This window comes from Methylobacterium trifolii (assembly GCF_022179685.1).
GTDB lineage: Bacteria > Pseudomonadota > Alphaproteobacteria > Rhizobiales > Beijerinckiaceae > Methylobacterium > Methylobacterium trifolii.
In genome coordinates this window covers 1-57,671 of the sequence record NZ_BPRB01000079.1, presented here as the reverse complement: position 1 = coordinate 57,671, position 57,671 = coordinate 1, and the positions used below count along the sequence as shown (strand labels likewise).

Sequence of the window (57,671 nt, the reverse complement as noted above, 5' to 3'; positions counted from 1 at the left end):
CGAGGCCGCGGGCGTAGAGCACCGCGAGGTTGTACTGGCTGTCGCGCACGCCGGCTTCCGCGCCCTGCCTGAACCAAGAGGCGGCCGAGGCGTAATCCGGCTTGCCGGTGGCGCTCGGGTTCTCGGCGTAGAGCACCGCGAGGTTGTGCATCGAGCGGGCATGGCCCTGCTCGGCGGCCCGGCCGTACCAGAGCTTGGCCTGGGCGATGTCCCGCGCTAGCCCGGAGCCCTTCTCGTAATGGCCGGCGAGCTTGTACTGGGCCGGGGCGTAGCCGGCCGAGGCCAGCTTCTCGTAGAGCTTGGCCGCGAGCGCCAAGTCGCGGGGCAGGCCGCGTCCGTCGGCCTCCCGTCCGGCGAGTTCCCAGATCGCGGTGCCGTCGCCGTCGAGGACCGACTGCTTCAGCTTGGACAGGCCCGTCGGAATGCCGGCGAGGTCGGCGGCGAGCCCGCCCATGGACGAGACCTGCGGCACCGCGGCCTTGGCGGGCGCCGGGCGGGCCGGGGCAGCGGCGGGGGAGATCGCCTGCGTGGTCTGCGGATCGGGGAGCGCGGGCTTGGCCGCCTCGACGGGCGCCGGGGCGGCGTTCCCGGTCTCCGGCCGGGCGGCGGGGCCGGCATCGGCGGCGGGCGGCGATGCCTTGACGGCAGCCACCGGCGCCGGCTCGGCGGGTTCGTTACCGGAGGAGCGCATGCTCACCGCCTGGAGGGCGCCGAGCACGAGCACGATGGCCGCGAGGCCCAGCAGCAGCGGCCGGCGGCGGCGGTCGATCTCGGCCCGGAAGCGGGCGAGGCGCCCGTCCGCGGCGGGCGTTGCGGCCGGGCCGGCCTTGCGGGTGCCACGGGGCTCGCGCCGCTCGCTCGTCGTGGATTCCGTGGCGAGTTCGACCTGTGCCGCCTGGGCCGCCCGGCGTGCGGCCGCGATGAAGTTCGTCTTGATGTCGCCGGCTCCCTCGCCGGACTCCTTGGCCGTCTCCCTGGCCGTCTCCCTGGCGATGCGCTCGTGTCCGGCCCGGCCGCGGGCGGGGGGCTCCTGCGCGGGGCGGCCGGCACCGGGCTCCAGCAGTTCGTCGCTGAAGCGGCCGCCGTCGACGGACGGCTCAGCACCGGTCCGCGGCGCCTCCGGCCGGCGGCCGGGGCGCGCCCGCGGCGCCTCGATCCCGGTCGAGGCCATGAGGCGCTCGTCGAGGGAGGGGGCGCGGGCGGCGGCGGCCGCGCGGACGCTCTCGCCATCGGCGGGGCCGAGCCGGCCGACCAGCCGGTCGAGGGCCGATTGCACGCCCGTCAGGGTCGCGCTCAGGCGTTCGTCCGAGGCGGATTGCCGGGCCTGGATGTCGGCGAGCCCGGCGCGGATCAGCCCGAACTCGCTCTTGTCCGCCGCGCCGTGGGCGGCCTCGCGCGGGCCCTCCTCGCGCAGCGCCGTGACCTGCGTGAGCAGGTCGCCCATGGTGCGCTCCAGCCCCGTCAGGGCCGGGTCGCTGCCGCGGGCGTCGATGCGGCCGGCCAGCGTCATCACCTGCCGTTCGAGGGCGTCGAGGCCGTCCCCGTCCGGGCGGCTGCCGACGCGGTCCACCTTCTCGGCGAGGTTGTGCAGCATGGCGTGGATCGAGGCCACGTCGCCGCCGGGCACGGCCGGCTGGCGCAGGCTCTCGCCGAGACCTTCGAGCCGCCCGATCAGGTCGCCGACCGGGTGGACGCTGACCCGGTCCACCTTCTGCGCAAGGGCGTCGATGCGCCCGAGGATGGCGCGGGAATCCGCGTTGTCGGCCTCGCCGGAGCGGGCGTGCAGGGCGTCGACCTTGGCGGCCATCGCCCGGATCTGCTCGGTCAGGGCCGCGGGCGCCGGGGCCGTCAGCCCGCTGCGGATCTCCTCCAGCAGCGGGCGCAGGCCCGTGGCGTCGCCGTCCGTGGCCGCGCTCTGCAACTGCGCGATCTGTCCGCTGACCGCCTGCAAGCCTTGCGCGAGGCTCTGGATGCGCTCGGGGCCGGCCAGCGCCGCGATCAGCCGGCGGATCTCGTCGAGCTCCCCGAAGACGCTGGCGAGAGCGTCGCGGTCGGGCGGCGTGCCCGGTCCCGCGGCCGCGACGGTGTCGAGATGGGCGGCCAGGCGCTCGACGTCGCCGGCCACGCGGGTGTGCACGTTCTCCGCCACGTCCTCGGCCAGCCGCTCGACCTGGACGCGGATCACCTCGATCGGGCCGGCGATGGCCGTGAGGTCCGTGGAGGCTTCCACGCGCTCGACGCCGGTGGCGAGGGAAATCACCGCCTGCTCCAGGGCGCCCACGTCGCGGCCGGTGGCGAGGTGTCCGATCATCTCGCGCAGCCGTGCGGTCTCGCGCTGGAGTTCGCTCACGGCGGCGGACGGCACGGCCTCCTGAACCGTCGCGTCGAGCCGCCGGGCGAGGTCCTGGCGCATGCTCGCGACGATGCCGCCCTCGGCCCCCACCGGCGCCGTCCCGCCTTCGCTCAACTCGCGCTGGCGCTGGCGGATTTCCTCGACCGCGTCGCGGACCTCGGCGACGGCCGGACGGCCGCGACGCCCGAGGGGGCGCGAGGCCGCGAGCTGCTCGCCGAGCTGCGACATCCGGCGCTCGATGTCGCCGAGGCGCTCCGTGACCTGCTGCACCGGGCCGGTGCCGGACCCGAGCGCCTCGCCGATGCGGGTCTCGATCTCCGTCATCCGGCGCGCGGCGGCGTCCTGGATGGATTGCCGCTCCTCGCCGAACGCCCGGTCGAGCCCGTCGAGGCGGGCCATCAGCGCGTCGAGGGTCTTGGCGAACCGGTCGTCGGCGGGGGCCGCCACGGGGGAGGGGGAGGGCGCCTCGGGCGGCACGATGAGGTCGTCCGGCCGGATTTCGGCGGCGGGCTGCAGGCCGCCGGAGGCCGCCTCCGGAGCGGCGCGCCGGCGGCGGCGGCGCTCCACGGTGCCGGCCGGGGGCACCACGGACGCGATCCAGGTCTCCAGCGGGACGCCGGCCCGGCGCGCCACGTCGCGGGCGGCCTCGAGCACGTCGGGGTCGAGACTGTCGAAGCTGGGCGTGGCGGTTCGGGTCATCGTCGGCCTGCCTTCGGAGGCGGTCGCATCAGAGCCGGGGACTTGCGCGCCGCTGGCGCGGGTTCTCGGGTGTGCGGTCGTCGGATCGGTTGGCGCCGACAATTAACTTTCTTGGTAAACACCGCGTTAAAGGCCGCCCTCACGCAGACGATGTCGGTCGAGCTCAAGAGCCGCACTGAAACAAAACCGGCGCGGCGGCCTCTTGCCAGGGCATCCCGAGATAGTTTATATATGAACTATCGAGGGGACCGCAGTACCGGGGACGGTCCGCTGGTCCGCCCATGCACGCGGAGGATTCGAGATGCCGAGCTATCGCGCCCCGGTCGAGGACACCCTGTTCCTCCTCAACGACGTGCTCGGCTTCCATCGCCACGCCAACCTCGCCGGCTTCTCGGAGGCCTCCCGGGACGTGGTCGAGGCAGTGCTGTCGGAGGGCGGCAAGCTCGCCGACGAGGTCCTGGCCCCGGTCAACCAGGTCGGCGACGTGGAGGGCTGCACCCGCGAGGCGGACGGCGCGGTGCGCACCCCCAAGGGCTTCAAGGCGGCCTACGACGCCTATGCCCGGGGCGGCTGGATGGGCCTCTCCGTGCCGGAGGAATACGGCGGCCAGGGCCTGCCCCACACCCTCAACACCGCGATGCAGGAATTCGCCTCCGGCGCGAACCTGGCGCTGGGCATGTATCCCGGCCTGACGCAGGGGGCGATGGCCGCGCTCCTCGTCCACGGTTCGGAGGCGCAGAAGACGACCTACCTGCCCAAGATGGTCGAGGGGGCCTGGACCGGCACCATGAACCTCACCGAGCCCCATTGCGGCACCGATCTCGGGTTGCTCAAGACCAAGGCCGTGCCCAACGGCGACGGCTCCTACGCGCTGACCGGCACGAAGATCTTCATCTCGGCGGGCGAGCACGACCTGTCCGAGAACATCGTCCACCTCGTCATCGCCCGGATCGAGGGCGCGCCGGCCGGCACCAAGGGCATCTCGCTCTTCGTCGTGCCGAAGTTCCTGGTGGAGGCGGACGGCTCGGTCGGCGCGCGCAACGGCGTGTCCTGCGGCTCGATCGAGCACAAGATGGGCATCCACGGCAATTCCACCTGCGTCATGAACTACGACGGCGCGACGGGCTGGCTCGTGGGCCAGGAGAACCGCGGCCTCGCCGCCATGTTCGTGATGATGAACGAGGCCCGCCTCGCCGTCGGCGTCCAGGGCCTCGGGCAGTCGGAGGTCGCCTACCAGAACGCGGTGGCCTACGCGAAGGACCGGCTCCAGGGCCGGGCGCTCACCGGCGCCAAGGAGCCCGCCAAGGCCGCCGACCCGATCATCGTCCACCCGGACGTGCGCCGCACCCTGATGGGCATCCGCGCCTTCAACGAGTCGGCCCGCGCCCTGATGCTCTGGACCGCCCTGCAATCCGACATCTCCCACCGCTCCGAGGACGCCAAGGAGCGCCAGACCGCCGACGACCTCCTCGGGCTGCTGACCCCGGTGGTGAAGGGCGTGCTCACCGACCGGGGCTTCGCCAACGCGGTCGAGGCCCAGCAGATGTTCGGCGGCCACGGCTACATCGAGGAATGGGGCATGTCGCAGTTCGTGCGCGATGCCCGCATCGCCATGATCTACGAGGGCGCCAACGGCATCCAGGCCATGGACCTGATCGGCCGCAAGCTCCCGAAGGACGGCGGCCGGGCGATGATGGCCTTCCTCGGTGAGGTCCAGGCGTTCATCGAGGCCCACGAGGATGCGGCGATGGCGCCCTTCACCGGCCCGCTCCAGGCCGGGCTGAAGGACCTCCAGGGTGCCACGATGTGGCTGATGCAGAACGCCTTCGCCAAGCCCGACAACGCGGGCGCGGCCGCCACCGACTACATGCACCTCCTCGGCCTCGTCGCGATGGGCTACATGTGGGCGCGGATCGCCAAGGCCGCGGCGGCCAAGCCCGGCGATGCGCGCATGGAGGCCAAGCTCGTCACCGGCCGCTTCTACATGGAGCGGACGCTGCCCGAGACCGCCACGCGCCTGGCGCGGATCAAGGCCGGGGCCGACACGACGATGGCTCTGGCCGCCGAGGCGTTCTGAGGCGCGAAAAACCCTCCCCCCTCTGCGGGGGAGGGTGGCCCTCGCGTGAGCGAGGGTCGGGAGTGGGGAGCGACCTCTCCGGACAACGCGCTCCCCTCTCCCGCAGAGGGGGAGGGAGGAGTTCGCACCAGGGTGAGGACAACGAGGAAACGCACATGGCCGAAGCCTATATCTACGACCACGTCCGCACGCCCCGCGGGCGCGGCAAGCCGGACGGTGCGCTGCACGAGGTGACGGCGCTGCGGCTGGCCGAGACGGCGCTCCGCGCCCTCAAGGACCGCAACGGCCTCGATACGAAACGGGTGGACGACGTGGTGCTCGGCTGCGTCGACCCCGTGGGCGAGGCCGGCGGCGACATCGCGCGGGCCGCAGCCCTGGTGGCCGATTACGGCGTCCACGTGCCGGGCGTGCAGATCAACCGCTTCTGCGCCTCGGGGCTGGACGCCATCAACTTCGCCGCAGCCCAGGTTATGGCCGGCCAGCACGACATGACGGTCGGCGGCGGCGTCGAATCGATGAGCCGCGTCGGGCTCGGCGCCTCCGGCGGCGCCTGGCCCGTCGACCCGGCCATCGCCGTCAAGTCCTACTTCATGCCGCAGGGCGTCTCGGCCGACCTGATCGCCACGAAGTACGGCTTCACCCGCGACGATTGCGACGCCTACGCCGTCCAGTCCCAGACCCGCTCAGGCAAGTCCTGGGCGGACGGCCTGTTCAAGGGCTCCGTCGTGCCGGTGCGCGACGTCAACGGCATCACGTTGCTCGACCGCGACGAGCACATGCGGCCTGCAACCGACATGCAGTCGCTGGCGAGCCTCAAGCCCTCCTTCGTGCAGATGGGCCAGATGGGCGGCTTCGACGCCGTGGCGGTGGACGCGCACCCGGACGTGGAGATGGTGGAGCACGTCCACCACGCCGGCAATTCCTCGGGCATCGTCGATGGCGCGGCCGCCGTGCTGATCGGCTCGAAGGAGGCCGGCGCCGGCGCGGGCCTGAGGCCGCGCGCACGAATCCGGGCCTTCGCCAACATCGGCTCGGACCCGGCCCTGATGCTCACCGGCCCCGTGGACGTGACGAAGAAGGTGCTCGCGCGGGCCGGCATGCAGCTTTCGGACATCGACCTGTTCGAGGTGAACGAGGCCTTCGCGGCCGTGGTGCTGCGCTTCCAGCAGGCCTTCGACCTCGACCCGGCCAAGGTGAACGTCAATGGCGGGGCCATCGCCATGGGCCATCCGCTCGGCGCCACCGGTGCGATGATCCTCGGCACGGTGCTCGACGAGTTGGAGCGCACGGGCAAGGAGCGGGCGCTGGTGACGCTGTGCATCGGCGCGGGCATGGGCACGGCCACGATCATCGAGCGGGTCTGATGAACGGAGGGGCGCCGCTCCCGGATTCCGTAAAACGCTGGTAGAGGCCGGCTCGACCGCTGCCCAAGGCGGCACGGCTCCAGCCGGACCTCACGGGAGATACGCCTTCGATGACCCGATTCCTCGCCACCCTCTGCCTGACGACCGCCCTCGCGATGCCCCTCGCCGCCCGCGCGGACGAGGCCGCCGACAAGGCGACGGAAGCCAAGACGCTGGTCTCCAAGACCTTGATCAAGAACCTTCAGACCGGCTTCAACGCCGCCCTGGAGAAGACCGTCGCGGCCATGCCCGAGGACAAGGCGGAATCGGTGCGCAAGGAACTGCTCGCCGAGTTCGACAGGCAGCGCGACGTGATGGTCGAGGGCCTGTCGAAGGAATACGCCGCCAAGTTCGATCTCATCGAGCTCAAGCACCTCAACGGCATCTACGACGACAAGACCTACCAGAAGTTCCAGACCATCAACGCCGACCCGTCCTCGGCCGTCACCGCGATCTCGCAGAACTCCGTGACGAAGCTGCTCAACATGCTGGCGGTGGCCTCGGCTGCCGACAGCGCGCCCAAGCCCGGCATGCCGCCGGTGCCGGCGCCGAAGTAAGCCCGAACCAAGAGCCTCCGGGACGCCGGTTCCGGAGGCGGCAGCCGCGAGGCCTGCCGAGGCCATCGAGGAGGAAGACCCGCTATGACCGACCTGAAGAACTTCCGCTTCGAGACCGACGCGGACGGCATCGCGCTGGCGACCTGGGACATGCCCGGCCGCTCCATGAACGTCATCACCGAGGCGGTGATGGACGAACTGGAGCGCATCGTCGAGACGGTCGCGGGGGATGCCGCGATCAAGGGCTGCGTCGTCACCTCCGGCAAGGACAACTTTTCGGGCGGTGCCGACCTCACCATGCTCCAGGGCCTCGGCCGGGAATACGAAAAGCTCAAGGCCGAGGCCGGCGAGGAGCCGGCCATGCGCCACTTCTTCGAGGCCTCGCGCCGCCTCTCCCTGCTGTTCCGGCGGCTCGAGACCTGCGGCAAGCCCTTCGCCGCGGCGGTCAGCGGCATCTGCCTCGGCGGCGCCTTCGAGCTCGCCCTCTCCTGCCACCACCGGGTGGTCTCGGACGACGAGAAGACCCGCGTCGGCCTGCCCGAGATCAAGGTCGGGCTGTTTCCCGGCGGCGGCGGCACCCAGCGCGTCGCGCGCCTGATGCAGACGGGCGACGCCCTCCAGATGCTGTTCAAGGGCGAGCAGATCCGCCCCTTGATGGCCCGCAACATGGGCCTCGTGCACGCGGTCGCGCCGAAGGCCGAGATCGTCGAGACGGCCAAGGCCTGGATCAGGGCCGGCGGCTCCGGCGTCGCCCCCTGGGACGTGCCGAAGTTCAAGGCGCCCTCCGGTAAGGTCTACTCGCCGGCCGGCATGATGATCTGGCCCCCGGCCAACGCCATCTACCGGCGCGAGACCCACGACAACTATCCCGCCGCCAAGGCGATCCTGGCCTCGGTCTACGAGGGCCTGCAACTGCCCATGGACCTCGCCCTCAAGGTCGAGAGCCGCTACTTCGCGATGATCCTGCGCACCAAGGAGGCGGCGGCGATGATCCGCACGCTGTTCATCTCCATGGGCGAGCTGAACAAGGGCGCGCGCCGGCCCAAGGACGTGGCCGCCACGAACCTGAGGAAGGTCGGCATCGTCGGCGCGGGCTTCATGGGCGCGGGCGTCGCCTACGTCACCGCCAATGCCGGCCTCGACGTGGTGCTGCTCGACCAGTCCCTGGAGGCGGCCGAGAAGGGCAAGGCCTACGCCCACACGCTTGTGACCGGCCAGATCAACAAGGGCCGCGCCAGGACCGCCGACCGGGACGCCCTGCTCGCCCGCATCCGGACCTCGGCCGACTACGCCGACCTGAAGGGCTGCGACCTCGTGATCGAGGCCGTGTTCGAGGACCCGAAGGTGAAGGCCGAGGTCGTCGCCAAGGTCGAGGCCGTGATCGGCCCCGACACGGTCTTCGCCTCCAACACCTCGACGCTGCCCATCACCGGGCTCGCCAAGGCCTCCGCCCGGCCGGAGCAGTTCGTGGGCATCCACTTCTTCTCCCCCGTCGAGAAGATGATGCTGGTCGAGATCATCAAGGGGCAGGCCACGGGCGAGCGGGCGCTCGCCACCGCCCTCGACTACGTCCGGACGATCAGGAAGACGCCCATCGTCGTCAACGACGCCCGCGGCTTTTTCGCCAACCGCTGCGTCGGCGCCTACATCCTCGAAGGCCACAAGATGCTGATCGAGGGCGTGCCCCCGGCCATGATCGAGAACGCCGGCAAGATGGCCGGCATGCCGGTGGGACCCCTGTCGCTCAACGACGAGGTCGCCCTCGACCTCGGCCTCAAGATCGCCAAGGCGACCGAGGCGCAGCTCGGCCCCGAGGCCGTCGACCCGGCCCAGAAGAAGCTCCTGGTCGACCTCGTCGAAGGCCAGGGCCGCCTCGGGCGCAAGAACCGCAAGGGCTTCTACGATTATCCCGAGGGCGCGCCCAAGCGCCTGTGGCCCGGGCTGAGGGACATGCAGCCGGCCCACCTCGATCCCGAGACGGTCGACATCGCGGAACTGAAGCACCGGCTCCTGGTGGTGCAGGCCCTGGAGGCCGCCCGCACGGTCGGCGAGGGCGTGATCACCGACCCGCGCGAGGCGGATGTCGGCTCGATCCTCGGCTTCGGCTTCGCGCCGTTCACCGGGGGCGCCCTGTCCTACATCGACTTCATGGGCGCGCGGGCCTTCTTGGACCTCGCCCGCGGCCTGGAGGCCAGGCACGGGGCGCGGTTCGCGGCGCCCGACAACCTGGTGGCGATGGCCGAATCCGGCGAGACCTTCTACGGGCAGGCCGCGAAGAAGGCGGCCTGATCCGGCCTTGGCCTGGCGCTCTAGCTGGCGGTGGAGCGTTCGCCCGCCGCCAGCATCCGGTGCAGCGTCTCCAGGTCCGCCGCGTTCTCCGAGAGCAGGTCGGTCACGTCGCCGACCATCAGCGCCTTGACGTGCCGGCAGGCCATTCCGTAACGGCCCGCCATGCAGGTGCAGCGCAGTTGCGGGCCGCCCGACCGGGCTTCCAGGGAGACTTCGTAGCGGTTGCCGGTGCTGCCGCGCATGGTGAAGCGCAAGGGGTCTGGCGCCTTCGCCGGCCGCAACGCCTGCAGCACGCGGCCGCTGATCGCCCCCGGCACCGCGCGCGGGACGGGCGCGCCGCCGGCCACCCGCGTCACCGGAAGCCCGATGGCGCGGGGCAGGGCGGCCACGCCCGCAGCCCCCGCCTGCCGCGCGGCCGCGAGCGCGATCTCGGCGCAGGCATAGGCGTCCTCGCCCGCATCGTGGTGCTCGAAGCGGATGCCGAGCCGGGCGGCCACCTTGCCGAGGCCGCAGCCCGCCGGGTCCGGAAACACCTTTCGCGAAATCTGGAGGGTGCAGAGATAGGTCAGCGGCGGCACGGCGACGCCAGCGCCCGCCAGCGAGGCCCGCAGCACGCCGATGTCGAAGCCCGCGTTGTGGGCGAGGATCAGGCCGCGCGACAGGTCCGGCAGGAATTCGGCCATCGCCTCGGCGAAACCCGGCTGGTCCCGCACGTCGGCCGGCAGGATGCCGTGGACGCGGATGTTGCCCGGCGAGAAGCGCATCTCGGGCGGCCGGATCAGGCGGGAGGCGCGGCGGACGATGCGGTCGCCCTCGATCCAGGCGAGCCCCACCGCGCAGGCGCTGTCGCGCCGCTCGTTGGCCGTCTCGAAATCGATCGCCAGGATTGTCATCGTGTCGGCTCGGTGCGTCCTTCCGGGGGAGCGGACCGCGCGCTGCGCGAGCGCGGCGGACAACGCCTGTACCACCTTTGCGGCGGCCGGGCCGAGGCCGCCGCCGACGGTGCGAAGACACACCCGCCCCGCGCCCGGATTGCACATCGTGCAAAATCCGGCTTGCGGGCCGTCGCGGAACGCATAATTTGCACGCTGTTCAAACCGGCACGCCGCGGGACCCGCGTTGAGGCTTCCTTGAGCCGGCATGCCCTAGATTTGACCTGACCGCGCGCGCTGGGCCAGTCATGGCGCAGCCGGAGAGACCGCCATGTTCCGTTCGCTGATGACCGCCCGGCGCTTCGCGCCCCTGTTCTGGTGCCAGTTCTTCTCCGCGTTCAACGACAACTTCCTCAAGAACGCGCTGGCATTCCTGATCCTGTTCAAGGTCGGCTCGGAGCCCGACGCCAACGCCGGCATCCTGGTGACGCTGGCCAGCGCCGTGTTCATCGGGCCGTTCTTCATCCTGTCGGGCCTCGGCGGCCAATGGGCCGACCGCTACGACAAGGCGGTGATGGCCAAGCGCCTGAAGTTCGCCGAGATCTTCGCGGCCGGCACGGCCGTGCTCGGCTTCGTACTGCATTCGGTGCCGGTGCTGTTCGTGGCGCTCGGGCTGTTCGGGACGATCGCGGCCCTGTTCGGCCCGATCAAGTACGGCATCCTGCCCGATCACCTGCGCCGCGAGGAACTGCCCGCCGGCAACGCCCTGGTCGAGGCCGCGACCTTCCTGGCGATCCTGCTCGGGACCATCGTGGCGGGGCTCGCCAGCGCCATGGGCGGCAGCGGCCTCGCCTTCGGCGTGCTGATCATGGTGTTCGCGGTGCTGTGCTGGCTCTCGGCGCGGATGATCCCGGCGACCGGCGAGGGCGCCCCCGACCTCAAGGTCGACGCCAACGTCGCCCGCTCAACCGTGGCGCTGCTGCGCGACCTCTGGAGCGACACCCGCCTGTGGCGCGGCTCGGTGATCGTGAGCTGGTTCTGGCTGGTCGGCGTCGTGGTGCTGTCGCTGCTGCCGGTGCTGGTCAAGACCGAGTTCAACGGCTCGGAGACCGTCATCACCCTCCTGCTCGCGGTGTTCTCCATCGGCATCGCCCTGGGCTCGGGGCTTGCCTCGTGGCTCGCCAGCGGCCGGATCGTGCTGCTGCCGACGCCCGTGGGCGCCGTGCTGATGGGCCTGTTCGGCCTCGACCTCGCCTGGACCGTGTCGCACGCGGGCCCCCCCTCCGGTGCGATGATCGGCGCCCTCGAGTTCCTGCGCACCGGCGCGGGCCTGCGGGTGGCCGGCGACTTCCTCGGCCTCGCCATGGCCGGCGGCCTCTACATCGTGCCGTCCTTCGCCGCGGTGCAGGCCTGGACCGACAAGGACAAGCGCGCCCGCGTCATCGGCGCCGTGAACGTGATGACGGCCGCCTTCATGGTGGCGGGCACCCTGGCGCTGGCGGTGCTTCAGGGCGCCGGAATGTCGATGGCGAACCTGCTGGCCCTGGTGGCGGTGCTCAACCTGATCGTCGGCGCGGTCGTCTTCGCCATCCTGCCCACGAGCCCGTTCCGGGATTTCCTCTCGATCCTGTTCCGGGCCTTCTACCGGCTGGAGGTGCGCGGCCTCGACAACGTCGAGAAGGCCGGGCCGAACTGCATCGTGGCCCTCAACCACGTCTCCTTCCTCGACGCGCCGCTGGCCCTCTCGCTGCTCGACCAGGAGCCGGTCTTCGCCATCGACCACGGCATCGCACAGCGCTGGTGGGTGAAGCCGTTCCTGCGCGTCACAAAGGCGATGCCGCTGGACCCGACCCGGCCGCTCGCCACCCGCACCCTGATCAACGCGGTCAAGAGCGGCGAGACCCTGATCATCTTCCCCGAGGGACGGCTGACGGTGACGGGTAGCCTGATGAAGGTCTACGACGGGGCCGGCCTCATCGCCGACAAGTCCGGGGCGATGGTGGTGCCGGTCCGGATCGAGGGGCTGGAGAAGACCGCCTTCTCGCGCCTGTCCCGCGCCCAGGTCCGCCGCCGCTGGTGGCCGAAGGTCACGGTGACGGTGATGCCACCCGTCCGCCTGGAGGTCGATCCCGCCCTCAAGGGCAAGGCGCGCCGGCAGGCGGCGGGCGCGGCCCTCTACGGCATCATGTCCGACCTCGTCTACCGCACCACGGACGTCGACCGCGGCGTGATGGAGGCCCTGATCGAGGCCGGCGCGCAGCACGGCTGGCGCCGCACGGCCCTGGAGGACCCGGTCGGCGGCAGCCTCAGCTACGGCCGCCTGGTGATGGGCGCCAACATTCTCGGCCGCAAGCTGATGCCGCTCTGCCCGGAGGGCAAGGCGATCGGGGTGATGCTGCCCAACGCCAACGGCGCGGCCGTGACCTTCTTCGCCCTCGCCTCCACCGGACGGGTGCCGGCGATGATCAACTTCTCCGCGGGCGCGGCCAACGTGCTCTCGGCCTGCCGGGCGGCGGAGGTCACGAAGATCCTCACCTCCCGCGCCTTCATCGAGAAGGGGCGCCTCGGGCCGCTGGTCGAGGGCATCAGGGAGGCCGTCGACCTCGTCTACCTGGAGGACGTGCGCGCCACCGTGACCACGGGCGACAAGCTCCGCGGCCTGCTCGCTCCGCGAAAGCCCATCGTCGCGCGAAAGGGGAGCGACCCGGCCGCGATCCTGTTCACCTCGGGCAGCGAGGGCGCGCCCAAGGGCGTGATGCTGGCCAACCGCTCCATGCTCGCCAACACCGCACAGGTCGCCGCCCGGATCGATTTCGGGCCGACCGACAAGGTCTTCAACGTGCTGCCGGTGTTCCACGCCTTCGGGCTGACGGCGGGGCTGGTGCTGCCCCTGGTCTCGGGCGTGCCGGTCTACCTCTACCCCTCGCCGCTGCATTACCGGATCGTGCCGGAGCTGATCTACGGCTCGAACAGCACGGTCCTGTTCGGCACCGACACCTTCCTGCGCGGCTACGCGAAGGCCGCCCACAACTACGACCTGCGCTCCTTGCGCTACGTCGTGGCAGGCGCCGAGGCCGTGAAGGACTCCACCCGCAAGACCTACGCGGAAAAGTTCGGGCTGCGCATCCTGGAGGGCTACGGCGTCACGGAATGCGGGCCGGTGGTGGCGCTGAACACGCCGATGTTCAACCGCTTCGGCACGGTGGGCCGGCTGCTGCCCGGCATCGAATGGAGGCTGGAGCCGGTCCCCGGCATCGAGGAGGGCGGGCGCCTCTCGGTGCGCGGGCCCAACGTGATGATGGGCTACCTGCGGGCCGAGAAGCCCGGCGTGCTGGAGCCGCCGGCCGACGGCTGGCACGACACCGGCGACATCGTCGCCATCGACGCGCAGGGGTTCGTCGCGATCAAGGGGCGGGCCAAGCGCTTCGCCAAGGTCGCCGGCGAGATGGTGTCGCTGGCCGGCATCGAGGCGCTCGCGGCCGAACTCTGGCCCGAGACCCCGACCGCGGTGGCCGCCGTGCCGGATGCGCGCAAGGGCGAGCGGCTGGTGCTGTTCACCGAGGCCAGGGACGCGACGCGGGCCGCCTACCAGACCTTCGCCAAGGGTCGCGGCGCCCCCGACATCGCCATCCCCGCCGAGGTGGTGGTGCTGGACCGGGTGCCGATGCTGGGCACCGGCAAGGTCGACCAGGTCGGCGTCGTCAAGCTCGCCCGCGAGCGGGCGCAGGCGCAGGAGGCGGCCTGACGGACCGGGCCGCGGATGGATGGCCGGGACCGCCCACCCGATCCGCTCACGTCCAGGAGCCCGTCGTCGCGGGATGCTTCGGGTGTCCGCCCCGACGACAGAACCCCGGCACGGGAGGCGCGCTACGCCCAGGCGTCGACGCGCACCCTGGCCGCCGCGGTCTCGGCCGTCGTCATCGCCTAGGCCCTGAGCGCCGTGCTCTGGCTCCAGAGAATCCGGGCGTGGCGCGGCTTCCGCGAGGCGCGGCGCTCACGCACGACGACCGGGCCGGTTCCTCGATCTACGGTGCCTCGGTCCCGTCCGTGCCGCGCCAGCGGCGCTCCGCCTCGTCCCAGGCGGCCAGGGGCTGCAGGTCGGGGACCCAGGCGAGGCCGGTCTTGGCGTCCGAGGAGACGGCCTCGGGCGTCACCAGCACGTCGAGGAGCGCCGGCCGGTTGGCGAGGGCGCGGGCGATGGCGGGACCGAGTTCCTCCGCGGTCTCCACGCGCTCGCCGTGCATGCCGAAGGCGCGGGCCATCGCCGCATGGTCGCTGAACTGGAGCCGGGTGCCGACCACCTTGCCATGGGTCGTGGCCTGGTCGTGCACCTCGATCTGCCAGGCGCCGTTGTTGGCCACGACGATCAGCACCGGGGCCTTGTGGCGGGCCGCCGTGTCGAGTTCGATCGCGTTGAAGCCGAAGGAGCCGTCACCCGTCGCCACCAGCACGGTCTTGTCCGGCCGCGCCAGGCTCGCGGCGATGCCGTAGGGCACGCCGACGCCGATGCAGCCGAACGGGCCCGGATCGAGCATCGTCGGCGCCGACAGGCCGACGCGGGCGAAGCTCAGGAAGTCGCCCCCGTCCGTGACGACGATGGCGTCCTCGCCGATCGCCGCCTGGAGGGCGGCCAGGACCTGGTTGGGGTGGAGGCGGCCGTCGCTGCCGGCGGGGGTCTCCGCCATCGTCCTACGGAGCTTCCTCGCCCGCCCTTCGTGGCCCGCGCGAAGCGTGTCCGCCCAGTCACGGTCGACGGCCGATGGGCGATTGCCCGCGGCCTCGACCAGGGCGCCGAGGGCCGGGCCCACGGCGGAGAGGATCTCGACCGCGCCGCGGCGGTTGTCGCGCAGTTCCTGCGGGATGTCGGCGACGCGCACGAACTTCGCGTCCCCGAACACCGCCGGGGAGCCGTAGGCGAGCTGGAAGTCGAGGCGGCGGCCGACGGTGAGGACGACGTCGGCATCGCCCATCACGGCGCCGCGCATGGCGGCGACCACCGAGGGGTGGCTGTCGGGCACGAGGCCGCGGCTCTCGCCGGTGTCGAGGTAGACCGCGCCGAGGCGGTCGAGGAAGGCGGTCAGCTCCGGGCCCGCCCCGCGGGCGCCGCGCCCCGAGACCACGAGGACCCGCTTGGCCGACCACAACACTTCGACCGCCTCGGCGATCCGCTCGGGATCGGGCCGGGGGAGCGAGCGCGGCCGGGGCGCGAGGTGCTCGGGCAGGTGCAGGGCCTTCGGCACGGGCGCGCGCAGGGTGTCCGTGGGAAAGTCGATATAGGCCGGACCCGGCTCACCGCCCTCGCCGAGCGCCCGTGAGATCGCCTCGTCGAGTTCGGCGAGCGCCAGCGACGGCTCGCGCACGGTGCGGGCGTAGCGGGTGATCGAGCGTACGATCGCCGTGTGGTCGAGGTCCTGGAGGCCGCCGCGATTCTCCTGGGGACGCGGGCTCGTGCCGGACATGACCAGGATCGGCGCGCGGGAGACGTGGGCGTTGGCGATGCCGGTGACGGCGTTCGTCATGCCGGGGCCGGCCGTCACCAGGGCGACGCCGAGTTCGCCCGTCACCTCGGCATGGGCCTGCGCCATGTGGACCGCGGCGCGCTCGTCGCGCACGTCGACGATGGCGATGCCCTCCGCGTCGAGCCTCATCCAGAGCGGCATAATGTGGCCGCCGCACAGGCCGAAGACCCGCTCGACGCCGCGCCCCTTCAGCGACCTGGCGACCAGCGCGGCGACGCTATCGGCGGTGACCTGCATGGGCGTGATCCTTTCCCGATGGGCTCAGCCGAGCCAGGCGACGAGGGCCGAGACGGTGACGACGGAGACGAGGTGCGAGACCAGGATCGCCCCGGACGTCACCCCCGCCTGAAGGCCGTAGAGCTTGGCGATGGTGAAGGGCCCCGAGCCGATCGGCAGCGCGCTGAGCAGCACCGCCGCCCGCGCCCAGAGCGGGGGTACGTCGAAGACCCCGAAGACGAGGAGCGCCGTCACGGCCGGCTGGAACAGCAGCTTCAGGACGACCAGCAGGCCGATCTGGAGCCGGTCGCCGGCCAGCCCGCTCTCCTGGGCGAGGAACAGGCCGATGCAGATCAGCGCACAGGGCGAGGCCGCGCCGCCGAGCAGCGTGGCGGCGGTCGCCAGCGGCGCCGGTAGCGGCAGGCCGCTGAGGCCGGCGCCGAGACCCGCGATGGGCGCGAGGAACAGGGGGTTGCGCAGCAGCGAGAGCAGGACCCGGCGTATGGTGCTGCGGCGGTCGACGCCCCGGCGCAGCTCGAACTCGACGAGGACGATCGCGGTGAGGAAGAGGACGCAGGCCGTGAACAGGGTGGCGATCACCGCAGCCGGCAGTCCCTCCGGCCCGAACACGAGCAGGCAGAGGGGGATGCCCATGAAGCCGACGTTGCTGTAGCTCGCGTCCAGCCCCTCGATGCTGGCATCGGCCATCGAGCCGCCGCGCCGCCGCCCGAGCCGGAAAGCGAGGGCGAAGGTCACGGCGATGCCGCCCGCAAAGCCCGCCGCGAAGCCGACCTGCCCGATCTCGGCCGGGGTGATCCGGGCCATCGTGGTGAAGATCAGGGCCGGCAGCGCGAGGTAGACGGCGAAGCGGTTGATGCTGTCGGTCGCCTCGCGGGTGAATCCGCCCAGGCGCCCGCACAGGAACCCGACGAGGATCAGCGCGAAGATCGGGACGGCTGCGTTCAGGACGGCCTGCATCGCACCTTCGACGGACTTGGATTGCGGCGGGCGGCGGGGACGGCATCGCGCACGCCCCTCAGGCCGGCGCGCCGGGGCCGGACCCGGCGCCCAGCTGCTCCTTGAGCACCCGGTAGAGCACCTTGCCGGTGGCGTTGCGCGGCACGGCCTCGGCCGCGACGAAGGAGCAGTTGCGCGGCCGCTTGTAGCCGGCCAGACGCTCCCGGCTCCAGGCGATCAGGTCGGCCTCGGTGAGGGCGACGCCGGGATGCAGCACGACCACGGCGTGGACGCGCTCGCCCCAGGTCTTGTCGGCCAGGCCGATCACGGCCACGTCCTGCACGCAGGGGTGGGCGCCGAGCGCCGCCTCGACCTCGGACGGGTAGACGTTCTCGCCGCCGGAGATGATCATGTTGCTCTTGCGGTCCACGAGGTGGATGAACCCGTCCGCATCGCGCCGGGCCATGTCGCCCACCGTGCAGTAGTCTCCGCGGAAGGCGGCGGCGGTCTTCTCCGGCAGCTTCCAGTAGCCGTCGAAGGTGTAGGGATTGCAGGAGTAGAGCTCGCCCGCCTCTCCGTCCGGAACCTCGGCGCCGTCCGCGTCGAGGAGCCGGATGGGCGCCGAGCCGACGCATTCGCGGCCGACCGAGCCGAGCTTCGTGAACTGGTCGCGGGGGTGGAGCATCGTCACCCAGCCGGTCTCGGTCGCCCCGTAGAGCTCGTACAATCCCGAGTTGTGGAACAGCCCCATCACCGCCCGCTTGGTCTCCTGCCGAGCGGGGGCGGAGGAGATCATCAGCTTGGTGACCCGGTCGAGGTCGTAGCGCGCACTCTCCTGCGCCGAGAGGCCGAGCATCATGATGTAGTGCGTCGGCACCAGGGAGGTGAAGGTGGCGCCCCCCTCCGAGAGCGTGCGCAGGCAGTGTTCCGGATCGAAGCTCTTGCGCGAGTAGATCGTCGTCGCCCCGCCGCAATAGCTGAACGCCCCGAAGAAGTAGAGCGAGTTGGCGTGGCACATCGGCATGACGAGGAGCGCCCCGTCGTCCCGGTGGATGCCGAGTTCGATCTCGGTGCAGAGCGCCATCAGGCTCGCCCCGCGGTGGCTGCGGATCGCGCCCTTCGGGCTGCCGGTGGTGCCCGAGGTGTACATCAGCATCCACGGGTCGGTAGCCGCGACCGCGACCGCGGGCTCCGAGTCGGCGGCGGCGGCCAGGAACGCCTCGTAGTCCCGGTAGCCCGCCGGGCAGGGGCTCCGGCCGAAATGGACGATGCGGTCCTCGGGCAGGCCGAGATCGCCCCGCACCCCCTCGATCACGCCCGCCAGCTCGTCTTGGACGATCAGGGCCGACGCCTCGGCGTTGGCGACGATGAAGCGGATCTCGGGGCCGATCAGCCGGAAGTTGACCGGGACCGCGACCAGGCCGGCCTTGGCGGTGGCGGCGTAGATCTCGACCCACTCGAGGCAGTTGTAGGCGAGCACCGCGACGCGCGCGCCCTTCTCCAGGCCGAGGCCGAGCAGGGCGTTGGCCAGCCGGCAGGCGCGGGCGTTCCACAGGCGGAACGTCATCGACCGCTCCAGGTCGCGCGCCCCGAGACGCTCCGGGGTGATCCGGGCATGCACCGAGAGCATCTGCCCGAACGTCAGCAACTCCTTCATCGCCGCCTCCTCCACTCGGTCACAGGATGCGCGTCATCCGATGGCGCCGGCGTATTTCTCCAAGAGCGCCCAGGCTTCCGGCCCGAACTTGCCCTTCCAGGTCTTGTAGAAGTCGGTCTTGGCGAGCGCCTGCTGGAATTGCACCGGGTCCGTGGCGTTGAAGGCCAGGCCCTTGGCCTCGAGGGAGGCCTTGAGCGCGATGCTGTCCTTGACGTTGTCCTCGCGCTGCCTGAGGGCGGCGGCATTGAAGTGCTTGGCCATCACCGCCTGGAACTCGGCGGGGACCGTCTTCCAGACCCGGCCGCTGGCCAGCAGCCAGAAGCCGTCCCAGGCATGGTTGGTCTGCGAGCAGAACTTCTGCACCTCGTAGAACTTCGTCGCGTTGATGATCGCCAGGGGGTTCTCCTGGCCGTCCGTGATCCGGGTCTGGAGCGCGGCGTAGGCCTCGCTCAGGGGGATGCTGGTCGGCGAGGCGCCCAGCGCCGTGAACAGCGACACCCACAGGGGCACCACGGGCACGCGGATCTTGAAGTTCCTGAGGTCCTCGGGGCCGCGGATCGGCTTGGTGCTCGTCGTGACCTGGCGGAAGCCGTTGTCCCACATGGCCTCGAACGGCTGCAGGTTGGCCTTCTCGATGCTGCGGCGCATGTAGGCGCCGACCTCGCCGTCCATCGCCGGCCAGACCTTGTCGTAGCTCGGGAAGACGAAGCCGATGGCCGGCAGCGCGGCCGCGGGCACCAGCGTCGACAGGAGGGTCGTCGGCATGGTCGCGAGTTCGAGGGCCCCCGCGCGCAGCTGCGAGATCATGTCGGTGTCGCTGCCGAGCTGGTTGTTCGGGAACACGGCGATCGAGAGACGCCCGTTCGTCTCCTGCTCGATCGCGGCCACGGCCTCGGCGAGGCGGACGTTGAGCGAGTGGGTGAGCGGCACGTCGTTGCCGAACTTCAGCTTCAGCGGCGCGCCCTGCGCACGCACGATCGCCGGCCGGAACACGGCGCCCGCGCCGAGGGCGGCGCCCGCCAGCCCGAGGAAAGCGCGGCGACCGAGGGCGGTCTCCGCCGCCGCGGGCGGCGTCTCGGTAGGCTCGGCACGGACGGCGTTCGAGAGCGGCAAGGTCACGGCGTTCCTCCATTGATCGCCGCGTCGCCGAATGTGGTCGCGCAGCGTGCTTTATCGAGGGCGGACTTTACGCCCGACACTCGGACATTGAGCACGTCGAGGGCCGACCGGTCCGTCTCGGATCGGCGATCGGCCAGCGACGTCACGGCCGATCCGAATGCGATGCCCGCGTCTCGCCCGCTCCGGGCACCAGCCCAACAAGCGATTCGCGCCTCGCTCGTTTCGAATTCAAAATTGACATGCGGATTTAGAATTTGCAAGGGGTCGCGAATGGTGCAAGACCAGGCTCGGAAGCGCGAGAGGCGATGACGGGCCCGGCACACGTGCAGACCCTGGTCGAGCAGGTCTACGAACGGATCCTTCTGGAGATCTGCGAGGGGACGCTCGCGCCGAACGCGCGGCTGATCCAGGACGAGCTCGCGGCGGCCTACGAGGTCTCGCGCCAGCCCGTGCAACAGGCCCTGATGCTCCTGCGCGACCGCGGCTTCGTGGCCGACGCGCCCAAACGCGGCGTGGTGGTGACGCCGCTGGACGCAGAGGTGCTGCGGGACGTCTACGAGGTCCGGGAGGTGCTCGACGGTCTGGCCTGCCGCCTGGCGGCGCAGCGCGCCTCCGACCGGGCGCGGGCCGAGGGGGACGTCCTGATCCGCCAGGGGCAGGAGGCGATCGCCAGCGGCTCCGTCGCCCGGCAGATCACCGCTGACATCGCGTTCCACCGGTTCATCTATGCCTGCGCCGGAAACGCCTCCGTCGAGGAGGCGGCGCGGCCACACTGGCACTTCGTGCGCCGGATCATGGGCGCGGTCCTGCGCGTCGAGCGCCGCATCTCAAGCGACATCTGGAGCGAGCATGCGGCGATCCTCGACGCGATCGTCGCGTCCGATCCGGACCGGGCCGAGCGGCTCGGTCGCGATCACATCGCCCGTGCCGCGAAGAAGTTCGCCGTCCACGTGCAGGCGCTGCAGGCGCAAGCGGGCGCCGACCAGAAGCGCCGCTCCCTCGCCCACCGGGCGGCGGGCTGATCCGGGCCGGGCGGGCAGGGACTTCACGATCGGTCCAGCCCTGCACCCGTGCCATCCCGAACGCTCGAACAAGCGGTCCGGGCCATCCACGCGCCGGCCGACATGCCGCCGCCGCGCGGGCGGCAGCATGTCTTCCGATGGATCAGACGAACCAGCTGTTCTGGACCGAGGCGGCCGCGATCCCTTCGAGGGTGACGGTGCCGCCGGCCGACAGGGAGAGCACGGCATTGCCGCCGGCGTCGCTGCTCAGGTTGACGCCCTGACCGTTCACCTGGAGGCGATCGCCCTGTGCGAAGTTGAAATCGGTGATCCGATCGTTTCCGCTGATCAGGCCGTCGATCGGCGCGTTGAACACGAACCGGTCGGCACCCGCTCCTCCGGTCAGGATATCGTTGCCGAGGTCGCCGTTGAGCACGTCGGCGCCGGCGCCGCCGAACAGCCTGTCGTCGTTCTGTCCGCCGAAGAGCGAGTCGTTGCCGCTGCCGCCGTAGACGATGTCGTTGCCGATGTTGCCGAGGAGGATCGAGGCATCCGCCGAGGCGGAATAGTCGATCACGTCGGCATCCTGGCCGCCGAAGACCGTATCGAAGCCGGACGTGCCGATGATCGTGTCGGACCCCTTGTTGCCGAACAGGACGTCGTTTCCGCCGCGGCCGTCGATGTAGTCGTTGCCGTCCCCGCCATAGATCGTCTCGTTGCCGGATGCGCCGATGATCCGGTCGTCTCCGGCACCGCCGATGATCGTGGTGTTTCCGCCGCCGCCGTTGATCGTGTCGTCGCCGCCCAGACCCAGGATCACGCTGTCGCCGAGGATGACGTTGAGGACCTCGCCCAGGTCCGTACCGGTCAGGAGACTGGAGGTGGCGTTCACGTTGAGGAGCGTGCCGTCCGGGCTGAGGATCGTGGCGACGCCGTTGATCACGTTGATGCCCGGAAGATTGGCGACCACCCCGAGATTGATCAGGCCGCCGCTGGTGTTCCCGGTGCCGCCCGACGTCAGACCTCCGATGAGGCCACCGATATCCACGATATTGAGGAGGCCGCCGCCACCGAGAAGACCACCGCTATTGGCAGTCGTCGTGGTGGTCGTCGTGGTTCCGCCGCCGAGAAGACCGCCGAGGTTGATGAGAGCCATAGGGAGAACCTTTGCGTTCGGCACGTCGCTCTATGCGTGTGCTTGACGAACGTTCTAACCCATAATTCTACCAGTGCGTGTATCGAACGAAGTTTAAACAACCTGAACTTGGGGTATTAGTTATCGGAACTCTAATGCTTAAATTTTGATGCAGTGCTTGGCGCCGGTGAGGCCAAGCGCGTCGCGCGACACGACGAGCAGGGGCGTCCCGACTTCGGCGTCCACCGCATACCGGCGATCGCGAGGGTCGGTATCATGCGTTTCCCCAGGGTTTCGCCGCGGCCGGGTCGGCGATGTCCTTCGCGGCCGGTCCGAGCCCGGGGGCGAGGAGGAGGCCGTCGGTCTTCCGGCCTGGGCGGAGCGCGGGCGCCCCGCCAAGCAGGTCAGGCATGGACGGAGTTTTGCTTGCAGGGTGGGCTATGGATCTCAACGGCGTCACATCCGTCATCGGCCCGGGCAAGGCCGACGCGTTGCCCGACTGGCAGGATGGGGATGCGTGGCTGGCCGGCGGGACGTGGCTGTTCTCGGAGCCGCAACCGCGGTTGCGCAGGCTGATCGACCTCGCCGGCCTGGGCTGGCCGGCGCATGCGGTCTCCGATGACGGCCTGACCCTGTCGGCGACCTGCACCATCGCGGAACTCGATCGCCTGGAACTGCCGCAGGCGTGGGTGTCGGCTCCCCTCGTCGGGCAGTGCTGCCGGGCCCTGCTGGGATCGTTCAAGATCTGGAACCGGGCGACGGTGGGCGGCAACCTCTGCATGGCCCTGCCGGCCGGACCGATGATCGCGCTGACCGCCGCCCTCGACGGGATCTGCACGGTCCTCACGCCGGGCGGAGGCGAGCGGCTTGTTTCCGTCTGCGACTTCGTGCTCGGCCCCCAGCGGACGGCGCTGCAGCCCGGCGAGATCCTGCGCAGCATCGCCATGCCGGCGGCGGCGCTTTGTCGGCGGAGCGCGTTCCGCCGGATCTCCCTGAGCCCCAACGGCCGCTCCGGAACGCTGGTGATCGGGACGCGCGACGGCCGGGGCGCGTTCACGCTGACGGTGACGGCCGCGACGCGCCGCCCGGTGACCATCGCGTTCGCATCCCCCCCCGACACGCAAACCATGCAGGAGGCCATCGCGGCTGCGATCCCCGGCGGCGCCTGGTACGACGACGTGCATGGCGCGCCGGATTGGCGCCAGCACGTCACCCGCCTCCTCGCGGAGGAGATCCGGCGGGACCTCGTCCCATGATCCTGACCGTCAACGGGCAGGCGCGGGAGGCCGCGCCGCGGCCCGGCCAGTGCCTGCGGACCCTCCTGCGCGAACTCGGCTGGTTCGGCGTCAAGAAGGGCTGCGATGCCGGCGATTGCGGCGCCTGCACCGTTCATCTGGACGGCGAGGCGGTGCATGCCTGCCTGCTGCCGGCCTTCAAGGCCGAGGGGCGCGCCGTCACCACCATCGAGGGGCTGGCCGGTCCCTGCGCGCCCGGCAGCGGGCCGCCGGAACATTTCCACCCGATGCAGGAGGCCTTCCTCGACGCGCAGGGCTTCCAGTGCGGCTTCTGCACGCCCGGGATGATCATGACTGCCGCCGCCCTCGACCAGGGACAGCGGCAGGACCTCGGGACGGCCCTCAAGGGCAACCTCTGCCGTTGCACCGGCTACCGGGCCATCCGCGACGCGGTGGCGGGAACGGCCTGGGCCGAGGCGCCGCAGACCTGTCGCGAGCCCGTCGGACGCAACCTGCGCGCGCCGGCGGCAATGGGGGTCGTGTCGGGAACGGTGCCCTATACCCTGGACGTGGCGATGCAGGGCCTGCTGCACCTCAAGGTCCTGCGCTCCCCCCACGCCCATGCCCGCATCCTGCGGATCGAGCGCGAGGCGGCGCTCCGGCTGCCCGGTGTCGTCGCCGTGTTCACCCACGCGGACGTGCCGGGCCGCCGCTTCTCGACCGGACGCCACGAGAACCCGGCCGACGACGCGCCCGACACGCTGATTCTCGATCCCGTCGTCCGGTTCGTCGGCCAGCGGGTCGCCGCGGTCCTGGCCGAGAGCGAGGCGGCGGCGGAAGCCGGAATCGAGGCCCTCGTCGTGACCTACGCGCCGCGGCCGGCCCTGCTCGATCCGCGCCTGGCGCTCCGCCCGGACGCGCCGCCGGTGCACGATCCCAGGGACCGCGAACCGCCGCCCCCCGGCGCGGACGCGCCGCCGCTCTCGTCCCACCCGAACCTCGCCGCGCAGGCCCGTGGCGCGGTCGGCGACGTCGAGGCGGGGTTCGCCGAGGCCGACCTCATCCACGAGGCGGAGTACGTGTCCCAGCGGGTGCAGCACGCGCATCTCGAGACGCACGGCGCCATCGGCTGGCTCGACGCGGATGGCCGGCTCGTGCTGCGCTCCTCGACGCAGGTGCCCTTCCTGACGCGCGACGCGCTCTGCGCCCTGTTCGACCTCGGCCGCGACCGGGTGCGCGTGCTGTGCGGGCGCGTCGGCGGCGGGTTCGGCGGCAAGCAGGAGATGCTGACCGAGGACCTCGTCGCCCTGGCGGTGCTCAGGACCGGACGGCCCGTGCAGTGGGAGATGACGCGCCAGGAGCAGTTCACCGCCACCACGACCCGCCATCCGATGCGGGTGCGCGTCAAGATGGGAGCCCGCCTCGACGGCACGCTGACGGCGATCGCGCTGACCGTGCTCGCGAATACCGGCGCCTACGCCAACCATGCCGGCGGCGTGCTGCATCACGGCTGCAATGAATGCATCGCCGCCTATCACTGCCCGAACAAGCGGGTGGAGGGCACCAGCGTCTACACGCACACGATGCCGGCGGGCGCGTTTCGGGGCTACGGCCTCAGCCAGACCATCTTCGCGGTCGAGTCGGCCATCGACGAACTGGCGCGCGGGCTCGGCATCGATCCGTTCGCGATGCGCCGCCGCAACGCCGTGCGGCCGGGCGATCCGATGGTGGCCACCAGCCTGGAGCCCCACGACGTCGAGTACGGCTCCTACGGGCTCGATCAGTGCCTCGACCTCGCGCAAGCCGCATTGGCCGAGGATCGGAGCGCCCCCCCGCCCGGGCCGGACTGGCTGATCGGCCAGGGCATGGCGATGGCGATGATCGACACGATCCCGCCGCGCGGCCACTTCGCCCATGCCCGTATCCGCCTGGACGCCGACGGCACCTATGCGCTGGCGGTCGGGACGGCCGAGTTCGGCAACGGCACCAGCACCGTGCACGCGCAACTCGCCGCGCAGGTGCTCGGCACCACGCCCGACCGTATCCGGCTGATCCAGGCCGACACCGACGCGGTCGCACACGACACCGGCGCCTATGGCAGCACCGGCACCGTGGTCGCGGGACAGGCCAATCTTCGCGCGGCGACGGCGTTGGCGCAGGCGCTCACGGCGGAGGCCGCAGCTCGGATGGGGGTCGAGGCGGCGGCCTGCCGCCTGTCGCACGAGGGTGTGGAGACGCCGGCCGGCCCGGTCCCGCTCTCCGCCCTCGCGCCGATGGAGATGCGGGCCGAGGCCGACGGGAGCCCGCGCTCGGTCGCCTTCAACGTCCAGGCGTTCCGTGTCGCCGTGCATCCGGGCAACGGCGAGGTGCGCATCCTGGCCAGCATCCAGGCCGTCGATGCCGGCGTGGTGATCAACCCGATGCAGTGCCGCGGGCAGGTCGAGGGCGGCGTGGCCCAGGCGCTGGGTGCGGCGCTCTACGAGGATTACCGCTTCGACGCGGACGGCGCCGTGACCACGCAGACCTTCCGCGACTACCACATCCCGGCCTGCGCCGACGTGCCCGACACCCGTGTGCTCTTTGCCGACACCTACGACCGCATCGGCCCGCTCGGCGCCAAGTCCATGAGCGAGTCCCCCTACAATCCCGTCGCCCCGGCCCTGGCCAACGCGATCCGCGACGCCACCGGCGCGCGGCTGACGGCGACGCCGTTCGCGCCCGACCGGATCTTCCGCGCCGTCATGGAGGCCGTCGCGGCGCGCCGATAAAGGCCTCCGCGATGGGCGCAGGACCGCCGCGCGCCTTGACGAACGGGCCGCCGGGCGCTCTCGGTTGCGGTGACGGACGAGGCAGGGGCCGTCGCAACGGGGCGAACGGTTTGACCTATCCGCGCGATCTGATCGGCTACGGCCGCACGCCGCCACAGGCCGACTGGCCCGGCGGCGCCCGCATCGCGGTGCAGTTCGTGCTGAACTACGAGGAGGGTGGCGAGAACTGCATCCTGCACGGCGACCCGGCCTCGGAGTCCTTCCTCACCGAGATCGTGAACGCCGAGCCCTGGCCGGGCCTGCGGCACATGACGGTCGAATCCGTCTACGAATACGGGGCGCGGGCCGGCTTCTGGCGGCTCTGGCGGCTGTTCACCGCGCGCGGCATCCCGTTGACGGTCTTCGGCGTGGCGACCGCGATGGCCCGCAACCCGGAGGCCGTCGCGGCGATGCGCGAGGCGGAGTGGGAGATCGCGAGCCACGGCCTCAAGTGGATCGACTACGCCCGGTTCGAGCGCGCGGCGGAGGCAGCCGACATGGACGCGGCGATCCGGCTCCACACCGAGGTCACGGGCGAGCGCCCGCTCGGCTGGTACACGGGCCGGTTCTCGGTCCACACGCGCGACCTCGCGATGGAGCGCGGCTTCACCTACCTCGCCGATTCCTACGCCGACGACCTGCCGTACTGGATGGCGGGGCCCAAGGGCCCTGCGCTGATCGTGCCCTACACCATGGAGGTCAACGACATGCGCTTTGCCGTGGCGCAGGGCTTCAACTCGGGCGACCAGTTCTTCGCCTACCTGCGCGACGCGTTCGACGTGCTCTACGCCGAGGGGGCGCAGACGCCGAAGATGATGTCGGTCGGGCTGCATGGCCGGCTGGCCGGACGCCCCGGCCGGATCGCGGGCCTGATGCGCTTCCTCGACCACGTCGCCGCGCATGACGGCGTCTGGCTGACCCGCCGCATCGACATCGCCCGGCACTGGATCGCGAAGCACCCGCCGGGCTGAGCCGCCGGGCGCTTCGCGATCCGGCCTCCGATCAGGCCGTGCGCTCCGAGAAGATCGCCTTCTTGACGATGGCGTGCACGCCCCAGTTGCCGTCAACGACCTGGGTGATCCCGAAATCGACGGCGATCGACATCAGCGAGATCGCCTCGTCCTCGGTCAGCCCCTTCGCGTGCATCAGGAAGGACCGCATCTTGTGGAAGGCGTCGCGCATGGCGAGGTCGATGGAGGATTTGGTGAAGATCGCGCTTTGCGCGTCGGGGCCGAGGTCGCGCAGGTAGTTCGGATAGCTGAAGCCCGAGAGCACCCAATCCTCGGCCGTCTCGATCATCGGGAAGTCGAGCGCTTCCAGCGAGGTGCCGGCGAGATCGGCCTTCTTGTGCAGGACGAACTGGAACGTCCCGGTGAGCGAACACTCGATCGCTGTGCCGCAGAGTTCGGAATCGCCCTGGCTGGCATGGGGATCGCCGACCGAGAACAGGGCGCCCGGCACGGCGACCGGATAGTACATCGTCGCGCCCTTGCCGATGCGCCAGTTGTCGATGTTGCCGCCCGTGTAGCTCGGCGGAATCGAGTTCACCATGTCGGCCTCCGCCGGGGCGAGGCCCATCGTCCCGAAATGCGGACGGATCGGCACGCGGATGCCCTTGAGCACGTCGAAGGTGCGCGTCGTCGTGGTGTGGTCGACGGGAATGCCGGGATAGTCGATCGTCGGGTGCAGCACCCCGTTCGGATCGGTCACGCCGGGCCACTTGAAGCTGTAGACGGCCTTCGCCCAGTCGCGCCCGCCGCTGGCATCGACCTCGTAGATCGTGATGACCTCGCGCTTCTTGCCTTCGAGCATGTCGTTGTAGTGGTAGCCCCACCAGGCCGCCGCGTTGCTGCCGAAGGTCGAACCCTTGAACTTCGGGTTGGCGGAGGGGCGCGGCGACACGTCGAGGATGCGCACCTCCAGCACGTCGCCGGCCTCCGCCCCGCGGATCGCCACCGGCCCGGTGCAGATGTGGACGCCGAGGCCGCCGCCCGGCCCGAGCTTGGCATCCTCGGGACCGGCGCCGCGGCGGGCGACGCCCTTGGTCTCCTTCGTCCAGAGGAAGACGCTCTCGGCGCCCGCGTCGCCCGTGACCATGCGCTCGGCATCGTCGTTGGCGTGGTGGGTCAGGGTCTCGATGGTGACGAAGTCGCCGGACGCGATCTCGACCTGCGGCTTCAGATTCCTGCTGAAATAGCCCCAGTGCACGGTCTCGGCCGTGGCGGGCAGATGGTAATGCGCCGATTGCGTCACGCCCTTCCGGCTCGCCTGCGCCAGGGCCGGGCTGACCAGCGACAGACCCCCGGCCGCCAGGGCCGCCGCGCCCCCGGACGCCACGAAGCCGCTCTTGAGGAAGGCGCGCCGCTCGGGCTGCATGTCGCGCCGGTAGCGGAGACGGTGCTCCGCGAAGGCAGCGCAGGTCGGATCGTCGCCACGGCACATGGGGTGATCTCCGGAACGGAAGCGTCCGGAGTCATGATGCAAGGCGGCAGCCATGCTTGGCCAGGGCATGGGCCGTCCCGTATCGGTCATCCGGCCATCATCCGTGCCCGCCGCCGCCCGGCACGACGCCTCGACCATGCCGACGACCGGCATGGGCGAGACCTCCTGCAGCGCCTGGAGGCCCGGATCGCCGAAGCAGGCGAAGTAGACCGCCTCGCATCCCGCGACAGGACCGGCGCGCGATGTCGCGCACTCCAAATCGGGCGGTGGGCCGGCCGCTTCGTCGAAGCGGTCGCATTCGCCTCGACGACCGGCGCGAGACTCGATTCCTGCGGAACGAGACCATCGAGGACCGCGCGCAGGGTCATCGAACGATCGGCGACGACGACGGGGTGGGACAGGCGCCTCAGCCCCGTCCGATCACCGCCTCGATCTGCCCGTGGGGCTCGTCGGTGGGCAGGAACACGGTGCCCGGATTCTCCAGGCCGAACGGCGTCAGGTCGATCGGGACGTAGTGCTTGTTGGGCATGGCGAAGCCGATCTCGGCGATCTCGGGGATCGCCGCCAGGACGGCCTCGCCCATGCGGTACATGCTGTCCTGAACGCCGTAGCTGTAGGTGGTGCCGAACACCTCGATCAGGATGTCGAGGACCTTCGCATTGGTCGCGGCGTAATCGGAGGGTGCGCCGTTCCACGTCCAGGTCGCGTCCATGGCGGTGGCGGCGATGCGGTCGGTCGCATCGGGCAGCGTGCGGTACTCGTCCGCGACGAAGTCGACCCAGCCCGACTGCGTGGTCTTCATGAAAGTGAAGCCTCGGAGCCCCGACTGGAGCACGGCTCCGTCGCGGCGCGCCAGAAGCTTGACGTAGCCCGTGCCGTTTCCGTCGAGGATGAAGACGTGGCCGTGCGGCCGGCCGCCGATGGCCTGGCGCAGCCAGCGGGTTTCCAGGCCCTCGACCAGCATTTCCTCGACCTGCGGGTACGTCTCCAGGAAGGTTTTCACGACGGCTTGCGCGAACGCCTCCTTGTCGAGGGACAGGTTCTTGGCCGCGACCACGTTGACGATGTTCTTGATGCTGTCGGTGGCGACGCAGGCCCGGTTGTCGCCCTTCGTCCAGGCGGCGTCGAAGGCGCCCGTCATCAGCACCGTGAGCGAGAGCTCGCGCGGGGTGTGATGGTCGCCGTCGCGGGTGAGCCGCATCACCCGCACGCGGCCCTTGCCGTATTGGGAGGCGGTCAGTGGCATTTCTTACTCCGCGTGGCGACGTGGGTCTGACGGACGGTCTGGGTGCTCGGACGAGGCCGCCCGATGCTGGCGGCCTCGCTGCTGGTGAGGCCGTCGAAGGACAGGTTCAGGGTCACCGCCGAGATCGCGCAGGACAGGATGCCGGATTCGAGCGGCGGGTGCAGCCCATGGGGCATCGGCTTGAAGAAGGCCGGAGCGACCAGGGGGATCATGCCCTACGGCGGACACGGGTTTTGATCGTCCCTGCCCGTGAGCCGATCCTGACCCGCGCGTTGCTCCTTCGCGGGGGAGGGCGACGCGCGCCAAGACGGGTTTCCCGAACCGAACCGTAAAACCTATGTCGTCCGTCGCTCCCGCATGGGAGCGGAGACCCGCGCCTCCTCCGCCAGCGTCGCGGGATGGGTGCATACGACAGGCCCTCGGAGGAAGGTCCGGCTTTCGCGGCCGGCCCGTTGCCTGCAAAGACCGGGCCTGCGATGCCTCGCCATCGCCCGTTTCCATCGGAGACCCGGCCATCATGGGTTCGACGCTCGCCGCCCTGAACCAAGCCCCGGCGGCAGACTTCGTGTCGGCGCTCGGTGCCGTCTTCGGGCATGCGCCGTGGGTTGCCGAGGCGGCTGCGGCGCAGCGACCCTTTCCCACCGTAGGGGCCCTGTTCGCCGCCATGGGCGGCGCGGTCCATGGTGCGTCGGACGCCCGGCGGCTGGCGCTGCTCGCGGGCCATCCCGAGATCGCCGGACGTACCGCCCGCTCGGGCGACATCGCACCGGACCCGATCGCCGAACAGGCCTCGGTGGGGCTCGATCGGCTGTCCGACGCCGAGTACGCCCGCTTCGAGGCGCTCAATGCGTCCTACCGCGAAAAATTCGGGTTCCCGTTCATCCTGTGCATCGAGCGGCATGGCCGCGCCTCCCTGCTCAGGACGTTCGCGGCACGGCTGGCCTGCGTGCCCGACGCCGAGCGGAGCACGGCCGAAGCCGAGGTGATGCGGATCGCGGCGATCCGCCTGAACGCCCTGGTCGACGGCGGCGGAGGGCTCCCCACGACGGGCCGGATCTCGACCCACGTCCTCGACACCGTCCGGGGCCGGCCGGCGGCAGGGGTCGCGCTCGAACTCGTCGAGTTCGTCTCGCCGACCGAGACGGCAATCGTCGCACGCGCGACGACCAACGCGGACGGCCGCACCGACCTGCCGCTGATCCACGGGCGCCCCGTGCCGGTCGCGACCTACGAGCTGCGCTTCTGGCTGGGCGACCATTTCCGCCGGGTCGGGCCCTCCCTCGACCTTGACCTGCCCGAGCCGCCCTTTCTCGACGTCGTGCCGCTGCGCTTCGGCGTCGGCGATCCGGAGGCCCACTATCACGTGCCGCTGGTGGCGACCCCGTGGAGCTACCAGACGTATCGCGGCAGCTGACCCCGCCGCCGGGAGCCGGGAACCGCGGGGCGGCCGGGCCGGCCGCCGTCACCGGACGCACCTCCGCCGCCGACCACGCCACCGTTCGAGCCTGCCGACGATCCTGGTCGACCGGTGACGGCCACCTCGACAGCTCCCACGCCCTGTCGACGGGACGCGGTCCGCGGCGGCGACGCCGTCGGCCCCGAACAAGGGGGTCGGTCCTTCCTTCGAGCGGCGGGCGAGGGGGGAAGGAGGGAGGGCGGCATCCATGTCAGGAGGTGCCGAACAGCCTTCGTGCCAGTTCGCCGTGCCGTTCGCGCAATTGGCGCGTGTCGAGCCCCACCGGGTGGCCGTCGATCACCCGCCATCGCCCGGCGACCATCACCCGGTCGGCCCGGTGCGCGCCGCACAGCACCAGCGCCGCGAGCGGATCGTGGGCGCCGGAGAAGCGCAGTTCGTCCAGCGTGAACAGGGCGAGGTCGGCCTCGCGGCCCTCCTCGATCCGGCCGATGTCGGTGCGACCGAGGCAGGCGGCGGAGCCCTCCGTCGCCCAGCGGAGCGCGTCGAGATGCGTGACCTTCTCGGCCCCGTAGGTGAGGCGGTTGAGCATCAGGGCGTGCCGGACGCCCTCCATCAGGTTGGAACTGTCGTTCGAGGCGGAGCCGTCGACGCCGAGGCCGACGGGGCTCCCGGCCGCCTCGAGTTCGCAGGTCCGGCAGAGGCCCGAGGCCAGCGTCATGTTCGAGGTCGGGCAGTGGCAGACGCCGACACCGGCACGTCCGAGGCGCGCGACCTCGTCGTCGTTGAAGTGGATGCCGTGGGCGAGCCAGGCCCGCGGGTTCATCCAGCCGACCTCCTCCAGGTAGTCGACCGGGCGCTGGCCGAACAGCGCCAGGCAATAGGCGTCCTCGTCGAGGGTCTCGCCGAGATGGGTGTGCAGGCGGCAATCGAAGCGCTCGGCCAGCGCGGCGCTCTCGCGCATCAGCCGCTTCGTCACGTTGAAGGGCGAGCAGGGCGCCAGCCCGATCTGCGCCATCGCGCCGGGGGCGGGATCGTGGAAGATCCGCAGGACGCGCTCGCTGTCGGACAGGATGGTGTCGTCGTCCTGGACCAGCGTGTCCGGCGGCAGGCCGCCGTCCTTGTCCGAGAGGCTCATGGAGCCACGGGTGACGAAGGCCCGGATGCCGAGCGCCCGCGCCTCCTCGACCTGGATGTCGACCGAGGCTTCGAGGCCCTTGGGAAACAGGTAGTGGTGGTCTCCCGCCGTGGTGCAGCCCGACAGCAGGAGTTCGGTATAGGCAAGCCGCGTCGCGAGCCGGAAGGCCTCTGGGGTGAGCTTGTCCCAGACCGTGTAGAGGGCCTTCAGCCAGGGAAACAGCGGCTTGTTGATCGCCGCCGGATGGGCGCGGGTCAGGGTCTGGAAGAAGTGGTGGTGCGTGTTGACGAGGCCCGGGATCACCACGTGGCGCGAGGCGTCGAGGGTCTCGTGCACGGGCGTCGCCGGCTGGCCGCCCGCGGGGATGCGCTCGACGATGCGCGTCCCCTCGACGACGATCCCGCCGGCGGAATCCTCGGCGAGGATCGCCAGCGGGTTCCTGATCCAGAGGCGATGGGCTCCGGCGTTGCGTACGGTCATCCTGGCTCCCGATTCCGACCCCTGCCGAGGGCTGCGTGTCCGCAACGCAGGACGACCCGGGCGCGATCCACCCGAGACCGCTTCCCGGTTCGGGTGTGCCCGCGGGCCGATGCACGGGCCTCACGCCCGCAGGGACAGGCGCGAGACCAGGTTGACGAGTTGCGACTGCCGGTGCGTCCCGGTCTTGGCGAAGACCGTCTTGAGCTGGCTGCGCAGGGTCGCGACCGTCACGCGCGAGCGGGCGGCGATCTCGGCGAGGTCCCGGTCGCGGGCGAGGTCCTGGACGAGGCGGATCTCGGCCGCGGTCAGGCCGTAGCCCTGCGCGAGCAGGGCGTCGGCCGGCCCGGAGCGCGCGGCCGGATCGGTGATCAGGAGGAGGGCCCGCGCGCTCTGGAACACGTCCCGCGCCGAAGCGAGGATCGGCGCGGCGTGGACGACGAGGGGCGGGCGGCCGGGACGCGGGATCGCCACCGCCGGCAGCGGGGCCGCCTCGTGGGCCCGCCCCCGGTGAAGGACGCTGCCGATCAGCCGGCCGAGCGCCGCGTTGGCCGACGCGCCGGCCGCCACCGGAACCCCGTGGAGCACCTGCAACGCCCCGCCGAGTTCGGCGCGCGCCCGCTCGTTGAGGCGGACCACCCGGCCGCCGGAATCGAGGAGCAGGCAGCCGCAGGCCATCATCTCGAAGGCGTCGAGCATCGACTCGGCACGGGCTTCGGCGAGCTGCACGGCCATCCGCCCCGCCCGCTGGAGATGGGGCACCATCGCCTCGATCAGGGCGACCTCGCGGTGCGAGAACATCTCCTGGCCGGTCCGGCGCTCGGCCGAGAGCATGATGCTGCGCTGCCCCTCCGGCGCGAGGTAGATCCCGGCGAACCAGCGCAAGCCCTGCCGCCCGGCGAAGTCGGCGTTGAAGGGGACGCTGTCGAGTTCCTCCGGCGTGAAGATGTGCGATTCGACCAGGACGCCCTGGAGGTTCGTCAGCGCCGGAATCCCGCGGCCGAGGCGCGGGTTGTCCGAGAACCAGCCGTCGCGCATGCCGACCGCCACGGCCTCGTCGAGCCCTCCGGAGCAGGCCGGGGCGATCGCCGAGCGGGGTCCGGGCAGGATCAGGGCGCCCTCTGCGCCGAGGGCGTCGGCATAGTCCTGGAGGACGGCCCGCCACAGGTCGGGCCGGAGCGCGGCCTCGTAGAAGCGGTCGATGACCGCGCCGACCCTGTCTTCGCGAAGCTCCGGCATGGTTGTGGGCGATCGTCTCCCCCGGACACCGGCACGCCGTGTCCCGGATGTCGGAATTCTTATACGGTGTTGAGAATTACCCCAAATGGGGGATGCGCCAAACCACACGTTGCGGGCCGTATCCACCCGTCGCTTGAAGGTGGGGAGGAATTCATGCGCAGTCGGGGTGAATTTCCGGCGTGGCTGACGAGGCGGGGTTACTTCGCGCGGCTGCGGCGCTGGACGAAGCCGAAGCGGAAGCCGGCAGCCGCCCAGTCGCCGGCCGCGATCGCAGCAACGGCCGGGGACGCGGTCGAGCCCTCGAACGTGCTGGCGTTCCCGGAGCAGCCCGGCAGCCAACGCGCGGGTGATGTCGAAGCGCGGCGGCGACGCGGCTCGGCCTGAGCGGACGCGAGACACCGGGCCGCTGGTCGCGGCCGACACAGGTCTGCAAACCCGGGCTCGGAAGCCCGTTATGGCGCGCGTCCCTTTCCCCTCTCCGGGAGAGGGTGGCCCGCCGCGCGGGTCGGGCATTCCTCCGGATCGCAGTCGATCGAAGCCCGTGCAGGCCGTAGGGCGGCGGTTCGATTGTGGAGTCCGGTGACGGTCCGGCGCGGATACAGTGGATCGGGCGTTCCCGGTCTCGCCGCACTCTTGCCCAGCGGAAGAGTCTGACGCTATCACCGGCCCCGCGAATACAACCGAGCGCCGCATGCCGTCTGTCCGTCTCCCGGTGTCAGCGATCCTCCTGATCGCGCTCGCCGTCCTGTTCGGTCCGCTCCGGGACAGTGCCGGCGCAGCCCCCGCGAGCGGGCGCGCGGCCCTGGTCGTCGCCAACACCGCCTATCCCGACGCGGATGCCCCGCTCGCGAGTCCGGCCGGCGATGCACGCGCGCTCTCCGACGAATTGAAGCGCCGGGGCTTTGCCGTCGAGGAGGTCTCGAACGTCGCCAAGGACGCGATGAAGGCCGGCATCGAGCGTTTCCTGCGCGGCGTCGAGCCGGACGGCATCGCCGTCGTGTTCTTCGGCGGCTACGGCATCCAGGTCGGCCGCCGGAACTACCTGATCCCGGTCGATGCCCGGATCTGGAGCGAGGCGGACGTGGTGCGCGACGGCATCGCGCTCGACGGCATCCTCGAAGAACTGGCCAAGCGCCGGGTGGCGATCCGCGTCACCATCCTCGACGCCTCGCGGCGCAACCCGTTCGAGCGGCGCTTCCGCAGTTTCTCGCAAGGGCTGGCGCCTGCTACAGGCGCACCGGGGACGCTGACCTTGTATTCCACGGCGGCCGGCGGGGTCGTCAACGAGGGGCCCGGTCCGCGCAGCCCCTTCGTCACCGAACTGGTGCAGCAGATCGCCGGCTCGGACCAGACCGCCGAGCAGGCCTTCACCGCCACCCGCGACGCGCTGGCCAAGAAGACCCGCAACGGCCAGGTGCCGGCCGTGGTCGCCAACCTGGACGAGACCTTCTCCTTCGATCCGGACCGGCCGCGGGCCTCCGTGGTGCGCAGGAAGCCCGAGGACGGGGGCGATCAGGTCGCCAAGGACCAGTTGGGGAAGGACCAGCAGGGCAAGGATCAGCAGGCCAGGGAACAGCAGGCGAGGGATCAGGCCGAGAAGGACCGGATCGCCAGGGATCAGGCGGCCAAGGAGCAGGCCGCCAAGGATCGGGTGGCTCGGGACCAGTCGGCCCGGGACCAGACGACGAAGGACCAGGCCGCGCGGGACCAGACCGCCAGGGATCAGGCCGCGCGAGACAAGGCGGCCCGCGAGCAGGCGGAGACCCGCGCGTTCGACGCGGCCCAGGCCAGGCGCACGAAGCCGGCCTTCGAGGACTTCCTGGCGCAGTATCCGGCCGGAGCCTTCGCGGGCAAGGCCCGCGCAGAGGTCGCGCGGATCGACGCCGAGGAGCAGCAGGCGCAGTCGGATTTCGACGATGCCGAGGGCGTGGGCACCCAGGCCGCCTACGAGGTCTTCCTGTCGCGCCATCCCACCGGGCCGAACGCGGACAAGGCCAGGGCCGAGATCGCCCGGCTCGCGGCGATCTCGGAGCGCAAGACGGTGCAGGAGAACGAGCGCCTCGCCTCCCTCGACCGGCGCATCGGCACGAACGCGGCCGACGAGTCCGCCTATTACGAGCGCGGGCAGTTCTATGCGCAGCGAGGCGAGGCGGCGGCGGCGATCGCCGACTTCGACCAGGCGATCCGCCTGAACCCGGCAAGCCCCGAAGCCTTCAACAACCGCTGCTGGATGCGGGCCATCTCCAACGACCTCAAGCGGGCGATGGCCGATTGCAACGAGGCCCTGAGGCTGCGCCCCGGGTTCGTCGACGCCCTCGACAGCCGCGGCCTGATCAACCTCAAGGCCGGCGCGCTACGCGCGGCGATCGCCGATTACCAGATCGTGCTCAAGGCCGACCACGCCCACGCCTCCGCCCTCTACGGCCTGGGGTTCGCGCGGGTGCGGACGGGGGACAAGATGCAGGGGAACAAGGACATCGCCGAAGCCCTCGCCCTCAACCCCCAGATCGACAAGGATTTCGCCAGCTACGGACTGCGCTGATGCGCCGACGACCGGGGACCGCGTGACGGACCGCACGCAAGTCGGTCGCGAAAGCTGTCATGCCATGTTGATCGGCGAAAGACGCCGTGTGAAAAGAGCTTAGCGGCCTCACGGCACGCCGAGCGACTTGGAGGGTCTAATGTTCGGTTCTTCGAGCGGAGTGAAACGCATTCTCGGCGGGGCGGCCCTGGGGTTCCTCGTCTTCGGCGGGGGAGCCCGGGCCGAGGACGTGAGCGAGGCGCAGATCCTCAAGGCCCTGTCACCGCCCGGCGCGCCCCGCACGCGCAGCCTCTCGATCGGCGCCCCGGCGCCGGCGCCGGCGCCTGCCTTCTCGGCCGACGACTCGTTCGTCGACGCCCTGCGCAACAAGCCGAGCCGCTCGCTCTCGGTCGGCGAGCGGGAGAAGCTCGGCGCGGTGGCGGCCAGCAAGCCTCAGATCGACCTGCCGATGGAGTTCGACTACAATTCCGTCGTGCTGCGCGGGCCGGCCCTGTCCAACGCGAACAACCTCGGCAAGGCCCTGTCCAGCGAGGCGATGCGGGGCCAGACCTTCATGATCGCGGGGCACACCGACGCCAAGGGCACGGATGCCGCCAACCAGAAGCTGTCGGAACGCCGCGCCGACGCGGTCAAGCTGTTCCTGGTCCAGACCTACCGCATCCCGGCCTCGAACCTGATCACCGTCGGCTACGGCAAGTCCCACCTGAAGAACCCGACCGATCCGGCAGGCCGCGAGAACCGCCGGGTGCAGGCCGTCAACATGCTCCAGGTGAAGACGGCCGGGCGCTGAGGCCGGTTTTCAGGAACCGAGACCCAAACCCGGCGGGCGCCCGCGCGTGACGCCACGCGGTCCCGCCGGGACGCCGCCATCGGCGCGGCCCGGACAGGCCGGCACCCGTCGGGGCCGGCGCATGCAACGCCCCGAGCCCGGACCTCCGCTGAGCCCATGCGCGACCTCCCGAAACCTTCCTCCCGGCGGCGTCCCTACGCCCTCGGGATCGCGTTGGCGTTCGCCTGCGCCGCCGGCCCGGCCGCCGCGGAAAGCACCCCGGAGCGCACCAGCGTTCTCGGCGTGCGTGCGGGCTCGACCTGCCTGAAGGAGCAGGTCCGGGTCACCGGCTTCGCGCTGGCCCGCGAGGAGGGCGGCGCGAGCATTCCCTTCGACGGCTACCGCGTCACCGAGATCCTGGTGGCCGAGGGCGACACCGTCACGAGCGGCCAGGAGATCCTGAAGGCCGTGCGCCAGGGGGGCGAGGCCCCCGGCATGCCGCGCCCGGCCACGCCCGAAGCCTTCAGCCTGCGCGCGCCCATCGCCGGCAAGGTGACGCGGCTCAACGCCCGGATCGGCATGGTGACGGGGGCGCCCTCCGGCCAGGCCGCGCCCTCCGCGGTGCCCGCCGGCATGCCCGATCCGCAGGTGCGGATCATGGCCGATGCCGGGATCGACCTGGTGGTCGACGTGCCGAGCCCGTATGCCGCCAAGGTCCGTGCCGGGTTGTCCGCCCGGGTGATCCCCGACGACGGCCCCGAGATCCGCGGCACCGTGCGGGTGCCGGTGAGCGAGGTCGATCCCCGCACGCAGCTCGGCCGCGCGCGCCTGACGATCGAGCCGCCCACCGCCCTGCGGCCGGGCCAGTTCGCCAGCGCCGTGATCGAGACGGCGCGGGATTGCGGCCTGTCGGTGCCGCGCTCGGCCGTGACCTACCAGAACGGCCTGCCCACGGTACAGGTGCTGAACGGGACCAAGGTCGAGACCCGCAGCATCCGCACCGGGCTCTCCGACGAGACCACCGTGCAGGTCCGCGAGGGGCTGGCCGAGGACGAGCCCGTGGTCGCCAACGCGGGCACGGCGCTGCGCGCGGGCGACAGGGTCACGCCGGTGATCACGGGCAAGGTCGGGACCGCACGCTGATGGCGATCAACATCTCGGCGCTGGCGATCCGGCGTCCGCTTCCCTCCGTCGTGGCCTCGATCATCCTGCTGGCCCTCGGCTGGTCGAGCTTCATGCGCCTGCCGGTCACGCGGCTGCCCTCGGCCGACATCCCCCTGATCTCCGTCGTTGTCTCCCAGTTCGGCGCGGCGCCGGCCGAGATCGAGAGCCAGGTCACCAAGACCGTCGAGGACGGGGTCTCGGGCGTGGAGGGCGTGCGCCACATCGCCTCCTCCGTCACGGACGGGCTCTCGGTGACGACGATCGCCTTCCGCCTGGAGAGCAACACCGACCGGGCGCTCAACGACGTCAAGGACGCCATCACCCGCATCCGCGGCAACCTGCCCCAGAGCGTGCAGGAGCCCCTGATCCAGCGCGTGGACGTGGTCGGCCTGCCCATCGTCACCTATGCCGCGACCGCGCCGAACAAGAGCCCGGAGCAGGTCTCCTGGTTCATGGAGAACACCGTCAAGCGCTCGCTCCAGGACGTGAAGGGCGTGGCCGAGGTGGCGGTGATCGGCGGGGTCACCCGCGAGATCCTGGTCTCCCTCGATCCCGACCGGCTCCAGGCCTTCGGCCTGAGCGCGGTCGACGTGAGCCGGCGGCTCTCGGGCACCAACATCACCGTCACGGGCGGGCGGGCCGAGATCGGCGGGCGCGACCAGGCGATCCGCACGCTGGCCTCGGCCAAGACCCTGGAGGACCTGGCCGGCACCATGATCACCCTGCCGACCGGCGGGCAGGTGCGGCTGGAGGACCTCGGCCGCGTCACCGACACCATCGCCGACCGGCGCACCTTCGCGCGCCTCAACGGCGAGCCGGTGGTGGCGATCGGCATCAAGCGGGCGCAAGGGGCCAGCGACGTGGTCGTCGCCAAGGCGGTGGAGAAGCGGGTCGAGCAGATCCGCTCCGAGAACCCGGACTTCGAGCTGAAGCTGATCGACACCTCCGTCGCGTTCACGCTCGGCAACTACGAAGCGGCGATCCACACCCTGTTCGAGGGCGCCTTCCTCGCGGTTGTGATCGTGTTCCTGTTCCTGCGGGACTTGCGCGCCACGGTGATCGTGGCCGTCTCCCTGCCGCTCTCGATCTTCCCGGCCTTCTGGGCCATGGACGCGCTGGGGTTCTCCCTCAACCTCGTCAGCTTCCTGGCCATCACCCTCTCGACCGGCATCCTGGTCGACGATTCCATCGTCGAGATCGAGAACATCGTCCGCCACATGCGGATGGGGAAACCGGCCAAGCAGGCGGCGATGGAGGCCGCCGACGAGATCGGGCTCGCGGTCATCGCGATCTCGCTCACCATCATCGCGATCTTCACGCCGGCGAGCTTCATGTCCGGCATCGCCGGGCAGTTCTTCAAGCAGTTCGGCATCACGGTGGCCGTGCAGGTGTTCTTCTCCCTGCTCGCCGCCCGCTTCATCACGCCGATGCTGGCGGCCTACCTGATGAAGCCGCACACCAAGCCGGAGCCGCCGCCGGGGCCGGTGCTGCGGGCCTATACCCGCCTCGTCACCCTCTCGGTACGCTACTACTACCTGACGGTGCTGATCGGGCTCGCCTTCTTCGCCGCCTCCATCGCCAGCATCGGCCTGCTGTCGAAGGGCTTCCTGCCGGCCCAGGATTCCTCCCGCTCGGTGATGGCGCTGGAGCTTCCGCCGGGCTCGCAGCTCGCCGAGACGGAGAAGGTCACCGAGGACATCGTCGCCGTCATCCGCGGCCTGCCGCAGGTGCGGAGCGTCTTCGTGGACGGCGGCCGCGTGCCCAAGGAGCCGATCGAGTCGCGCCGCGCCTCGTTCATCATCAACTACACCGCCAAGAACGAGCGCTCGGTGACGCAGCGCGACCTGGAGCGGGAGATCGGCGCGCGCCTGCGGCAGGTGCCCGACATCCGCTTCTACTTCGTGGACGAGAACGGCCTGCGGGCGATCTCCCTGGTGGTGCGCGGCTCCGACCCGCGCATCGTGGCCAACGTCGCCAGCGAACTCGCCGGCCAGATGCGCCGCCTGCCCACCGTCGCCAACGTGATCTCCGGCACGACGCTGGACCGGCCCGAACTCCGTATCCGCCCGCATCTCGACCTCGCCGCGCGGCTCGGCGTGTCGCCGACGCTGCTGGCCGAGACCATCCGCGTCGCCACCATCGGCGACGTGGGGCCGGCATTGGCCAAGTTCGACGCGGGCGACCGCCTCGTGCCGATCCGGGTGCAGCTCGACGATTCCGCCCGGATCGACCGCAGCGTGCTGGAGCAGTTGCGCGTGCCCAAGGGCGGCGGCGGCTCGATTCCCCTCGTGGCCATCGCCGACCTCGACTTCCAGCAGGGCCCGACCAACATCACCCGCTACGACCGGCAGCGGCAGGCCACCGTCGCCTGCGACCTCGTCGCCAACGCTGCGCTGGGCGACGTGCTCAAGTCCATCGACAACCTGCCGGTGATGAAGTCCCTGCCCAAGGGCGTCACCGTCGACCAGGGGGGCGATGCCGAGAGCCTGAACGAGCTGTCGGAGGGTTTTGCCAGCGCGATGAGCGCCGGGCTGATGATGGTCTACGCGGTGCTGGTGCTGCTGTTCGGCTCCTTCCTCCAGCCCATCACCATCCTGTTCTCGCTGCCCCTGTCGCTGGGCGGGGCGGTCTTCGCCCTGATGATCTCGGGCAAGCAGCTCACCACGCCGGTCTGGATCGGCATCCTGATGCTGATGGGCATCGTGACCAAGAACGCGATCATGCTGGTAGACTTCGCCATCGAATCGCAGCGCCACGGCATGGCGCGCGACGCCGCCATCATCGATGCCGGCCGCAAGCGCGCCCGGCCCATCGTGATGACCACCATCGCCATGGTCGCGGGCATGCTGCCCTCGGCCCTGGCCTTCGGCATCGGCGGCGAGTTCCGCTCGCCGATGGCGCTGGCCGTGATCGGCGGCCTGATCTTCTCGACGCTCCTGTCCCTGGTCTTCGTGCCGGCGGTGTTCGTCACCGTCTCGGAGATCTCCGACCGCTCCCTGCGCTTCGGGCGCTGGCTCCTGTCGCTGGGCCAGCGCAGGCGGCCGGTGGAGGCGCAAGGGCCGGAGAAGTCCGGCACGCCCGGCTCGCCGATGCCGCCGGGCCTCGGCCCGGTCGGGCCCCATGCCTGATCGCGCCGCAGGGATGCGGGCCGCCGGACGGGAAGAAGCCCCGATGACATATCACGGAAACACCCGCCTGCTCTGTCCACGTAGGGGTGTGTGAGATTTCCGGGCGATCGGACTCCCGTCGCCGCATCCCGGTCCATCACGGAGGAGCCCTTCCCATGCGCATCCTGGTTGTCGTCGCACTCCTCATGGGAGCCGGGCCCGCCGCCGCGACGCCGTGCGGCATTCCCTGCCAGCGATGCGCCGCGCAGTTCGGCGTCCCGAAGGATGCGCAAGGCCAGTTCCTGTTCAGGGGCACGAAGTCCGGCGGCGGTCAGGCCGCCTGGTACAACTGCCTCGAAACCGAGCGGGCCGGCTTGCGCAACAAGCACTGACCCGGCACCGCCGAAACCGGATCGATCGGCGCCCGCTACTTCCAGGTGCCCGGAGCCGACCCGGAATCGTCCTTGACCACGATGGGCTCGACCTGATCCCCCTCGCGCAGGAAGGCGCCGGCGCGGATCACGACGAGGTCCGACTCCGAGAGCCCGGAGACGATCTCCGCGTTGTCGCCGGACAACAGGCCGACCGAGACCTGCCGGGTCTCGATGCGGGTGCCGTCGACCACCTGCACGACGGTGCCCTCCGCCTCGTACTGCACCGCCGAGTAGGGCACGCCCACGCCGCAGCGCTCGCCGACCTTGACCAGGCCGCGGGCGAAGGTGCCGATGCGGGCGTCGGGTGTGTTGGCGAGCGTGATCCGCACCCGCCCCACCTGCGCGGCCGCGTCCGCGCCGGCCTCGACCCGGCGAACGCTGCCCGACACGTCTGGCAGGCCCAGCGGCTTGACCGTGACCGCCTGCCCGACCACGATCCGCCCGAGATCGGACAGAGGCGCCTCCGCGACCAGTTCGATGTCGCCGCCGGCCACGATCTGGAACAGCGGACCCTGCCGCGCGGAGGCCGGCTGGCCGACCGTCGCCTGGCTGCGCAGCACCACCCCCGCGACGGGCGCGCGCACCGCGACGGCGTTGGCCGCCTCGGAGGGCCCTTCGAGCGGGACGAGGCGCGCCAGGACCTGGCCGCCGCTGACGATGTCCAGGGGATTGACGAGCACCTGGGCGACCTTGAGCCCCTCCCGCTCGACGCCGACGTCGACCTGCTCGCGGGCGCCCAGCGTGCCGGTGACGGCGACCCGGTCGGGAAAGCACAGGGTCCGGGCGGCCCGCACGCTGACGGGGAGCGCCGCGAGGCGGGTGTCGCCAGCCTCGTCCGCCGCGCAGGCCGGAGCGGAAAAAAGCACGAGCGCCGCCAGCCGGCAGGCGTCGGAGGATCGGCGGGCGTTCATGTCCGTGGGACCTCTCGATGCATCAGGGCCTGCGCCGTGCGGGCGGCGGCCGGTCGGGGCGCGGGATCAGGGCGTCGAGCAGCCCCCCGAGCCCGCCGCCGGTCTCCGTGCCGTCCCCGCCGAACAGGCTGCTGCCGAGGTCCTGCAGGGATTGGATCGTGCCGGCCGGGTCCTGGGCCAGTCCGGCGAGGTCCGCCGAGATCGCCGGGTCGTCCCAGGGGCCGGAGATGCGGATCGGAACGTTGAGCCGGCCGCCCGCGCCGGGCACGACCTTGAGGGGCTTCAGCTGGAGATCGAGGCTGCGGCCGGCGAGGTCGATTCTGCCGCCGCCCTCGGCCTCGATCAGCCCGGCCTTCAGGCGCAGATCGTCGGTCACGGCCCGGCCTCCCGAGACCGTGAAGCTGCCGCCGAGGGCGTCGAGGCGGGTCGCGAGGCTGCCGCCCGCGCCGGCCAGCCCGGCCGCCCGGGCGAGGTCGAGCCCGTCGATCCGCCCGTCCGTGACGGACACCTCCACCCGCCCGCTCGCCCCGCCCAGGAGCGCCTCGGGCCGCGAGCCCACGGCCTGGAGGTCGATGCGGGCCGTCCCGGCGCCGTCGAGGCCCTGGATTCCGACCACGTCCGTCAGCAGGGGCTGCACCCGCACCCGCGTCAGGGACAGGCCGAGCTGGTGACGCCCCGCCCCGCCCGGATCGGGCGACAGCACGTAGCGGCCGCGCGCGCTGCCCGAATAGAGCGTCGCGCCGTCGAGACCCGCATCCAGGCTGCCGTCCGCCACGCGGGCGGTCAGCGCCACGGCGGCGAGTTGCACCGGCCCGAGCTCCAGTCGCTTGATCGCCAGGCTCGCCTGCCCGTCGAACAGGGCGAACCAGGCCGGATCGGGCACCATGTCGGCACGCACCGGCACGGTCAGCGTCCCGTCGGCCGGGGTCCGCGGCGGGGGGGAGGCGGCGTCCGTCAGCGCCAGGGCATCGAGCCGCAAGTCCAGGGCGAGGCGGGGCTTCGGGCCGGATTCCAGGCCGAGGCTGCCCGAGAACGGGGCGCGGTCGATGCTCCCGGAGATCCCGTCGATCCGGAGTGCGTTCGGCCGAAGGTCGGCGTTCGCGCTCGCCGAGATTCGAGGCCCGCGGCCCTCGCTGGGGTTCCAGGCGAACCGGAGCGGGCGCACCCCGCTCGCGGAAGACCCGATGTCCAGCACGGCGCCGAGATCGGCAAGCTCGATCCGCAGCGGGGGCGCGTCGACGGCCTTGTCGCCGAGGTCGACGGCGAGATCGAGGCTCCGGACCGTCAGGGCGATGGCGCGGTCGGCAAGCGTTGCGTCCGCGCCGCGCAGCACGGCCCGAAGTCCCGCAAGCGACGGTCCGGGATCGCCCCGGCCCGCCTCGAACCGAAGGGCGGTCGGCAGGCGCAGCCTCGCATCCGCGATGGCCGCCTGCGCCGTCCCGGAACCGCCGAAGAGGAGGCCGATGGGCCCGGTGAGCCGGACCTCCCGCAGGGTGCCACGAACCCCCTCGCCGGTGCCGTCCGCCACCGCGACGTCGTGCAGGACCAGGGCCGGGGCGGCCTCGAACCCGAGGCGTCCGACCGTCCAAGCGAGGCCGGTCTCCTGCCGCAGGCGGTCCTCGATCAGCCTGGCGCCACGCTCGGCCACATGCGGCAAGGCGATCGTCGCCGCGACGGCAGCAACGGAGAGCCCGAAGGCGCCGATCAAGAGACCGCGTAACCGCATCGCGCGACGATCGTGGCTGAAGACAGTCATGCCGCGCGGTTGGACCGCGTCTATGCAGCATGCGGTCCGTTAGACGCCGCGGAAGGACCACAGTCAAGCTGGTGGCCCGGCCCTTGCGGGCCGTCCTGCGCGGACCGGCGGCGGTGGCCGGTCGCATTGACCGGGCCGCCTGCCTCTGCCCAGAGAAGCGGATGCGCACCTTCCTTCGCCTGTCGGTCTGGATCATCGCGGCGGTCCTGGTCTTCGTCACCCTGTCGCCGATCGGCCTGCGCCCGGCCGTCGCCCCGGCCGACCTGGAGCGGGCCGTGGCCTATGCCGGGTTCGGCCTGCTCGTCGTCCTGGCCTATCCGCGCCAGTGGTGGCTCGGGCTCGCCGCCGCGGTCCTGCTCGCCGGCGCCCTGGAATACGGGCAGGGCCTGACCGCGAGCCGCCACGGCCGCCTCGCGGATTTCCTGGTCAAGGCGGGGGCCGCCGCGGCCGGCGCCCTGTTCGCCCACGCCCTGGTGACGGCCGCAGCCCGGATCGGCGGCCCCCAGCCGCGTCCCCTCGACCGCCCCTGACCGGTTCGAGGGCTGGGCGGCCGGCCCGAGCCGGCACGGGCGCCACACCGCCGGCTTTGCGGCGGCCCGCGCATCGGGGCGCCTTGCACGGGACCGAGGTCGCAGGTACAGCACGCCACCCGGCGGTCACGATCCGCGCGGCCCCCGAGCGGGCCGTGCCGATGGATGCCGGGTCCGGAGGGGTGGCCGAGTGGTTGAAGGCGCACGCCTGGAAAGTGTGTATACCGGAAACGGTATCGCGGGTTCGAATCCCGCTCCCTCCGCCAGCCATCTCGACTAACCAACTGCCGAGACTTAAGTTTTGGGGTCGGCCCGAAACGGCTGCCCTCGATGTAGCTCACAGTCACGACCGGCTATTAGCGCCTTGCGCCGGACCTTCTCGGACGATTGCCCCTGCCGCGGACGGCCGCGCTGTCACCCCGAATTCTCGAGATCGGCTCGACCGAGGGTCCGCGGTCGGTTCAGCTTGGCGAACGCGTCCACGATCTCGGGTTCACCCAGGCATCGGGATCGCAGGGAGCGCCGTATCACGTCAGCCTGGCCTTCTGCTCACGATTGCGCTGGCCGGTAGTGTTACGGACGAATTCGGGCCTGTCCGGTCTTGGGATCGCGGGTGCGTGGTGGCCTGATGGATCGGCTCGGGGATAGGAAGGGGGCCGCGGATGTCGATCAGCAGGAAGGACCTCGCGGACGCGGGCTCACCGGAAGCGCTCGTCAAGCGCATCCTACAGGCCGAGCCGAACCTTCCGGTGCCCGTGCCGATCAGTGAGCTGTGCACGCGGCTCGGCATCCCGAGGATCGAGGACCTCGACACCGACGCGTTCGAGGGCGGCCTCGTTACCGACGCGAAGCGGTCCGAAGGAACCATCCAAGCCAAGCGCGGAGGCGAACCGCGTCGCCGTTTCACCATCGCGCACGAACTCGGCCACTTCCTGATGGCGCACCATGTTCCGGATCAGCCCGGCCGGTTCCTGTGCAAGAGTTCCGACCTGCTGCGCCTCACGGCCGAGGCAGGCGACCAGCGCCAGCGCAGGGAAGTCGAGGCCAACCGCTTCGCCGCTCTCGTGCTGATGCCCCCGCACCTGCTGCGGGGGGCCATGGCGGGCTTTCGCGAACCCGATCTGCAGCACGTTCTTGCGCTCGCGGGCGACTTCGTGGTCGGCAAGGAGGCGGCGGCTCGGGCCTACGTGCAATACCACCCTGGGCGGATCGCCATCGTCGTGGCGGGCAACGGCCGGGTGCAGCGGTGCTACCGCAGCCTCTCCTTCCCGCCCATCACCTGCGCGGTCGGCAGCCCGCTCCCGGTACACGCGCTCTATCACAGCGTTCCGCACCGGCCGAACATCGCGAGCGACATCGTGGCGTGCCGTCCCGATCTCTGGATCGATGTGAAGCGCGACCTTCGCGTGCCGTCCCTCTACGAGCAGGTGTACCTGCAGCAGAACGGCTTCGCGATGATCCTGCTGCGTCTGGAACCCGTCCCGGAGGAGAGCGCGGAGGAGCGCAGGCTGGAGGAGGGCTGGCGCTACCGCTTCCACTCGGGGCGACGGTAGGCGACACCGATGTGGGATTGGACTGCCAGGTGCGGCCACGATCTCTGCCGTAGCGTTCCTCGCCGACCTCGACGAGGTGCAGGTGGGTAGCCCACCCGTTCGAAGGCCCGTTGGATCACATCGCGGGGTGCTTCAGAGGCGCGGTCAGCGGCACCCCGACCTGACGCCAGATGGTGGGCTCGATGCCCGCATGGCTAAAGTGCAATCGGGCGATCCGTTCGGATGCGGACGCGCGCGCCGTCCTCGCGCTTCACGGTCCCAACCGTCGGATGCGGGATCAACTGCCCACCAACCTGAGCATACGCTGACCCGAAACCTCCGGTAGCGCGGGCGCACATCGGGTCTGGTTTCGACCGGCCGCCTTGGCCTCGTAGAGCGCCGCATCGGCCCGCCGATACAGGGCCTCCGAACCGCCTTCGTCAGAGCCGGCGCTGACGGCCAGCCCGATGCTGACCGTGATGGAGCCGGCTTCGATGCCGGCGGAGGTCACGGCCAGGGATCTGAGGGCGTCATGCACCTTGGCCGCGACCCGGAGGGCGCCCTCCTGATCCGTGTCGGGGAGCAGGATGGCGAACTCCTCGCCCCCCACCCGTGCCACCAGATCGGTCGGGCGATGCACGCTCGTCGACATCGAGCGGGCCAGCCCCTTCAGCACCTCGTCGCCGATGGCATGGCCGTAGCGGTCGTTGTAGCGCTTGAAGTGATCGGCATCGACGATGAGGAGCGCGAGCGCGTCCGCGCCGCGCCGCCTGTCCGTCCAGGCTCGCTCGACGGTCTCCTCGAATCGGCGGCGGTTCGCGAGGCCCGTCAGGGCGTCGGTGAGCGACAGGCGGGACAGCTCCGCCTCCATCGCGCCACGCCGGCGGAGTTCGCGCCCGAACAGGAGCGACAGGGCGATCGTCAACCCACACAACGCGAGGACGATCGCGGCGATCACGAGGGCCTTCTCGCGCCATTCGGCCTCGATCTCGCGGGTCGAGAGGGCGACGTTCAGGATCAGTGGCAGGTCGCCGACCTGGGTGAAGGCGTAGTGCCGCTCGACCTTGTCTCTGCCGGCCGTGCCGATGAAGCTTCCGCTGCGGGCGCCGATGAAGCGCTCGAAGGCGGGCACGTGGGCGATGTTCGCGCCGATGTCCATCTCGCGGTAGGGCTGCCGCATGATGCGGGTGCCGTCGCGCAGGTAGAGGTTTATGGCGCCGTCCTGCCCGAGGCCCAGCCGGTCGAACAGCCGGCTGAAGTAGGTCAGCTTGAGGCTTCCGTAGGCGATGCCGCCGAAGCTGCCGTCCGCCTTGCTGATGCGGCGGCTGAACGGCAGCATCCGCTCGCCGGTGAGCCGCGAGACCAGGGGCCGGCCGATGTAGAGGCCGAGGTCGGGCCTCGCCTTGTGGACGCGAAAGTACTCGCGATCGGCGTAGTTGCCCTTGCGGGGCGGCAGGGCCCCCTCGTCGATGATGACGTCGCCGCGCTCGTCCAGGACGAACAGGATGCCCATGTCCTGCGCGGTGGCGGCACGGTCGAACAGGATGAGTTGCCGCAGTTCGGGCGTCGCGGCAGCGACGCCCGGCGCTTTCAGGTTGTCGACGATGGCCTGAAGCGAGAGGTCGAAGATCTCGAAGTTGCGGCCGATGTCGCGCTCGATCACCTGGAGCAGGTTGCGGGAGGTCTGGTCCGCCTTGTCGTAGGCATCCTTGCGCAGGTCGAGGAGCATCAGCCCGGACACGGCGAGCATGCCGACCGGCGCCAGGACGCCGAGCACGATCCAGGTGCGTGCCGACCGGATCCACCGTGCGTTCGGGACCGTGCGAATCATGACGAGCCCCTCGAGCACCCGTCACGGTTGTGCACCCAGGTCCGTTACCGCTCCATATGCCGGGAGCCTCTCACCGCGCGGACCTGTCCGCGTGGCTAACGATGGGTTCACGCGACCTTGCCGAAGCCATGCGATCGGACGATCCGGACGTCGGGCCGGGAAACGGCGATTGCCGGCAGGTCCATGCCGAGCCTCCGGCCGCGCGACGACCACGCTTGCGGTCCGCACTCATCGCATCGTGACGAAGGCGCCGTCGACGACGATCCGCGATCCGATCACCGGCAGGCGGCGCACGATCGATCGGCCGACGCCGCGCCCCCGTCCGCGAGTGCCGAGGAGCCTGACCGCACGCTGTCATCCGCCCTCGACGGTCGCGCCGGCCCTCGAAGAACCGGCCTGTCGACCTGCGGATGCGGTTCGACACGATGTCGCTCGTTGGATCGCTGGATTACAACCCTTGCGATCAAGCGGCTGTCGAGGTCGACGGGAGCCCACCAGCGCCCAGGACGGATCGCGTTCGGCCGCCTCAGGATCCGGCCTGACTGGGCATAGGCGGAGGTTTGAATGGCAACCACTGTGGTTCTTCGTGACGACTCCGACGGTATCACGCACCAGATATGCGGTCAGTCCCAGGCGAATTCCTGCGCTGGAGCTTCGCTCTACATGATCGAGTGTGCACTGAAAGCCCAAAGCGTCGATGGAGGCGAAGACAGAATTCTCGATCTTTGCGGCAGAGGTGCCGAGACGATTCACTCGGGAATAGACAGCTCGACGACGCTCAATCTACTTCGGAGCTTTGGTGCGAAAGTCTACGCGGACGTCAATACGGAGCCGGAAAAAGCGCATAAAGGTCTTATTTTAAAGACCGGCAAGATACTCGATGGCCATCCTGCGTTCGTGCACATATATTGGTACATAAGACAGCATGGCAAGTGGTCCGTCAATGGAGCTCACGCCGTCGTTGCGATCAGGATCAATACGAAGGGTGGCGTCGTCTTTCTTGACCCTGGGCAGGGCGGGCAATTGTTCGAGTTGCAGAATGACGGGCAATACAATCAGTTTGGAAACGACGGCCGCATTTATAGAGTATTTTACACCTAGAGCCGTGCCCGACCAAGTTGTGTCGGGTCACGGCTCCAGGTCTTTGTTTTGACGCGCACTTTCACGACGAACCGGTATCCACTTCGTCGAAGTGCGCTCTAGAGCCGTCCCCGACCACGTCGGGTCGGGTCACGGCTCCAGGTCCTGTCTCGACGCGCAGTTTCACGACGAACCGGTATCCACGTCGTCGGAATGCGCTCTGGCAGGACCACTTTCGCTCATTCGACGCAACCATCGGTAGTGCCGCCTTGCACCCGTGGACGCACGTATCGCTATCCGACGCCGGCCGCCCCACGCCCGCAGGCCTGTCGGACCGGCATCGGCGCAGTTCGAGAGGCGCTCCGGCACGCCCGCTATCGTGAACCGTGCCGACCTTTGGGATAGACGGCGATCGGATCGAGGCTCACGAGACCCGGAATGATGAAGCTCTTCTACGCGCCCGCCTCCCCCTACGCCCGCAAGGTCCTCGTGGTGGCGCACGAACTCGGCTTGGCGGACGCCATCGAGACGGTCTCCGTTTCCGTCACCCCCATCGCACGCGAGGCGGGGACGGCCGCCCACAACCCCCTGGGCAAGGTTCCGACGCTGGTGACGGACACGGACGGCGCCCTCTTCGACAGCCGCGTGATCTGCGAATACCTGGACGCGCGCTCGGCCGGCCCGCGCCTGTTCCCGGCGGACGGCCCGGAGCGCTGGGCGGCGCTGGGGCAACAGGCCCTGGCCGACGGCCTGCTCGATGCCGCGCTGCTCACCCGCTACGAGCGGGCCGTGCGGCCGGAGCACCTGCGCTGGGACGCCTGGGACGCGGGCCAGATCGCCAAGGTCGCCGCCGCCCTCGACCGGATCGAGAGCCTGGCGCCGGGCTTCGCCCACCGGATCGGAATCGGGCCGATCGCGGTCGCCTGCGCCCTCGGATACCTCGACTTCCGGTTTCCCGACCTGGGCTGGCGCTCGGGGCGGCCGGCCGCCGCCGCATGGTTCGAGACGTTCGGGCAACGTCCCTCGATGGCCGCGACCAGACCGCCGCAGGCGTAGGGGCGACGCGGGAAAACGTTCGGGCATCCGCCTGCACCGAGGCCGCCCGGCCCGAATCTGCGCGCGAAACTTGCATGGCGGTCTCGTGGGTCGATTGCTGCCCACGCGGGAGGCGGGGATCGACGCCGATTTGGGCGTGAGACGCGCTCGCCTGCGCGTTCGGTGTGCACGCTTCGTCCGCTCGTGACCGTACCGTGAGGAAAGACTGAGATGGCCTACCTAGCGCCTTCGGAATTCGTCGTGAAAATGGTCGACGCCGGAGAGTCCAAGATCTTCATGTCGACCCGGGACACCCTGATCCGCGCCTACATGGCCGGCGCCATCCTGGCGCTCGCCGCCGTGTTCGCGGTCACGGTCACGCAGCAGACCGGCATTCCCATCGTCGGCGCCGCCCTGTTCCCGGTCGGCTTCTGCATGCTCTACCTGCTCGGCTTCGACCTGCTGACCGGCGTGTTCGTGCTGGCCCCCCTGGCGCTGATCGACAAGCGGCCGGGCGTCACGATCGGCGGCGTCCTGCGCAACTGGGGCCTGGTCTTCCTCGGCAACTTCCTCGGCGCCCTCACGGTGGCCGTGATGATGGCGATCGTCTTCACCTACGGGTTCTCGACCCCGCCCGACAAAGTCGGCGCGTTCATCTCCGGCGTCGGGGAGCGCCGGACCGTGGGCTACGCCGAGCACGGGGCGGCCGGCTGGTTGACGATCTTCATCCGCGGCGTCCTCTGCAACTGGATGGTCTCCACCGGCGTCGTCGGCGCGATGATCTCGACCACCGTCAGCGGCAAGGTGATCGCGATGTGGATGCCGATCATGCTGTTCTTCGCGATGACCTTCGAGCACTCGGTGGTGAACATGTTCCTGTTCCCGGCCGGGCTGATGCTGGGCGGGCACTTCTCGGTCTGGGACTACTTCTTCTGGAACGAGATCCCGACCGTGCTCGGCAACCTCCTCGGCGGCCTCGCCTTCACCGGCCTGACCCTGTACTCCACCCACGTGCGCACCGGGCCCAAGCGCGTCGTGGCCGAGCAGCGGAGCCTGCGCCGCGTGCCGGCCTGATCGCCGATCGATCCCCGGAGCCTCGACCCGCCCGGGCCGGGGCTCCCATCGGCGGCGGCCGGACGTCACAAGGCCTGCCGATGGCGCAAGACCTCACGGTTTCGATCGGCCAGCACAGCGAACGGGGCCGCAAGGACGCCAACCAGGACTTCCACGGCGCCCTCGTGCCACGGCAGCCCGACCTCGGCCTCAAGGGCATCGCCGTCGTGCTGGCGGACGGCATCAGCAGCAGCGCGGTGGGCGGCATCGCCAGCGAGACCGCCGTCCGTACCTTCCTGGACGATTATTACGGCACCCCCGACACCTGGTCGGTGAAGACGGCCGCCCGGCGCGTGGTCACGGCCACCAATTCCTGGCTCCATGCCGAGACGCGGCGCAGCCGGGACGCCTACGACCGGGACAAGGGCTACGTCACCACCTTCAGCGCGCTGATCCTGAAGTCGCGCACCGCCCACGTCTTCCACGTCGGGGATGCCCGCATCCACCGTGTCGTCGGCCGCTCCCTCGAACGGCTGACGGAGGACCACCGGGTCTTCGTCTCGTCGCAGCAATCCTATCTCGGCCGGGCGCTCGGCGTGAACGCCCACGTGGAGATCGACCACCGCTGCGTCCCGATCGAGGCGGGCGACGTCTTCGTCCTCACCACGGACGGCGTGCACGAGCACGTGCGCGCAGGCGCCATCGTCGGCGCGATCACGGCGGCGGGCGGCGACCTCGACCGGGCCGCGCGGGCGATCGCCGAGGCCGCCTACCAGGCCGGCAGCCCGGACAACCTCACGCTCCAGATCGTCCGCGTCGACACGGTGCCGGACGACGGGCCGGTCGACCTCCAGGCGCGCCTCGACGACCTTGCGCCTGCCCCCCTCTTGGAGCCGCCGACGACCTTCGACGGCTACGACGTCCTGCGGCCGCTCCATGCCAGCAGCCGCAGCCACGTCTATCTCGCCACCGACACGGAGACGGGCGCAATGGTCGCCCTCAAGGTCCCGTCGATCGACCTGCGGGACGACGCCGCCTACCTGAAGCGCTTCATGATGGAGGAGTGGATCGCGCGGCGCATCGACAACCTCCACGTCCTGAAGGCCCACCCCCAGACACGCCGGCGCAGCCACCTCTACGTGGCCATGGCCTATTTCGACGGGCAGACGCTGTCGCAGTGGATGCACGACCATCCGGCCCCCGAGATCGAGGCCGTGCGGCGGATCGTCGAGCAGGTCGCCAAGGGGGTCCACGCCTTCCACCGCCGGGAGATGGTGCACCAGGACCTGCGGCCGGAGAACATCCTGGTCGACGCCTCCGGCACGGTCCGGATCATCGATTTCGGCTCCACCAAGGTCGCGGGCGTCGTCGAGGCCGAACCCATGACCGGAGACGGGGAGATGCTGGGCACGCTCCAATATACCGCGCCGGAATGCTTCGTCGGGGAAGCCTCCTCGCCCCGCTCCGACGTGTTCTCGGTCGGCGTCATCGCCTACCAGATGCTGACGGGACACCTGCCCTACGGTGCGCAGGGGCCTCGGGCGCGGACCCGGGCCAGCCAGCGCAAGCTCCGCTACGCCCCGGCCCGCGCTGTCCGGCCGACCCTGCCGCCCTGGGTCGACGGTGCCCTGCGCAAGGCCGTGCACCCCGACAGCCTGAAGCGCTACGCCGTGCTCTCGGAATTCGTCCACGACCTGCGCCACCCCAACGACGCCCTCACGGACGCGCGCAGGGCCCCGTTGCTGGAGCGCAATCCGGTGCTCTTCTGGCAGATGCTCTCGCTGCTCCTGGCCTCGGCGATCGCCTACCTGCTGATCGGCGCGCGTCTCCACCCCTGAGCGGGCGGGACGGAGCCCGCAATCGGTCGCGACGGCGAAGCACGAAGCCGGGATCGAGACCCTACCGGGCGACGAACGATCCTCATGCATCCGTCGCATATATGGCGTGCGAAATGTGGCATACCACAGAGCTGCGTGCGGTGCGATAAACGATTATCGCACCGCACAAACAGGCCGCCTCCCATGTCCGTTCTCGCCGCCCTCGCCCTGATCGCCCTCGCCGGCGCCGTCAACGTCTCCCTGGTCCTGCTCATCGCCGACCGCTTCGGCCACGAGGGTTCGGTTGCCGGCATCATCGGCGCGGTCCCGACCGCCGCCTGACCGCGACACGGCTGCCTGCGCGGCCAGGAAGGCCCAGCCCGCCCGGTCAGCCGCGGCGGGCTTCGTTTTGCGCGGCGCAGACCTCGCGTAAGGGCTTGATACCAAGCCTCGGTGAGGATGACCCATCGAGGCTCGGCCCCCGCGACTGCGGGGCGGCGGCCGTCCGCCGGACCTCATAGGTCCTCACCTATGAGACTCGGTATAAGCCCTTGGCCGCTCGATCTCCCAGCCGACTTTCGCCGCGGCCATTCTGGAGAAATCCTGAGGATCACCCGGAAGACGCCGGATGCCGGCGTCCAACGTCGCCCGGCCGCTGAACGCGAGGGCGGTATCGCTCTGCTGACCGAGCGTTGACCGGAAGCCTGCACCGGCAGGCAGGCCCGGAACGCAAAAAGGGCCGGCGCGCCGCCAACCCCTTGCTATCGTCCGCGAATGTGATGGTACCACCGCCCCGGCTCGAACGGGGGACCCCCAGATCCACAATCTGGTGCTCTAACCAACTGAGCTACGGCGGCACTGCGGCGGGGTGTATCGCGGGGAAGTCCGCTTTTCAAGCCGTTGTTGGCGCGGCATGCCACCCTGTGGACGCCCGCGGCCCCGGCCCCGTAAGGTCGCCCGGTGAGCCCACGCGAACCCGATCCCCTAAGGCGCGAGGCCGCGGCGCGCGAGAGGCCGCGCGCGGGGTGGGGCCGGCCGTCCCTCGTGCAGGCGCCGGAGCGCCTGCGCGCCTTCGTCCGCCGCAGCGAAGCCGGGCTGGTGCTGCTGGCCGCGCTGACCGGCTGCGTCGGGGGCGTGGCGGTCTCAGGGATGAACCTCGCCACGCAAGCCTTGCGCGAGGCGATCTACCGGCTGCCGCCGGGGGCGCGGTTGAGCGCGACTGATGCCGTGCCGCCGCTGGCGCTCCTCCTCGGCCCCTGCCTCGGCGGGCTCCTGCTCGGACTGCTGATGCTCGCGGCCGGGCGGCTGCGGGGGCCGAACCGGCGCCCGATCATCGATCCGATCGAGGCCAACGCCCTGCATGGCGGCCGGATGTCCCTGCGCGACAGCCTGTATCTCGCCTTGCAGAACGTGGTCTCGAACGGGGGCGGGGCCTCGATCGGGCTCGAGGCCGGCTACACGCAGATCTGCGCGGGGCTCGCCTCCCGCCTCGGCATCGCCTTCGAGATGCGGCGGGGCGACCTGCGGACCCTCGTCGGCTGCGGGGCCGCCGCGGCCATCGCAGCCGCCTTCGGGGCGCCGCTAACGGGTGCGTTCTACGCCTTCGAGCTGATCATCGGCACCTATTCCATCGCCACCCTGACGCCGGTGGTGGTGGCCGCGCTCTGCGGCAGCCTCGTCGCGCGGGCTCTGGTCGAGACGCAGCCCCTCGTCGCCTTCGACAACATGCAGGCCGTGACCACCTCGACCGTCACCAGCCTGGAGACCCTACCGAGCCTGGCCCTCGGCCTCGTCTGCGCCGGCCTCGGCATCCTGATCATGCGCGGCGTCACCCTGGTCGAGCAGGTCGTCCAGGCCTCCGGCCTGCCGCGGGCGGCGGGGCCGGCCTTGGGCGGCCTCTGCGTCGGGGTGCTCGCGCTGGCCGCGACCCCCCAGGTGCTCTCGGGCGGCCACGGCGCCCTGCACCTGCAGTTCTCGCACGACGCACAGGGCTACGGCATCGGCGCGCTCGCCGGCCTGTTCGCGGCCAAGGCCGCCGCCTCGGCGATCTCGATCGGGTCGGGGTTTCGCGGCGGCCTGTTCTTCGCCTCCCTGTTCCTGGGCGCGCTCGCCGGAAAGGTGTTCGCCGGCATCGCCCCGGAGGTCGTGCCCGGCATGGCCGCCTTCGGCCTGACCCCGCTCGCCTACGCGGTGATCGGCATGAGCGCGCTGGCCGTCGCGGTGATCGGCGGACCGCTGACCATGACCTTCCTGGCGCTGGAGGTCACGGGCAGCTTCCCCATCACCGGCCTCGTGCTCGTGGCCGTGATCGCCTCCTCGCTCACGGTGCGGAAGACCTTCGGCTACTCCTTCGCCACCTGGCGTTTCCACCTGCGCGGCGAGAGCATCCGCAGCGCCCACGACGTCGGCTGGATCAGGACCCTGACGGTGGGACGCCTGATGCGCCGGGACGTGCGCGCGATCCCCCTCGACACGCCCATGGCGACCTTTCTGCGCGCGCACCCCCTGGGCTCGCCCTCGCGGGTGATCGTGGTGGATGCGCAAGAGCGCTACGCCGGCATCGTGATGGTGCCGGAGGCCCACGCGGCCGCACGCGAGGCCGGCGACGGGGAGCCCGGCCTCGCCGACGTGCTCAGGCACCCGAAGGACTTCTTGACCCCGGAGATGAACGCCAAGGAGGCCTCGGCCACCTTCGACCGCACCGAAAGCGAGGCGCTGGCGGTGGTCGACGGGCCGGAATCCCGCGCGGTCATCGGCCTCCTGACCGAGAGCCACACGCTCAAGCGCTACAGCGAGGAACTCGATCGCCAGCGCCGGGCCATGGCCGGAGAATCGGTTTGATTGTCAGGGCAGGGCGTTGACCGGGCGGCCTGCCGCGACACCTCGGCATCACGAGCATCCAGCGGAGGAATCGATGAGCGGACCTGAGCGCAGCTACCGCGTCGCGGTCATCCCCGGTGACGGCATCGGCAAGGAGGTGGTGCCCGAGGGGGTGCGCGTGCTGGAGAAGGCCGCCAGGCGCCACGGCTTCCGGCTCCAGCTCGACTGGTTCGATTTCGCCAGCTGCGACTACTACGAACAGCACGGCCGGATGATGCCGGAGGACTGGAAGGCGCAGATCGCGGGCCACGACGCGATCTTCTTCGGCGCCGTCGGCATGCCCGAGCGGGTGCCCGACCACATCTCCCTGTGGGGCTCGCTGATCCAGTTCCGGCGCGAGTTCGACCAGTACGTGAACCTGCGCCCCGTGCGGCTGATGCCGGGGGTGAAGTGCCCCCTGGCCGACCGCAAGCCCGGCGACATCGACTTCTGGGTGGTCCGCGAGAACACGGAGGGCGAATACTCGAACGCGGGCGGGCGGATGTTTGCCGGCACCGAGCGCGAATTCGCCATCCAGGAGACGATCTTCACCCGCCACGGCGTGGACCGGGTGCTGAACTTCGCCTTCAAGCTCGCCCGGAGCCGGCCCAAGCGCCACCTCACCTCGGCGACGAAGTCGAACGGCATCTCGATCACGATGCCGTACTGGGACGAGCGGGTGAAGGCGGTGGCCGAGGGCTACGCCGACGTGCGCTGGGACCAATACCACATCGACATCCTGACCGCGCACTTCGTGCTCAACCCGGACCGCTTCGACGTGGTCGTCGCCTCGAACCTGTTCGGCGACATCCTGTCGGACCTTGGCCCGGCCTGCACCGGCACGATCGGCATCGCGCCGTCCGGCAACATCAACCCGGATCGCCTGCACCCGTCCGTGTTCGAGCCGGTGCACGGCTCGGCCCCCGACATCGCGGGGCAGGGCATCGCCAATCCGATCGGGCAGATCTGGTCGGGGGCGATGATGCTGGAGCATCTCGGCGAGGCGGAGGCCGCGGCCGAGATCGTCGCCGGCATCGAACGGGTGCTCGCCGAGAAGACCCTGCGCACGCGCGACCTCGGCGGCAACGCGGATACGCAGGCCTGCGGCAAGGCGGTGGAAGAGGCGCTCGGATAGCCTGAGACCGTGTCCGCTTGATCGAAGCGGCACGGTCTCACGAAGCCCGCGCGGCGCTTGAGCGAAGCCGAAATCCGCATCGCGAAGCGATCGAACGGATTTCGTATGGGAGGTCGGCCGGCCCTCAGCGGGGCCGGCGCCCCACGCTCACCACGTTCGCGCCCCGCGCCTTCCGCTCCGGCAGGGTCTCCTCGACCTTCCGGACGATGCTGTCGGCGTCGAGGCCTGCTGCGGCGTACATCTTCTCCGGGCTGTCGTGGTCCT

At 70.8% G+C, this 57,671-nt stretch carries 38 protein-coding genes, 2 tRNA genes and 2 pseudogenes (1 of these 42 running past the window's edge); 25 read left to right on the top strand and 17 right to left on the bottom strand.

What is annotated here, in order from left to right; translation table 11 throughout:
• Positions 1–3,052, bottom strand: partial view of a hypothetical protein gene (locus COGEMETH_RS07875; protein ID WP_238182050.1) — the 5' portion only. It extends 284 nt beyond the left edge of the window; only the first 3,052 of its 3,336 coding nucleotides appear in the window; the start codon lies at positions 3,050–3,052; its stop codon lies off the left edge, out of view.
• 301 nt (positions 3,053–3,353) lie between these two features.
• On the opposite strand from COGEMETH_RS07875, the gene COGEMETH_RS07870 reads away from it, so the two are divergent.
• The 4 genes from COGEMETH_RS07870 to COGEMETH_RS07855 all read left to right on the top strand — a co-directional run bounded on the left by COGEMETH_RS07870 (position 3,354) and on the right by COGEMETH_RS07855 (position 9,378).
• Positions 3,354–5,129 carry an acyl-CoA dehydrogenase C-terminal domain-containing protein gene (locus COGEMETH_RS07870; RefSeq protein WP_238182049.1) on the top strand — a complete coding sequence of 592 codons (1,776 nt, stop codon included), beginning with the start codon at positions 3,354–3,356 and terminating at the stop codon, positions 5,127–5,129.
• A 155-nt stretch (positions 5,130–5,284) separates the two neighbouring features.
• The gene (locus tag COGEMETH_RS07865) at positions 5,285–6,493 is read left to right on the top strand and encodes an acetyl-CoA C-acetyltransferase (protein WP_238182048.1); all 1,209 of its coding nucleotides are present in this window, start codon (positions 5,285–5,287) and stop codon (positions 6,491–6,493) included.
• Between the two features lie 110 nt (positions 6,494–6,603).
• The gene (locus tag COGEMETH_RS07860) at positions 6,604–7,089 is read left to right on the top strand and encodes a DUF2059 domain-containing protein (RefSeq protein ID WP_238182047.1); all 486 of its coding nucleotides are present in this window, start codon (positions 6,604–6,606) and stop codon (positions 7,087–7,089) included.
• A gap of 84 nt (positions 7,090–7,173) precedes the next feature.
• The gene (locus tag COGEMETH_RS07855) at positions 7,174–9,378 is read left to right on the top strand and encodes a 3-hydroxyacyl-CoA dehydrogenase NAD-binding domain-containing protein (RefSeq protein WP_238182046.1); all 2,205 of its coding nucleotides are present in this window, start codon (positions 7,174–7,176) and stop codon (positions 9,376–9,378) included.
• A 20-nt stretch (positions 9,379–9,398) separates the two neighbouring features.
• Here COGEMETH_RS07855 and COGEMETH_RS07850 read toward each other — a convergent pair whose 3' ends face one another.
• Positions 9,399–10,271, bottom strand: coding sequence for a 3'-5' exonuclease (locus tag COGEMETH_RS07850; RefSeq protein WP_238182045.1), 873 nt, complete (start codon positions 10,269–10,271; stop codon positions 9,399–9,401).
• A 310-nt stretch (positions 10,272–10,581) separates the two neighbouring features.
• Between COGEMETH_RS07850 and COGEMETH_RS07845 the strand changes: the two genes are divergently transcribed.
• Positions 10,582–13,995: an acyl-[ACP]--phospholipid O-acyltransferase gene (locus tag COGEMETH_RS07845; protein WP_238182044.1), complete on the top strand. Its 3,414-nt coding sequence runs from the start codon at positions 10,582–10,584 to the stop codon at positions 13,993–13,995.
• 280 nt (positions 13,996–14,275) lie between these two features.
• Here COGEMETH_RS07845 and COGEMETH_RS07840 read toward each other — a convergent pair whose 3' ends face one another.
• Genes COGEMETH_RS07840 through COGEMETH_RS07825 form a run of 4 tightly spaced genes read right to left on the bottom strand, consistent with a single transcriptional unit; the run spans position 14,276 to position 19,622 of the window.
• Positions 14,276–16,006 carry a 2-hydroxyacyl-CoA lyase gene (locus COGEMETH_RS07840; RefSeq protein ID WP_238182043.1) on the bottom strand — a complete coding sequence of 577 codons (1,731 nt, stop codon included), beginning with the start codon at positions 16,004–16,006 and terminating at the stop codon, positions 14,276–14,278.
• A 24-nt stretch (positions 16,007–16,030) separates the two neighbouring features.
• Complete coding sequence (locus COGEMETH_RS07835; RefSeq protein WP_238182042.1) at positions 16,031–16,963, bottom strand: AEC family transporter; 933 nt, start codon at positions 16,961–16,963, stop codon at positions 16,031–16,033.
• Between the two features lie 58 nt (positions 16,964–17,021).
• Positions 17,022–18,599 (bottom strand): class I adenylate-forming enzyme family protein, encoded by a 1,578-nt coding sequence (locus COGEMETH_RS07830; RefSeq protein ID WP_238182041.1) that lies wholly within the window; start codon positions 18,597–18,599, stop codon positions 17,022–17,024.
• Between the two features lie 33 nt (positions 18,600–18,632).
• Positions 18,633–19,622: a TRAP transporter substrate-binding protein gene (locus COGEMETH_RS07825; RefSeq protein WP_238182055.1), complete on the bottom strand. Its 990-nt coding sequence runs from the start codon at positions 19,620–19,622 to the stop codon at positions 18,633–18,635.
• A 401-nt stretch (positions 19,623–20,023) separates the two neighbouring features.
• Here COGEMETH_RS07825 and COGEMETH_RS07820 point away from each other — a divergent pair, with 401 nt between their 5' ends.
• Positions 20,024–20,740: a GntR family transcriptional regulator gene (locus COGEMETH_RS07820; protein WP_238182040.1), complete on the top strand. Its 717-nt coding sequence runs from the start codon at positions 20,024–20,026 to the stop codon at positions 20,738–20,740.
• Positions 20,741–20,882: 142 nt separating this feature from the next.
• Here COGEMETH_RS07820 and COGEMETH_RS07815 read toward each other — a convergent pair whose 3' ends face one another.
• The gene (locus tag COGEMETH_RS07815; RefSeq protein WP_238182039.1) at positions 20,883–21,875 is read right to left on the bottom strand and encodes a calcium-binding protein; all 993 of its coding nucleotides are present in this window, start codon (positions 21,873–21,875) and stop codon (positions 20,883–20,885) included.
• Between the two features lie 419 nt (positions 21,876–22,294).
• Here COGEMETH_RS07815 and COGEMETH_RS07810 point away from each other — a divergent pair, with 419 nt between their 5' ends.
• The 3 genes and pseudogenes from COGEMETH_RS07810 to puuE all read left to right on the top strand — a co-directional run.
• The gene (locus COGEMETH_RS07810; protein ID WP_238182038.1) at positions 22,295–23,110 is read left to right on the top strand and encodes an FAD binding domain-containing protein; all 816 of its coding nucleotides are present in this window, start codon (positions 22,295–22,297) and stop codon (positions 23,108–23,110) included.
• A complete protein-coding gene (locus tag COGEMETH_RS07805) occupies positions 23,107–25,857 on the top strand; it encodes a molybdopterin-dependent oxidoreductase (protein ID WP_238182037.1) in 2,751 nt (916 codons plus the stop codon). The genes COGEMETH_RS07810 and COGEMETH_RS07805 overlap by 4 nt, the downstream gene beginning before the upstream one ends.
• A gap of 110 nt (positions 25,858–25,967) precedes the next feature.
• A pseudogene (puuE, locus tag COGEMETH_RS07800) lies at positions 25,968–26,858 on the top strand (allantoinase PuuE); the annotation flags it as partial.
• A gap of 40 nt (positions 26,859–26,898) precedes the next feature.
• Here the strand turns inward: puuE and COGEMETH_RS07795 are convergent.
• From COGEMETH_RS07795 to COGEMETH_RS07785, 4 genes and pseudogenes are all read right to left on the bottom strand, one after another.
• Complete coding sequence (locus COGEMETH_RS07795) at positions 26,899–28,338, bottom strand: acetamidase/formamidase family protein (protein WP_238182035.1); 1,440 nt, start codon at positions 28,336–28,338, stop codon at positions 26,899–26,901.
• 117 nt (positions 28,339–28,455) lie between these two features.
• Positions 28,456–28,596 (bottom strand): annotated as a pseudogene (locus COGEMETH_RS25785) (aspartate/glutamate racemase family protein); the annotation flags it as partial.
• A gap of 148 nt (positions 28,597–28,744) precedes the next feature.
• Complete coding sequence (gene pucL / locus COGEMETH_RS07790; protein ID WP_238182034.1) at positions 28,745–29,584, bottom strand: factor-independent urate hydroxylase; 840 nt, start codon at positions 29,582–29,584, stop codon at positions 28,745–28,747.
• Entirely contained in the window at positions 29,575–29,796 is a 222-nt protein-coding gene (locus tag COGEMETH_RS07785; protein WP_373875330.1) for a hypothetical protein, read from the bottom strand. Before COGEMETH_RS07785 ends, pucL begins: the two co-directional genes overlap by 10 nt.
• Positions 29,797–30,101: 305 nt before the next feature.
• Here COGEMETH_RS07785 and uraD point away from each other — a divergent pair, with 305 nt between their 5' ends.
• Positions 30,102–30,998 (top strand): 2-oxo-4-hydroxy-4-carboxy-5-ureidoimidazoline decarboxylase, encoded by an 897-nt coding sequence (gene uraD, locus COGEMETH_RS07780; protein ID WP_238182033.1) that lies wholly within the window; start codon positions 30,102–30,104, stop codon positions 30,996–30,998.
• Positions 30,999–31,251: 253 nt separating this feature from the next.
• Here the strand turns inward: uraD and COGEMETH_RS07775 are convergent, their stop codons facing one another.
• Both COGEMETH_RS07775 and COGEMETH_RS07770 read right to left on the bottom strand, forming a co-directional pair.
• A complete protein-coding gene (locus COGEMETH_RS07775; protein WP_238182032.1) occupies positions 31,252–32,616 on the bottom strand; it encodes an 8-oxoguanine deaminase in 1,365 nt (454 codons plus the stop codon).
• 120 nt (positions 32,617–32,736) lie between these two features.
• Positions 32,737–33,852 carry a helix-turn-helix transcriptional regulator gene (locus COGEMETH_RS07770; protein WP_238182031.1) on the bottom strand — a complete coding sequence of 372 codons (1,116 nt, stop codon included), beginning with the start codon at positions 33,850–33,852 and terminating at the stop codon, positions 32,737–32,739.
• 712 nt (positions 33,853–34,564) lie between these two features.
• On the opposite strand from COGEMETH_RS07770, the gene COGEMETH_RS07765 reads away from it, so the two are divergent.
• The 5 genes from COGEMETH_RS07765 to COGEMETH_RS07745 all read left to right on the top strand — a co-directional run bounded on the left by COGEMETH_RS07765 (position 34,565) and on the right by COGEMETH_RS07745 (position 41,826).
• The gene (locus COGEMETH_RS07765) at positions 34,565–36,394 is read left to right on the top strand and encodes a caspase family protein (RefSeq protein ID WP_238182030.1); all 1,830 of its coding nucleotides are present in this window, start codon (positions 34,565–34,567) and stop codon (positions 36,392–36,394) included.
• 160 nt (positions 36,395–36,554) lie between these two features.
• Positions 36,555–37,184 carry an OmpA family protein gene (locus COGEMETH_RS07760; protein ID WP_238182029.1) on the top strand — a complete coding sequence of 210 codons (630 nt, stop codon included), beginning with the start codon at positions 36,555–36,557 and terminating at the stop codon, positions 37,182–37,184.
• Positions 37,185–37,340: 156 nt separating this feature from the next.
• Positions 37,341–38,306 carry an efflux RND transporter periplasmic adaptor subunit gene (locus COGEMETH_RS07755; protein ID WP_238182028.1) on the top strand — a complete coding sequence of 322 codons (966 nt, stop codon included), beginning with the start codon at positions 37,341–37,343 and terminating at the stop codon, positions 38,304–38,306.
• Positions 38,306–41,455, top strand: coding sequence for an efflux RND transporter permease subunit (locus tag COGEMETH_RS07750; RefSeq protein WP_238182027.1), 3,150 nt, complete (start codon positions 38,306–38,308; stop codon positions 41,453–41,455). Before COGEMETH_RS07755 ends, COGEMETH_RS07750 begins: the two co-directional genes overlap by 1 nt.
• 155 nt (positions 41,456–41,610) lie before the next feature.
• Positions 41,611–41,826, top strand: coding sequence for a hypothetical protein (locus COGEMETH_RS07745; RefSeq protein WP_238182026.1), 216 nt, complete (start codon positions 41,611–41,613; stop codon positions 41,824–41,826).
• A gap of 35 nt (positions 41,827–41,861) precedes the next feature.
• Here COGEMETH_RS07745 and COGEMETH_RS07740 read toward each other — a convergent pair whose 3' ends face one another.
• Both COGEMETH_RS07740 and COGEMETH_RS07735 read right to left on the bottom strand, forming a co-directional pair.
• Positions 41,862–42,779, bottom strand: coding sequence for an efflux RND transporter periplasmic adaptor subunit (locus tag COGEMETH_RS07740; RefSeq protein ID WP_238182025.1), 918 nt, complete (start codon positions 42,777–42,779; stop codon positions 41,862–41,864).
• Between the two features lie 22 nt (positions 42,780–42,801).
• A complete protein-coding gene (locus COGEMETH_RS07735) occupies positions 42,802–44,505 on the bottom strand; it encodes an AsmA family protein (RefSeq protein ID WP_238182024.1) in 1,704 nt (567 codons plus the stop codon).
• Between the two features lie 191 nt (positions 44,506–44,696).
• On the opposite strand from COGEMETH_RS07735, the gene COGEMETH_RS07730 reads away from it, so the two are divergent.
• The 3 genes from COGEMETH_RS07730 (at position 44,697) to COGEMETH_RS07720 (ending at position 46,618) form a co-directional block, all read left to right on the top strand.
• On the top strand, positions 44,697–45,065 hold the full coding sequence (locus COGEMETH_RS07730) for a hypothetical protein (protein ID WP_238182023.1): 369 nt from the start codon (positions 44,697–44,699) through the stop codon (positions 45,063–45,065).
• A 176-nt stretch (positions 45,066–45,241) separates the two neighbouring features.
• Positions 45,242–45,331 (top strand) — tRNA-Ser (locus COGEMETH_RS07725).
• A 396-nt stretch (positions 45,332–45,727) separates the two neighbouring features.
• Positions 45,728–46,618: an ImmA/IrrE family metallo-endopeptidase gene (locus COGEMETH_RS07720; protein WP_238182022.1), complete on the top strand. Its 891-nt coding sequence runs from the start codon at positions 45,728–45,730 to the stop codon at positions 46,616–46,618.
• 277 nt (positions 46,619–46,895) lie between these two features.
• Here COGEMETH_RS07720 and COGEMETH_RS07715 read toward each other — a convergent pair whose 3' ends face one another.
• Positions 46,896–48,428 carry a sensor domain-containing diguanylate cyclase gene (locus COGEMETH_RS07715; protein WP_238182021.1) on the bottom strand — a complete coding sequence of 511 codons (1,533 nt, stop codon included), beginning with the start codon at positions 48,426–48,428 and terminating at the stop codon, positions 46,896–46,898.
• A 564-nt stretch (positions 48,429–48,992) separates the two neighbouring features.
• Between COGEMETH_RS07715 and COGEMETH_RS07710 the strand changes: the two genes are divergently transcribed.
• The 5 genes from COGEMETH_RS07710 (at position 48,993) to COGEMETH_RS07690 (ending at position 53,755) form a co-directional block, all read left to right on the top strand.
• Entirely contained in the window at positions 48,993–49,529 is a 537-nt protein-coding gene (locus COGEMETH_RS07710; protein WP_238182020.1) for a papain-like cysteine protease family protein, read from the top strand.
• A 420-nt stretch (positions 49,530–49,949) separates the two neighbouring features.
• A complete protein-coding gene (locus COGEMETH_RS07705; protein ID WP_238182054.1) occupies positions 49,950–50,564 on the top strand; it encodes a glutathione S-transferase in 615 nt (204 codons plus the stop codon).
• Positions 50,565–50,774: 210 nt separating this feature from the next.
• Positions 50,775–51,617, top strand: coding sequence for a formate/nitrite transporter family protein (locus COGEMETH_RS07700; protein ID WP_238182019.1), 843 nt, complete (start codon positions 50,775–50,777; stop codon positions 51,615–51,617).
• An 80-nt stretch (positions 51,618–51,697) separates the two neighbouring features.
• On the top strand, positions 51,698–53,434 hold the full coding sequence (locus tag COGEMETH_RS07695) for a bifunctional protein-serine/threonine kinase/phosphatase (protein WP_238182018.1): 1,737 nt from the start codon (positions 51,698–51,700) through the stop codon (positions 53,432–53,434).
• A gap of 183 nt (positions 53,435–53,617) precedes the next feature.
• A complete protein-coding gene (locus COGEMETH_RS07690) occupies positions 53,618–53,755 on the top strand; it encodes a hypothetical protein (protein WP_238182017.1) in 138 nt (45 codons plus the stop codon).
• A 438-nt stretch (positions 53,756–54,193) separates the two neighbouring features.
• On the opposite strand, the gene COGEMETH_RS07685 is transcribed toward COGEMETH_RS07690, so the two are convergent.
• Positions 54,194–54,270, bottom strand: a tRNA-His gene (locus COGEMETH_RS07685).
• A gap of 292 nt (positions 54,271–54,562) precedes the next feature.
• Between COGEMETH_RS07685 and COGEMETH_RS07680 the strand changes: the two genes are divergently transcribed.
• Both COGEMETH_RS07680 and COGEMETH_RS07675 read left to right on the top strand, forming a co-directional pair.
• Complete coding sequence (locus COGEMETH_RS07680; protein ID WP_238182053.1) at positions 54,563–56,254, top strand: chloride channel protein; 1,692 nt, start codon at positions 54,563–54,565, stop codon at positions 56,252–56,254.
• A gap of 73 nt (positions 56,255–56,327) precedes the next feature.
• Positions 56,328–57,407 (top strand): tartrate dehydrogenase, encoded by a 1,080-nt coding sequence (locus COGEMETH_RS07675; RefSeq protein ID WP_238182016.1) that lies wholly within the window; start codon positions 56,328–56,330, stop codon positions 57,405–57,407.
• Positions 57,408–57,671: the final 264 nt, after the last annotated feature.

Excerpts from the sequence above, each read along its gene's own strand:
- COGEMETH_RS07870 (WP_238182049.1), top strand. The coding sequence starts at position 3,354 with ATGCCGAGCTATCGCGCCCCGGTCGAGGACACCCTGTTCCTCCTCAAC.
- COGEMETH_RS07865 (WP_238182048.1), top strand. The coding sequence starts at position 5,285 with ATGGCCGAAGCCTATATCTACGACCACGTCCGCACGCCCCGCGGGCGC.
- COGEMETH_RS07860 (WP_238182047.1), top strand. The coding sequence starts at position 6,604 with ATGACCCGATTCCTCGCCACCCTCTGCCTGACGACCGCCCTCGCGATG.
- COGEMETH_RS07855 (WP_238182046.1), top strand. The coding sequence starts at position 7,174 with ATGACCGACCTGAAGAACTTCCGCTTCGAGACCGACGCGGACGGCATC.
- COGEMETH_RS07850 (WP_238182045.1), bottom strand. The coding sequence starts at position 10,271 with ATGACAATCCTGGCGATCGATTTCGAGACGGCCAACGAGCGGCGCGAC.
- COGEMETH_RS07845 (WP_238182044.1), top strand. The coding sequence starts at position 10,582 with ATGTTCCGTTCGCTGATGACCGCCCGGCGCTTCGCGCCCCTGTTCTGG.
- COGEMETH_RS07840 (WP_238182043.1), bottom strand. The coding sequence starts at position 16,006 with ATGCAGGTCACCGCCGATAGCGTCGCCGCGCTGGTCGCCAGGTCGCTG.
- COGEMETH_RS07835 (WP_238182042.1), bottom strand. The coding sequence starts at position 16,963 with ATGCAGGCCGTCCTGAACGCAGCCGTCCCGATCTTCGCGCTGATCCTC.
- COGEMETH_RS07830 (WP_238182041.1), bottom strand. The coding sequence starts at position 18,599 with ATGAAGGAGTTGCTGACGTTCGGGCAGATGCTCTCGGTGCATGCCCGG.
- COGEMETH_RS07820 (WP_238182040.1), top strand. The coding sequence starts at position 20,024 with ATGACGGGCCCGGCACACGTGCAGACCCTGGTCGAGCAGGTCTACGAA.
- COGEMETH_RS07815 (WP_238182039.1), bottom strand. The coding sequence starts at position 21,875 with ATGGCTCTCATCAACCTCGGCGGTCTTCTCGGCGGCGGAACCACGACG.
- COGEMETH_RS07810 (WP_238182038.1), top strand. The coding sequence starts at position 22,295 with ATGGATCTCAACGGCGTCACATCCGTCATCGGCCCGGGCAAGGCCGAC.
- COGEMETH_RS07805 (WP_238182037.1), top strand. The coding sequence starts at position 23,107 with ATGATCCTGACCGTCAACGGGCAGGCGCGGGAGGCCGCGCCGCGGCCC.
- COGEMETH_RS07795 (WP_238182035.1), bottom strand. The coding sequence starts at position 28,338 with ATGTGCCGTGGCGACGATCCGACCTGCGCTGCCTTCGCGGAGCACCGT.
- pucL (WP_238182034.1), bottom strand. The coding sequence starts at position 29,584 with ATGCCACTGACCGCCTCCCAATACGGCAAGGGCCGCGTGCGGGTGATG.
- COGEMETH_RS07785 (WP_373875330.1), bottom strand. The coding sequence starts at position 29,796 with ATGATCCCCCTGGTCGCTCCGGCCTTCTTCAAGCCGATGCCCCATGGG.
- uraD (WP_238182033.1), top strand. The coding sequence starts at position 30,102 with ATGGGTTCGACGCTCGCCGCCCTGAACCAAGCCCCGGCGGCAGACTTC.
- COGEMETH_RS07775 (WP_238182032.1), bottom strand. The coding sequence starts at position 32,616 with ATGACCGTACGCAACGCCGGAGCCCATCGCCTCTGGATCAGGAACCCG.
- COGEMETH_RS07770 (WP_238182031.1), bottom strand. The coding sequence starts at position 33,852 with ATGCCGGAGCTTCGCGAAGACAGGGTCGGCGCGGTCATCGACCGCTTC.
- COGEMETH_RS07755 (WP_238182028.1), top strand. The coding sequence starts at position 37,341 with ATGCGCGACCTCCCGAAACCTTCCTCCCGGCGGCGTCCCTACGCCCTC.
- COGEMETH_RS07750 (WP_238182027.1), top strand. The coding sequence starts at position 38,306 with ATGGCGATCAACATCTCGGCGCTGGCGATCCGGCGTCCGCTTCCCTCC.
- COGEMETH_RS07745 (WP_238182026.1), top strand. The coding sequence starts at position 41,611 with ATGCGCATCCTGGTTGTCGTCGCACTCCTCATGGGAGCCGGGCCCGCC.
- COGEMETH_RS07740 (WP_238182025.1), bottom strand. The coding sequence starts at position 42,779 with ATGAACGCCCGCCGATCCTCCGACGCCTGCCGGCTGGCGGCGCTCGTG.
- COGEMETH_RS07735 (WP_238182024.1), bottom strand. The coding sequence starts at position 44,505 with ATGCGGTTACGCGGTCTCTTGATCGGCGCCTTCGGGCTCTCCGTTGCT.
- COGEMETH_RS07730 (WP_238182023.1), top strand. The coding sequence starts at position 44,697 with ATGCGCACCTTCCTTCGCCTGTCGGTCTGGATCATCGCGGCGGTCCTG.
- COGEMETH_RS07720 (WP_238182022.1), top strand. The coding sequence starts at position 45,728 with ATGTCGATCAGCAGGAAGGACCTCGCGGACGCGGGCTCACCGGAAGCG.
- COGEMETH_RS07715 (WP_238182021.1), bottom strand. The coding sequence starts at position 48,428 with ATGATTCGCACGGTCCCGAACGCACGGTGGATCCGGTCGGCACGCACC.
- COGEMETH_RS07710 (WP_238182020.1), top strand. The coding sequence starts at position 48,993 with ATGGCAACCACTGTGGTTCTTCGTGACGACTCCGACGGTATCACGCAC.
- COGEMETH_RS07705 (WP_238182054.1), top strand. The coding sequence starts at position 49,950 with ATGAAGCTCTTCTACGCGCCCGCCTCCCCCTACGCCCGCAAGGTCCTC.
- COGEMETH_RS07700 (WP_238182019.1), top strand. The coding sequence starts at position 50,775 with ATGGCCTACCTAGCGCCTTCGGAATTCGTCGTGAAAATGGTCGACGCC.
- COGEMETH_RS07695 (WP_238182018.1), top strand. The coding sequence starts at position 51,698 with ATGGCGCAAGACCTCACGGTTTCGATCGGCCAGCACAGCGAACGGGGC.
- COGEMETH_RS07690 (WP_238182017.1), top strand. The coding sequence starts at position 53,618 with ATGTCCGTTCTCGCCGCCCTCGCCCTGATCGCCCTCGCCGGCGCCGTC.
- COGEMETH_RS07680 (WP_238182053.1), top strand. The coding sequence starts at position 54,563 with ATGAACCTCGCCACGCAAGCCTTGCGCGAGGCGATCTACCGGCTGCCG.
- COGEMETH_RS07675 (WP_238182016.1), top strand. The coding sequence starts at position 56,328 with ATGAGCGGACCTGAGCGCAGCTACCGCGTCGCGGTCATCCCCGGTGAC.